A 56,630-nucleotide genomic window follows, 5' to 3' on the forward strand; every position below is an offset into this window, starting at 1 on the left:
TTGTCGGCGTAGTTGCCGGGATTCACGCGGACTTTTTCGACCCACTTTACCGCTTCCATGGCAGCGTCAGGTTTGAAATGGATGTCGGCGACCAGAGGCACATCGCAACCGGCGGCGCGAATGCCATCGCGGATGTGCTGCAGGTTTTCGGCAATGACACGCGTCTGAGCGGTGACGCGGACGATCTGGCAGCCAGCCTCGGCCAGGCCAAGCGCTTCCTTTACGCAAGCGGCGGCGTCACGTGTGTCACTGGTGAGCATGCTCTGCACCACGACGGGCGCACCGCCACCGATCTGTACGCTTCCAACCATGACTGGACGTGTTTCACGACGCTGGTAGTTGTAGAGGTCAGGGCAGTAGCGGAGCAGGGAGGTGGACATGGCGGGTGGTTAAAATGCCGGAATGCAGCCTCGAAGCAAACGGGAAGCGGCAAAAGGGCAGGGGCACAGGGCAAGATTCGGCTGCTGTGGCGGTGCCCGCAACTTTGAACATTGAAGTTGGCAGTCGCTGGCGCATCTTGTCAGCACATGGAAAATCTCCGTCGTTTGCTGTTTGCCGTCTTCGTGTTCGTCCTGGCCGCGCTGCTGTTTGCGTGGTGGCGTCACGGGCGGGAGGGCTATGGCGTGCTCAATCTGCTGAAGAGTGAAAAGCCCGGTCCAGCAGCGCTCACCGCTCCGAAAAAGCCGAAAATCGCGTTGGATGAGGTGCCCTTGTTGAGCCGGTTGAATGACGAATTTGCCAAAATTTCCGCCGCCGTGCTACCCTCCGTGGTGAGTGTTACCACCAAGACGGTGCACCCCGGTCAGCGCAACTGGCATTCCTATTATGACTTTGTCAGCCCGAGCGATCAGATTGTGCCGGGCCTCGGCTCCGGGGTGATCATCAGCAAAGAGGGGCATGTGGTCACCAACTTTCATGTCATCGAAGGTGTACAGTCGGCGGACATCGAGATCACCACCAACGACAATAAAAAATATCTGACGCAGGTTCTCGGATTTAACAAAGAGCGAGATATCGCTCTGTTGAAAATAGAGAGCCCGCGCATCGACTTTCCGGCATTGAGTTTCGCCAACTCAGATGAAGCCCGGGTGGGCCAGATCGTGCTGGCGGTGGGCAATCCTTTCGGACTCAGCGGTACGGTGACTCAGGGCATCATCAGTGCGCGTGACCGCCATCTCAGCGACAGTCAGTTTGACTACCTGCAAACGGATACGGTGATCAATCCTGGCAACTCCGGTGGGCCGCTGGTGAACATTCGCGGCGAGATCATCGGCATCAACGTGGCCATCTATCGTGGCGATGCGACGGTGACCAGCTGGCAGGGGGTGGGGCTCGCGATTCCCTCCAATCAAGCCAAGGCGGTGGTCGAGGAAAAGCTCAAAGAAAACGCGCAGCAAACGGCAGGCGTGAGCAAGTCAACAGGCAAGGGCTACCTCGGCCTCGAAGTCAGCAGTGAACCGGTGGAGATTGATCCCGTCTGGGGCACCTCACGCCGCGGTGCGCTGGTGACGGACATTGGAAACAAATCACCCGCGGCGGAAGCCGGGCTGCGCCAAGGGGATGTGGTGACAAAGTTTCAGGGCATGGCCTTCCGCTCTCCGGCAGATCTGCTGCAGATCATCCGCACTCAGCCACCCGGCAGCGAAGTGAAACTCGAAGTCATCCGCAACAACAAGCTGGGCGACATCATTACCACACTCGGGGCCAGACCGGAGGCAAGTCCGTAGCTTTGGGGAAGTGCTTTCGCATCATCGCGGCTTCAGCACCAACTGCTGCTTGCTGCGATTCGTGACAATGCGAATTTCGTCTTGGTGGAACTCCAGGGCGATGCTGCCAGAGCTCCAAGTATCGAGCAGCGGGATGTTCAGTTCTTTGGCCCGTTGAACGAGGGAAGCGGGCAGTGCTGTTTCGACAGTGCGCGCATCACTCCCGCAGAGGATGATCTGCGGGCGGGTCCTGATGAGGAATTCGGCGCTCGTGGATAGGTCCACCTCATGCTGACTGCGGATCATCACATCGCAGTGCAGATCCTGTGAGCTGGAGCAGAGAGCTTTTTCGGCGTGCCAGCCGGTGTCGCTCAGCCAGAGCACGCGCCAGGGGCCGAGCTGAACCATCAACACCATCGCACGATCATCTCCACGGTCGTTTTGCACCTGCTGCGTCGGGTACAGCACCTGAACATCGATATTAAACGCCTTGGCATCTGACAAGGTGACTCGTTCATCGACATGGAGTTTGCGCAGTGAGGGTGGGTGGGGCTGATCCAGCAGCCGTCGCAGTGCGGAGCGTGAGGCGTCACGCCGTCCGGGCTCCTGGGAGCTGCAATAAAGCAATGGCGCATCAAACGTCGTGAGGACCTGCCCGGCGGCACCGATGTGGTCAGCGTCGTTATGGCTCAGGAAGACACCCGCGATCGTGTTCACGCCGTTGGAATGCAGATACGGGCGCAGCACCCGGCGGAAGCTGGCTTCGCTGCCTATGTCAAACAGCCAGTGAGTCTTGCCGCTGCGCAGATGATTCGCCGCACCGCCATGGGGAAGTTCCAGCATATGCCAGGCGGCGGGGGCATGGGTGGGAGCGGTGGTGGGTTGAAAGTGAAAATTCCCACCGGGCAGGCCGGCGAACCACATCGCGCTGGCGATCATCGCCTTGGCCAGCGCCCAGTTGACGTTGTTGAAGATGATTTGAACGCCGGTCAAATGCAGCGCTGCTGCGCAGAGACTCAGACAGGTGGTGCCAAGACAGAGGGACGACAGCGGTACGAGTACGCAGTTGGCGATCACGGCCACGGGAGTGATCGAGTGAAAATGGCCGAGGATGAAGGGCAGGCTGCCAATCCACGCGGCAAAGGACACGCTCAAGGTTGTCGCGAACCACAGCCTGCATGTGCTCCAGCCGCGCTGCCGCCAGTTGGCGAGCTGAGGTGGCAGAAACGGGTCCAGCCGGGTGAAGGGCTGCAGTCGTTTCAGCAGGGGTGCCGAGCCGATGGTGCTGAGCCACAAGACCCCGAAGGAGAGTTGAAACCCCGGCATGAACAGCTGATTCGAGTCCGTGGCCAGCAGCAGAAGAGCGGCGGCACCGAGGCTGTTTTGCAGGGACGATTCGCGGTCCACCAACGTGGCGCTTAAATAAATCACCACCATGAACGCCGCCCTTGCAGCCGAAGGCCGCCAGCCAGTGACAAACGCGTATGCAAACACGACGAAAATCACAATCCACAGGGATACGGCACGCGGTGTTCTAGTCTGCTGCAGCAGGATCAGCACGATGACTCCCAGCAGCCCCACATGGAGGCCGCTGACGGCAAAGACATGCAGCGTGCCACTGTTGCGAAACGCATCTTCGATCTCATCATCTGCTTCGGCAGACATTCCCAGCGCCATGGCACGAAGCACGGCGACGGTTTGAGGATCTTCTTCGAGATCTTGGATGAGCTGCCTGCTGATCCATTGCCTGCAAAGTTCCGCCCGCTCTAAAAAGCCGCACCACCATGTCTCACCACTGCCGCTGAGGCGCTGCATGTGGTCGATGTCAAACCGGCCCACGCGGCCCATGCGCAGGGAGTATTCCTGTGCATCAAAGGTGCCGGGATTTGAAGCGGTGCGCGGCAGGTAGATGCTGCCGTGGAGTTCAAACACGCCCGCTCCGGGAAAGCGTACACCTTTGGGCAGGCGAACCAGCAGCGTGGCGGCTTGCTCGATCACGATTCCTGCTGCTGGAATCTCGATCTTCCGCGTGGTGCAGAGCGCATGGGAGCGCTCATCCTTCGTGGTGTCGAACTCCGGCAGCAGGCTGCCGCGAATCGTCGCTGGTAACGGCTTGTCCTGCTGCTGCAAGGCAAGGCGCAGCGGATGGCGGAAAGTTTCGTCTGTACGTGCTGTGTGGATGCAGGCGAAGACCAGCGCTGCACCCGGTATCAGCAGCCACGCGCGCCCGCTGATCAGTGCCGCGCTCAGGAGCGCTGTGGTGACCCCAAGGAACCACCCGCCATGTGCGGGCAGCCATCCCATTTCAGTGACGAGGATGCCGATGACGGCCGCGAGCGCGAGTGTCAGCAGCGGGTTTACCCGGGTCCAAAGCTGGAGTTTTACGAGCATCGACCCCAGTGATTGAAAACGATCACGCCTTCGCAGCCTCGGAGCTGCCCGTTTTCAAACGCTGATCCATCAGCAGCTTGTACTGCAACTGTTCGAGTTCACTCATGCGATGGTGCGCATTGGCGCTGTGGCGCGTGTTGGGGAAGTTCCCAATGATCTGCTCAAGCATGTCGCGTGCGGCATCATAATCATGCCGGTGAGTCAGATGCACGTCAGTAATGCGAAACATGATGAAGGCTGCATCATCCACCGGCCAGTCTTTGCTCTGCAGATGTTCTTCCAGCACTTTTAAAGCTGCCTGGGGATCATGCAGACGCTCGGCATGTATCTTGGCGATTTCAGCCACCGGGAAGGGGTCGTCCGGTTTTTCAACGAGCATTATTTCATATTGCTCGATCGCTCCTGGGTAGTCACCCTGGGCAATGCGGGCCGCTGCTTTGGTCATGTGATCCTGCTCCACTTTCTCGCCGGAGGAGAACACCGCCTCTCCCATCAGATCTCCCAGCCATGGGATAAAAAACTTCACGGCCAGAAGTCCCCCGGCCAGCCCCAGAAAAATCACAAAGACGAACTTCATGCCATCTCCGGCATCTTTTACGAAGCTCCAGATCAAAGCGATGACCAGAAATACGAGCGTGATGACACAGATGCGGATGACAAGTGCAGTGTTCATTAAAACGAGGCTATCAAAACGCATGTCTTCCGCCAAGCACGAAATTGGCGGGCATCCTGATCAGCCTCCCCCGAGTGCTCGATAGAGATTGGCCTGCACCTGAAACTGGCGCTTGGTCACCCCGATCAGCTGCAGTCGTGCCTTCAGGGCATTTTGCTGAGCGTTGAGCACCTCGATGTAGGTGGCCCGACGGGTGCGAAACAAATCTGCCGCCGTGGCTCCGGATTCAATCAGCAGGTGCACCTCCTTGGTCTTCAGGGCCTGGAGATCCTTTAGAATGCGGATAAATGCCAGCTGGTTGTGCACCTCCACGTAGCCGTTCACGATGGACTGCTGATAGGTGTTGAGCGCTTCCAATTGAGAAGCATTGGCGTGGTCAAACTCGGCTTGGATCGCCTTGCGGTTGATCAATGGGGCCACCAGGCCGCCCAGTGCTGAATAGGTGGCGGAATGGACATTGAACAAAAGGTTGCCTTGAAAAGCCTGCAGTCCCAGCACTCCATTGATGGAGACCGAAGGCAGAAACGCCGCCTTGGCGGCCTTCACGTCGGCTTTGGAAGCCACCAGTTCGAATTCCGCGCGGCGGATATCGGGCCGGTTTTTGAGCATGTCAGCCGGCACGCTGGAGGACAACTGCGGCAGCTTTGAATCCATCCATGCCGACCTGTTGCGTGCGATGGGCCGCTGGGGGTCTCCCAGCAGGCTGCAGATGATGCCTTCCTGCTCCACGGTTCGCTGCTGCGTATCCAGCCGCATGCCCTGCAGGTTGAACAACAGCGCTTCGAATTGCTGCACGGCCAGTTCATTGGCGGAACCCGCCTGCTTCTGAGTCTGCACCGTCTCAAGCGCATCACGCTGGATTTTGATGGTCTCATCAATGTTGATGATCTCAGCGTCCAGCGCCAGCAGCTCGTAGTAGGCTGTGGCCAGTTCGGCAATCAACTGCGTCTGCACCAGATTCCGGCCCTCCACACTGGCGAGCAGGTGCGCGGTGGCGGAGGCTTTTTTGCTTCGTAGTTTTCCCCAGAGATCGATCTCCCAGCTCGACTGCAGACCGACCATGTAGTCTGGCAGATCGCGGGGGACAATCCGGCCATCATAGATGGGTGAGGTGCTGTTGCCGGCACCGTCCATGGTGTAGAGGCCAAAACGCCGCAGTCCGCCACCGGCCACCGCCGAGACCTGGGGGGCCAGCATGCCGCGTGCGGCGGTGATCTGCGCCTTGGCCATTTCAATGCGCTGGAGCGCAATTTTAAGATCGCGGTTGTTGTTCAGCGCCTTGTCGGTGAGGGCCTGCAATTTGGGGTCGGTGAAGTGTTTCCGCCACTGGCTGACTCCGGTGAATGCAGCGGCTTTATCCGGGGGCTGCCCCGTTTTTTTGCCGTGGCGGCGCAGATCTTCACAGCTGGTGAACAGCAGCGTCATGAACGAAATGCAGGCGCTCAGGAATGGCCAGCTCAGATGCAGGGTCTCACGCATGTTCTGGTTCTTTGGAGGGTTTGGGGGTGGAGGTGAAAGAGGCAAAAATGACGTAGAGCCCCGGAATGATCAGCATGCCAAACACGGTGCCAAAGATCATGCCGCCGACCGCCGAGGCACCGATGGTCCGGTTGCCAGCCGCACCCACGCCTGATGCCGCCATGAGCGGGCTCAGACCGGCGACAAAGGCAAGGGACGTCATCAAGATGGGGCGCAGGCGTGAGGTCGCACTCTCCACTGCCGCCTGCAGCGGGGTGCAGCCCTCGCGCTGCCGCTGGATGGCAAATTCGACCACCAGGATGGCATTCTTCCCGAGCAGCCCGATGAGCATGATCATGGACACCTGGGCATAGATGTTGTTTTCAAGACCCATCCACAGCAGAAAAACAAACGACCCGAGCAGCCCTGTGGGCAGTGAAAGAATGACCGGCATCGGCAGCAGAAAGCTTTCATACTGGGCGGCGAGGAGCAGATACACAAAGGCCAGACAGATGATGAAGATGAACACCGCCTGGTTTCCTGCCAAAATCTGATCCCGGGTGATGCCGGCCCAGTCGATGCCAAAGCCTTTCGGCAGTTTTTCTTTGGCCGTTTCCTGGATCGCTTTGATGGCCGCACCGCTGCTGAATCCGGCGGCCGGTTCGCCGTTGATTTCAGCCGAGGTGAACATGTTGTAGCGTGTGATCTGGTCCACGCCGTACACTTTTTCCAGCTCCACAAATGTGCTGATCTGAACCATCTCCCCGTGGTCATTTTTGACGTGGAGTTTCAGAATGTCCTCTGGTCGTGCGCGGTACTCCGGCAGCACCTGGACCATGACCTTGTAGAGCTGCCCGAAACGGATGAAATTGGTGGCGTACTTGCCGCCCAGCATGGTCTGCAGGGTGCTCATCACATTGTTGGTGGTCACTCCTTTCTGCGCCGCGATGTCGCTGTCCACATGCAGCAGGTACTGTGGAAAGCTGGCGTCGAAACTGGTGAAGGCATTGGCGATCTCCGGACGCGCCTGCAAATCGTCGGTGAACTTTGCGGTCACGCGCTCCATGTTTTTAAAATCGCCGTTTCCGGTCCGATCCAGCAGGCGGAGTTCGAAGCCGCTTGCGTTGCCGTATCCTGGCACGGCAGGCGGTGAGAACAGTTCGATTTCGGCATCTTTGATGTGACTGGTCCTGCGAAGGAGATCGTCCATCACGGCCCCAACGGACTCGGTTCGTTCATGCCAGCCAGTCAGATTGATCAGACAGGCCCCGTACGTTGAGCCGCTGGCATCGGTGATGATGTTGGTGCCGGCGAGAGTGGAGACCGAGGCGATGGCGGGGATATCCTCACAGCAGTGCTGGATCTCATCAACCACCGCCTTGGTTCGTTCCAAAGTAGAGCCTGCCGGAGTGGTGACCCCCACGTAAAACGCTCCCTGATCCTCATTAGGAATGAATCCAGATGGCAGCCTGCCGCCCGCGAGAACCATGATGGCACAGAAGCCAAGGAGGATGCCCCAGCTCAGCGTACGCCTGCCTGCAATCGCCAAGATCCACCGGCTGTAAGTTCCCGAGATTTTGTCGTAAGTCCGATTGAAGAGGCCGAAAAAGCGGTTCAGCAGGCTGTTACTCTTGGGCGCATGATGCGTGTTTTTCAACATCAAGGCGCACAGCGCAGGAGTAAGCGTGAGTGCGACGCAGCCTGAGAGTACGATCGCAATCGCCATTGTGAGGGAAAACTGCTGATAAAAGATGCCCGAGGGGCCTGACATGAAGGATGCAGGAACAAAGACGGAGGCCATCACGAGGGTGATCGCAATGATGGCGCCGCCGATTTCGCCCATGGCCTCCTCGGTGGCCTGGCGCGGCCCAGCGCCCGTGCTTTCCATCTTGGCATGTGCCGCCTCCACCACCACGATGGCTCCATCCACCACGATGCCGATGGCGAGCACCAGGGCCAGCAGCGTGATCAGATTCAGCGAGAAGCCCAGCAGCTGCATGAAAAAGAAAGTGCCGATCAAGGACACCGGCACAGCAATGACTGGGATCAGAGTGGAGCGCCAGTCCTGCAGGAAAATAAACGTCACGAGCGAGACCAGCAGGAAAGCCTCTGCCAGCGTCCGCATCACCTCATGCAGCGAGGCATCCAGGAAGCGCGATACATCATAGCTGATATCATAGTCCATGCCCTGAAGAAAAGTGTCCTCCTTGATTTCGGCCATGCGCTGTTTGATTCTGGCGATGACTTCGTTGGCATTGGATCCGGGCAGCTGCTTGAGAAGAATGGCGGCGGTGGGCCTGCCATTGAACCGGGTCTCCATATCGAAGTAAAGAGTACTGAATTCGACCTCGGCGACGTCCCTTATTCGCAGCACCTCGCCCTCGTCATTGGAGCGGATGGGGATCTTTTCATAATCGTCCTGGTTCTGGTATTTTCCTGCATAACGCACCACGTATTGCAGGTGAGGCTCGGTCTTGTCGGAGCTTTCCCCCACCTTCCCAGGCGCGGCCTCCACATTCTGTTCTCTCAATGCGAGCAGCACGTCCTCCGTCGAAATGTTGTAGGTCAGCATTTTGTCCGGTTTGAGCCAGATCCGCATGGAGTATTCCTTGACGCCGATGATCTTCGCAAACCCCACGCCCTCGATCCGCTTGAGCTCGGTCAGGATGTTGATGTCGGCAAAGTTGTATAAAAACAGCTCATCGAGTTCAGGATTCGTGCTGGTGACGTCGAGGTACATCAGCATGGCCTTCTCCTCCTTGGCGATCTGGACCCCGGCCTTGATGACTTCCTCCGGCAGTTCGCCCATCATCTTGTTCACACGGTTTTGCACATTCACCGCCGCCACATCCGGGTCGGTGCCTGCATCAAAGATGATTGAAATGACTCCGACGCCGTCATTGGCCGCCCGTGAGGACATGTACTTCATGCCAGGCACGCCGTTGATCGATCTCTCCAGGGGAACGATGGCCGCCTTGGTCAGTGTTTCGGCATTGGCACCGATGTACTCAACCGTCACATTGACCTCAGGTGGAGCAATGCTGGGAAACTGGGTGATGGGCAGTTGGAACAATGCCAGCAGACCCAGGAAAGTGATGATGATGGAAATGACCATCGACAGCACCGGTCTGCGGATAAATTCGTTAATCATGCAGGCGTTTTATTCATCGGTTTGGTGCATGGGTTCTGAGTCTGAGTCCGCCAGATCTGGCGGCAGCATCTCACCCACCCATTTATGACAAGCTGTTTGTGAATGTGGGGATCAGAACGGCGCGACTTCAGCAAGGGCTTTGAAGTCAGGTGCAATCACATCGCCCTCCTTCACCACTTGAATGCCTTCATAGATGATGCGGTCAGTCGGCAGAAGTCCAGAGTTGATCACATAGTGGTTCGGCAGGCGCAGCTTTGTGTCGATGCTGCGCAACTGGATGCTGTTGTCGGCGTTAAGCATGTATACGCAGGTTTTATGCTGAACTTCGAAGGTGCATTTTTGAGGTATCACCAGTGCGTTCTTCAGTTCCGACTGAACAATCACCTTGCCGCTGGAACCATGCCTGAGGAGATGGTCGGGATTGGAGAAGCTGGCGCGGAAGGCGATGTTCCCGGTGCTTTTGGAAATCACACTTTCCCAAGTTTCGATTCTGCCTTTGAACGGGTGGATTTCTCCATTGGCCAGTTCCAGCGCCACGCTGCCTTGCACACCCAGGTCCTTGCGTTTGGCCAGTTCCAGATATTCACGCTCAGACACATTGAAGTAGGCGTACACATCGCCGTCATTGGAAATGGAAGTCAGCAGGTCACCTTCTGAAACGAGGCTGCCGGTTTTGTTTCGGATCCGGTTGATGATGCCGTCAAACGGCGCATGCACTTCGGCGTAAGTGAGCCTGCGTTCGGCATCGGCGACTGTGGTTTGCGCATCGTCCACTTTGGCCCTGGCTGAATCCAATCTTGCCTGAGACATTTCCAATTCGGATGTGGCAATGATTTTCTTCTCCAGCAGCAGTTGGTTGTTCTGCAGATCGATTTCCGCCATCTTGGCTTCAGCCATGGTGCTTTTGAGCCTGGCATTGGCTCGCTTCACTTCCTCCTGATATGAATGACTGCTGATGGTGAAGAGAAGCTGTCCTGCGGTGACCCGCTGTCCTTCATCGACAGAGACTTTCTCCAAGCGTCCGCTCACCCGTGCTTCGAGTTCAATGAAATTGGAGTTCTGAATGCTTGCGACATACTCCTGACCGTTCGGCACATTCATCACCACGGCGGAAGTAACCGGGAAAGTTTTTTGCACTTCATGAGTGGTTGCCGTGGCACTCTCATTGCAGGAGTTCATGAACAAAAGGAGCGACAGACAGATGACTGCTCTCGATCCGGTACATTTGTCGATGATGTATTTGCATGGGGGGATCATGCCTTTGGCACTAGCATTTGATGTGCCATCTCTCAAGACGTGCAGAAAGCGTCGAGAACGGGTTCACAACGCCAGTGACGTTTCAGTCACTGCGCTGCATTGTTTATGCGCTGTTAAGCCAACGCATCACGACTTCAGTTGGAAAGTTGCAAATGACTCATTGGTAATGGCATAGAAGCGTTGAAAATTTGAGCTTAACCACGCTCCCATTTTTCACCCCTGACCCGCTGTTAAGCAGGTGGCGTCAGTCCTTACTTTTTTTTCGATGGATCGCTACAAGGGTGCACCCGACCTCAATGATCCGTGCTCAGAGCATGACCCATGCTTGAGTATCTGCATGGTTTACTCTCCTCTCAAATCGAGGCAAATCACCCGCGGCCCTGACTTCCGCAGCAGATCCTGCGACTGCTGGCGCACATAGATCAGCCCGTGACTGAGAGCGGGCAGGCTCCAGGTGTTGAGTGCATAGAATGGCTGGGCCTGAGCCATCACTTTGGCACCCGCTGGACTTAGATCGAGCCAATGCAGCGAACCGGTTTCGCCGAGGCAGAGGAAGGCTCCGTCGGCCTTCAGCAAGCTGGCTCGCAGGATGCTGAGACGGGCGGGGTTGGCACGTCCGGTTTGTTTGCTGAACTCGGCATCCTCCCATTCGATGTGCTGTTCCCAAACCTCTGCGCCGGTATCGGCGTTGACACAGACGAGGCGTGACTTGGGTTCTGTCTCGCCATCAATCGCATAGAGATGGCCGTCGTGATACACCGGGTTCATCCAGTGCACGGCGAGCTTCTTGGACTGCCAGATTTCCTTGGCCTGAAATTCCGCGTCATACTCGACCATCACGCCACCGAGCGGGCGGCCCTTTGGATAGGCGGTGGTGATGAATGCTCGGTTTTTGTCGGGGATGAGCGTGGGCGAGCTGCCGATGGCCTGGATGTAGTCTTCGCTGCGCCACGGAAACTTGGAGTGCAGTTTTCCACTCGCAGGATCAATGCACATGAGGCCGCCGATGGCGGGATCGCTTTCGCCACCGGCATAGATGAGCACCTTCGTCTGCCCGTGCAACTTGGCGGGAATCGGCGAAGCATAGCTTGCGCCCCAGGCGTCTTCGAGAGTCCACACGACCTTGCCGCTTTGCAGATCGAACGCCGCCACGCTCACGCCTGCTTCGGCGAGATGTTGTTTGCGGTCACGCAGGCCTTCGTTGCCTTCGAGCGCTGCTTTTTTGCCACCGACATTCACGATCACGCGGCCATCGAGAATCAGCGGCGTGCCACCTGCGCCGAAGAAATCCTGGGGCACGTTGTATTCTTTGCGCAGGTCATGCTGCCAGAGCGGCTTGCCCGTTTTCAAATCGAAGGCGCGAAGTTCCGCCGTCACACCAAAGGTCACGACGATGCCATTGGCGATGACCGGGCTGCCACGCGGGCCGTTGCCGAAGCCGTAGCGGTCTTGATAGGAGACCGGGTAATCCTGTGACCAGAAGCGCTTCCCGGTTTCGCGGTCGAGGCATTCGATGGTTTCCTTGCCTTCGAGCGCATGGAAGATCACACAGAAGTCACCGCTGATGGCTGGAGAGTTGTAAGCATCGCCCATCTGAACTTCCCACACTGGTTTCGGGCAACCTAGCGCCCATGTTTTGAGCAGAGGCGTCTCCGGCGAGATCGCGTCATCGGTGGGGCCGAGCAGGCGCGGCCAGTCGCTGGTCTTCGCCTCTGCTGCCAGCGGCTTCGGAGCTGCATGAAAGGTCAACCGGTCAAACGCCTCCTGCGCGGAGCAGACGTTCACGGCGAAAAGAAGCAGAAAGAGTCTCGACGAGTTTTTCATGTCATGACAAGCTAGCCACGACTGTAAAGAACGCCACTCTCATGAATCCCATGCGTGAACTCACCTGGTTTGAGCGCCATTTTGTGGCGTTCGTGGTGGGGGGTATTCCTGCGTGCATCCTTGGATTTGTTCTTGGACTCTGGGGGACTGCGGTTGGCGGCGGGGAGCCTGATCTCGGCACCGTTCTGCTGAGATGTTCCTACTGCGCTGTGATACCGGTGATTCTGGCCTGCCTCATGCCGCGTTCCTGGCTTTCCCCGGTTGTGACCTATTTGATTGGATTTAGCATGGGGTTCGGATTCATGTTTTCCCAGGGGTTCGAGGGACTGGCAGACATGATCGTGGCACCGATTTATTGGATGGAAGGCAAACACGTCATCAAATCAACAAAGCATGCGCATCCTGATTTGCCGTGGATTCTTGGGATGGCGCTCTGGCTGGCAGGACTGGCCTCCATCCTGCGCCGAAGCTCCCGATTTGCGGCTATGCTCCGAAGATTGGAAATCCATCCGGAAGAGGAGCATAAAAGTTAATCGAGTGGCCGCTGTCGGCAGGTGCAGGGATTTGGCACAATAAAAGCCAATGATCGTCCGTTGAGCCGTCTCGTTTCCGGCGTATGTGAGAGAGGCAACCTCCCATCACCCCATGCTCATTCCGACCTCCTTTCCCACGTCCACCGGCCCCGCTGAATCCAAACCGCTGATCTCCGAGGAGGGATGGATCGTGCAGCACTTGTTTTTCACCATCGATCATGGCTACTGGGCGGCGCTGACGCCGGAAGAGCGCCAGGAGCGCCGCGAGAACTTCACGCGTACGATTGAGGCCATTCGCAAGCATCCCGGCACGCAGTTGCTCGCGTTTGCGATGGTATCGCCGAAGTCGGAGCTGGGCTTCATGCTGCTGACGCCGGATTTGCACGATTCACAGCGCTTTGAAAAACAGGTCAATCTGGCGCTGGGCCCAGACGTGCTGACGCCGGCCTACAGCTACCTTTCCATGACGGAGTGGACTGAGTACTCGCAGAGCGTGGAGGAGTTTAAGGCGCAGATCGAGAAGGCGGAGAATCTGGTTCCCGGCACGGAGGCCTTCGACCAACGGGTGACGGAATGGCAGACCCACATGAAGAAGTATTTCAACGACCGCCTGTACCCGAACATGCCCGACTGGCAGATCTTCTGTTTCTACCCGATGAGCAAGCGCCGCAGCGTGGGCGCGAACTGGTATGCGAACGATTTTGCCAAGCGTCGTGAACTGATGGGCGGCCACGCCAAGACCGGCCGCAAATACTCGGGCAAGGTGCGCCAGCTCATCTCGGGCTCCACCGGTCTCGACAGCCACGAGTGGGGCGTGACGCTCTTCGCGCACGACATGGTGCAGATCAAAAAAATCGTCTATGAGATGCGCTTTGATGAAGTGACCACGCAGTATGGTGAATTTGGCGACTTCTACATCGGCATCCAGCCTCCGACGGGTGAGCTGCTGCAGCGGGTGATGCTGAGTTGATTTGTGTGGGGTAAAAGCCACATTCCTACCATGAACTCCGAGGACGACATTCCCGAAAGCCATTGGAAGGTGGAAGGCGAAAACGCTCCATCCAGCACCACCACATGGCCTTGGGAATTGCTGGCAAAACGCAAAGCCGCCTTGGGGCGTGGTGAAAGCCGCGCCCTTCCGCTGGTCGAGATCTCAGGACGCCTCCGGGCGTGCAGAGCTGGCAGGCGGTGAGAGTGATAAGTGATGTTGGCACTCTTGCCCGCAACGTATGTTCCTAGACGTTCGCATTGCAGGCAGGAGTGCCCGCATCACTTTACTGGCATATCCGCACGACATCGCCGATAGGATCGAAGACCGTTTTACTCCCTAGAGCATGCCCAATCAGCCCCTAACCATCGCCAATCGTCAGTTCAACTCGCGTCTCATGCTGGGGACGGGGAAATTCGCCAGTGGTGAGCTGATGCGGGATGCCATTATTGCCTCGGAGACGGAAATCGTGACGGTGGCCCTGCGCCGTGCTGATTTGACGGGGAAGGGGGATCCTTTTGCCAACATCCTCGATTTCATTCCGAAAAACGTCCTGCTGCTGCCGAACACCAGCGGGGCGATGAATGCGGAGGAGGCTGTGCGCCTGGCGCGGCTGGCCGTGGCGGCGGGTCTGCCGAACTGGGTGAAGCTGGAGATCCATCCCGACCCGCGCTATCTGCTGCCGGACCCGATTGAGACGCTCAAGGCGGCTGAAATTCTCGTGAAGGAGGGTTTTATTGTCCTCCCTTACATCAATGCCGACCCCGTTTTGGCCCGACGTCTGCAGGATGTGGGCACCGCTACGGTGATGCCGTTGGGGTCGCCCATTGGGTCGCATCAGGGCATCGCGACGCGTCGGATGATCGAAATTATCATCACCCAAGCTACCGTGCCGGTGGTGGTGGACGCAGGGATCGGGGCGCCAAGTCATGCCGCAGAGGCCTTTGAGATGGGTGCAGACGCCGTTCTGGTGAACACTGCTATTGCCGTCGCCTCAGACCCCGTGCGCATGGCACAAGCCTTCAAAATGGCCGTGGAGGCCGGACGCAGCGCCTATGAAATCGGCCTGAGCGAGGGCGCAGCGGAGGCTTCAGCCACCAGTCCGCTGACGACTTTCCTGTATCAGTAGGCGTCACAAACGCCCGATTTTCAGCCTTTCACCAAGTAGGTGAAGACGATGACGCCGCAGAAAAGCAGCCCGGCTGCGATGCACATTCCAGTAAAGATGACCATAATAATTGGCATTTAGCGTGAAATAGAGCGTTCGCTAGTAGAAATTTGTTCTTGCGAAAGTGGAGCTTTGGGCCAGACTCCGCGCCCCTATGGCAAAAACATGCTGGCTCGAGCGCGACAAGCGCAAACGTAAAACCGTCGAAAAGTACGCTAAACTCCGTGCAGAACTCAAGGAGAAAGGCGACTTCGTCGGCCTCTCCATGCTTCCACGTGACGCAAGCCCGACACGTCTCATCAACCGCTGCCGCGTTACCGGTCGTCGTCGCGCGTTCATTCGCCGCTTCCAGATGTCCCGTATGACCTTCCGCGAACTCGCCTCTCAGGGTATGATCCCCGGAGTGACGAAGTCCAGCTGGTAGTCTTCCGTCCCCAACTTGCAGCCAGGGTTTGCCTCTGGCTGCTTGGAGAGGCGGTGCGTTCTTCTCTGATGCCTACCTACTCCTACATTGCTGACGACCTTGAAAAGGGATGCCCTGCTTGCCGCAGAGGCTTTGATTTGCGCCGGCCCCTCAGCCGACCCGCGCTAGAGGCATGCCCTCTGTGCAGGCAGCCGGTCAAAAAACTTATTTCCGGCTTTAACACGCCGAAGATCACCAAACCCCTCTCCGTTTCCGACGCTAAGGCCGCCGGCTTCACCATCCTCGAAAAACGATGCGATGGCAATTACGAGAAGCTGTGAACGCCTGACCGCGCCGCCTCATGACTCTTTTGCTCGCCAATGCCTCTGCTGAACTCGTGCGCGAGTGGAGCTTCACAGCCAGTGAAGTTTTTTGGCAGGCTGTCATCGTGCTGATCATCGTGCTGCTAAACGCCTTCTTTGTGGCGGCAGAGTTCGCGATCGTCAAAGTCAGGGACAGCCAGCTCACTGCCGCCATCGAAGACGGCACGCGTGGTGCCCAATTCGCGCAGACTGTGACGCGGAATCTTGACGCCTACCTTTCAGCCGGGCAGCTGGGCATCACTCTTACCAGCATCGCGCTGGGGATTTTCGGCGAGCCGTTTGTCTCTGTCTTGGTGCAGCCCATGCTGTTCAAAATGGGCATCGTCAGCGAGACTGTGGTCCGCTGGACGTCCATCGGCATCGCCTATGCCATCGTCACCTATCTGCACGTCGTTCTGGGAGAGCAGACGCCCAAGGTTGTGGCCATCCGCAAATCTCTGCAAACCGCGCTGCTGATCGCGCGCCCTTTGCACCTGTTTTACATCGTCTTGAAACCGGCGATCTGGATTCTCAGCGCCAGCACGAACTTGGTCCTCAGATTTCTTGGCATCACGGCTGTCTCCGAGCACGAGATCGCCCACTCTGAAGAAGAGCTGCGGCACATCGTGGCCGAAAGTCAGAAATCCAAGGAGGTGACGGAGACCGAGAAGGACATCCTTCTCAACGCCCTCGCCCTCAATGACCGCTGTGTGCGTGATGTGATGACTCCGCGCAACCAAGTGGTTTCGCTGGATGCGGATGAAACCTTTGAGGACAGCCTCAAGATTGCCATCGACTCCAAGCACACGCGTTATCCGCTCGTCGAAGGTCATCTCGACCATGCCATAGGCACGATTCACATCAAGGATCTGCTCAGCCTGATTGGCAGACCCCAGCCGGACCTGCGCAAGATCAAACGGGAGTTGCAGATGGTTCCTGAGATGATGCCCATCGACAAACTGCTGCGCTTCTTCCTCGACAAACACGTTCATGTCGCCCTGGCCGTGGATGAATTCGGCGGTGCCGTCGGCATTGTGACGCTCGACAACGTGCTGGAAGAAATCGTGGGAGATATTCAGGACGAATTCGATCAGGAAGTCAGCGAGTTCCGCCGCATCAACGACAACGAATTCACCGTCGAAGGCACCTACAACCTCTACGAGCTGGCCGACCAGACCGGCATCGACCTCGACAGCGACGAAGTCACCACCATTGGCGGCTATGTCACGCACCTCCTCGGCCATCTGCCCAAGGTAGGCGAAAAAGTGGTCATCGAAGACTACGAGGTGACCACCACCAAGGCGGATCTACGTCGCGTGCTGCAGCTGGTCTTCAAGCGTCTTTCCACCATTGCGGATGAAGCCGCAGCGGCTGATGAAGCGGCGGAAGGTGTGTGAGGGCGGCTCACGCCCGCAATGAGCGCGTAACAAGTTAAGAAAGGCACCGCCCGCGTTGGCGTTTGCATGAGTCCTGATCCTCATCGCACACGACTCCACCCCATGCGCCTGCTCACTTTGCTCGTTTGTTTTCCTGCCCTTGCGGTTACAGCCATCAGCCAAACCAAGGTCAGTGATGATGAGGAGGAAGACATGATCCTCGGTTTTCGTGGCAGGTCGAAGTATCAGATCGTCGTGCCGGATGTGGCGGTGAACGCGGCTGCGGAAACCTCATCCCCACCGAGTGGAAGGACCGCATCAACAAGGACCTCGATCAGATGGCGGAGACGCTTTGAGAGTTGTCAGCCATTCACACGAACGCCGTCGCATCTGCGACAAACGCATCCACATCGGCCTCAGTGGTACGCCATGAGCACATCAGCCGAGAGCCGCCGCCGATGAAGCTGTAAAACACCCATCCGCGCTCTTTGAGACCTTCCTTCATCAGGTCCGGCAGCTTGGCAAACACCGCATTGGCATCCACCGGGTAGAGAATCTGCACCCCTGGCAGATGGCCGAGTGCATCAGAGAGGCGGCGAGCCAAGGTGTTGCCGTTTTGGGCATGCCTGCGCCAGGTCTCATCACTCAAAATGCGCAGCCATTGCGCGGAGATGAAGCGCATTTTCGAGCAAAGCTGTCCCGCCTGCTTGCAGCGGTACGCAAATTCCTGTGAGAGCTCCTTGTTGAAGAACACGACGGCTTCCGTCACGGCCATGCCCAGTTTGGTGCCACCGCAGCACAGCACATCCACCCCGGCACGCCAGGTGATGTCGGCGGGTGCGCAGTTCAAACCGGTCAGGGCATTGAAGAAGCGTGCACCATCCATGTGAATCGACAGGCCATGCTGTTTCGCCACAGCGCCGAGGCCCTTGAGTTCGCCCGGGCGATACACCGTGCCCAGTTCCGTGCTTTGACTGATGCTCAGGGCTCGCGGCTTGGGAAAATGCACATCGCTGCGGCTTGTCGCCAGACGTACGACATCAGCGGGGTCGAGTTTTCCCAGCGGGCTGCGGGCGAGCAGGATCTTCGAGCCGTGGCTGAAAAATTCCGGGGCACCGCATTCGTCCGTCTCCACATGCGCCTCTTGGGAGGTGATGATGCTGTGATAGCTCTGGCAGAGTGTGGCGAGCGAGAGAGAATTCGCCGCCGTGCCGTTGAAGACAAAGTACACATCGCAGTCAGTCTCGAAAAAGTGCCGGAACGTTTCGCAGGCCTCGGCCGTGGTCGAGTCGGCCCCATAGCTGGGCTGATACCCTGCATTGGCCTCTCCCAGTGCCTGCCAGGCTTCAGGGCAAATGCCGGAGGTGTTGTCTGAGGCAAAGTGGTATTTCAGTTCAACGCTCATGCTCTTGCTTTTGGTTTACCGTACCATGCCAGCGCGATCCCTGTGAGGAGCAGCAGCACATCGCGCAGGATAAGGTCGCGGTAATTGGAGGTGGCGTCGGCGTGGCCGAAACAGCCGCAGCGGATGTCGATGCCACGCCACCAAGAGAGGCCGAGGGCGGCCAAAAAAATCAGCAGCGATCCGTTCAAGATCAGCAGGCCACCGGAACGCAGCAGGCCGCTCATCACGGCCAGTCCGGCCAAAATTTCCAGCCATGGCAGGCCCATGGCCAGCCACGCGGCCCAGGGGTCCCCCAAAAGATCGAAGCTGCGGACGTCATCGAGGAACGACATCGGATCCATCACCTTTAAAAGACCCGCATAGACAAAGAGGCCGCCGAAAAAGAAGTGTAGGAGAAGTCGCAGCATGGGGTGGCCGAACTTACGGCACCAGATCCACCATCGGCAACAGAATGATGACGAGCTTCTTGTCTTGATAGTTCTCTCCTGCCCGGGGCATGTCCCGGACATCCAGCGAGCGTCCCAACAAGGTGGAAAGCTGCGTGGCAAAACCGGCCGCCGGTGCCTGACCGTCGCCGCCAAAGCTGAGCTGCGCATCGTCATACACACGCATCAGTTCACCGCCGTGCAGCACGATGGGGGATTTGTCGCTCTGCGGGATGCCACGAATTGAAATCAAAACTGCTTCTTCTGCTCCCAGCAGCTTCGCGGCATGCAGCGGATCGAGCCGACGTGCCAGGTCACCTGCATCTGTGTGTTCGAGAATATTGGCATTGATGATGGGAGTCTCGGTACTGCTCAGTCGTGGATGTTTTTCGTGCACATGCTTGTTTACCGCCACGGCCACCGCCTTCATGGCCTCCGGGGTCCAGTGACTGTCCCGTGCAAAGAACACCGGCTGCCTGTCGCGGAACTCCCACAGGGGCTCGGTCATGTCCATCACATCGACGCCTGCCGTTTTCAATTCAGCCAGCCTGCCCACTTCATCTTTCAAACGAATCACGTCTAGATACCGGCCGAGACGGATCTGTTCAGGGTACATCGTGGCACGGTCTGGAATGACGACGACCAGCAGCGGCGTATCCTGCGCTTTCAACTCTGCCGCCAGCTTGATCAAACCAGGCTGCACATCGTTGCCAGGGCGTCGGGCATGCGCCAGACGGTCGAGTTCATGCTGGTCGAAGAGCCAGCCTTCACGTCCGAGAAACACCGTGTGGTTGCCCTCGTTCAAGCCATGCATCAGCAGCCATTGCAGGCCGCTCCGCACCGTTGCAGCCGCGAGATTGGTCTTGGAGGGCGTGAGCCAGGACGCGGCTTCAAACAGCAGCGGCACGGCCAGCAGCAGTAGAAAAACACGGATGATCTTCCGCGCTGCCTTGGGACTGAGTTCCGGTTCAGGCGGTATCACAGTGCGCTTCGCTGGGTCGATTTGAGGAAGCGTCGGTTTCATGGCATGGGTGCGGCGTGCGTCCACAGCATCGCCACGGCAAAGGTGAAAATGAGAATGGAGATCGTCGCCTTCCATGGTGCTGGCTCGCGCAGAAAATCGCGCGAGTGTGGCAGGCCGATGAGGCAGACCAGCGCGGCGAAGATCGTCAGGACGTTGAAATCTGTCCGTACTCGCGTCTGTTGCAGCAAGGTGGCCATCGTCCGGGGCGGAGGCACAAACAGTGCCTTCAGGTGCAGCCAGGTGTCGCCGAAAGAAGCCGTTTGCACCAGCGCTCCGATCACGGTGCCTGCCAGCAGGAGGGCGATCAGCCGCAGCCATTTCCCCTTTGTGAAGCGCCGAAGCGTAAGCGCTTCCTGCACCGGTTCCGCCACCTTGAATCCAAACATGCCGCCCAGACCGGCGAGAACATCGCCAGCGGCGGTGAAAGCAAAATGCAGGCTGAGCAGCAGACTCAGAAATCCCATCCAAGCCACACTGGTGCCCAGGCTCTCCGGCCCGCCCCGAAAAGTCATCGTCGCGAGATGCCACAGCGGATTGACCAGCAGCACCCACTTGCCAATTCCCAGGCAGAAGCGCGTGATGCCATTCGCCACGTCGAACGTGGCCGGTCGTGGTTTGACGTAAAGGCGCACAGTCAAAGCGACGGGCAGCAGTACAAACAGCAGATGGTGGAGACTGATTAGCACAAGTATATGGAGATGGCGGAGGGCTAGACGCCCGTCAATCATGGAATCTTGGGGGCATTGCTGACAGTTTGAGCGGTGTAGCATCGTTTGCCGTTGCCATGCTCTCCACCGAGATGGCAGAGGAACTGGAAAAATACGTCAGTGAAGCGCTTTTTGCAGCGTTTTAGTTCTGTCATGAACGACATCGACCCCCATCTCCCCGAGCACCTCATCCGCCGCGATTTCCTGAAGAAGCTAGCAGCGGCTGGCACTGCCGCATGGATGACCGGCGAGTCCCGCGCCATCTGGGCAAAAACAGGTGAAAAGGTGACACACCCGCCAGCAAAGGCCGATGCCTGCATCCTGCTATGGATGGCAGGTGGCATGGCGGCGCCGGACACCTTTGACCCAAAAGGCTATCTGCCCTTTGAGAAGGGGCTGGAGGTCAAACGGATGCTCAGCACTTTCCCTGCGATCAACACGAATGTGGATGGCATCAAAATCTGCCAGGGGCTGGAAAACATCGCGCAGGTGATGGACCGCGCCACTCTGATTCGCAGCGCGGTGCAGCCTGATCTCGGCAGCATTTTGCATTCGCGGCATCAGTATCACTGGCACACCGGCTACGTGCCGCCGCAGACGGTGGCTTGCCCGCACATCGGTGCCTGGATGGCGAAGGTGCTCGGCCCGCGCAATGCCGTGATGCCCGCCTTCATCAACATCGGCCAGCGGCTCGAAGGCGTGGGCGAAAGTGAAGAGCTGAAGGCCTTCACCACGGCGGGGTTTTTTGGCAGTGAATTCGGCCCCATGAACCTGCCGTTTCCGGAAGAAGCCGCGCAGTCGGTGAAGCCACCGAAGGGCATGGATGCGAATCGGTTTGCCAATCGCGACCGTCTCTTTCGCAAGCTGGTGGATCAAAGCCCGCAGCGCGAGTTCATGAGCGACTACCAGCAGGAGTCCATGCTGCGCAGCATGGACAACGCCTACCGTCTGCTCAGCGCGAAGGAGCGCGAAGCCTTCGACATCACCCTGGAGCCGAAGGAGAGTTACGCCAAGTATGACACGGGCCGCTTTGGCCGTGGCTGCCTGCTTGCGCGTCGCTTGATCGAGGCAGGAACACGCTTCGTCGAGGTGACCACCGAGTACGTGCCGTTCTTCCAATGGGACACGCATAAAGATGGCCACACCACGGTGGACACCCTGCACAAGGAAATCGATCTGCCCATTTCACAACTCGTTCGCGATCTAGAGGCGAAGGGGCTGCTGGACCGCACGCTCATCGTCATTGCCAGCGAGTTCAGCCGCGATGCCCTCATGGAAGGCAAGCCCGGTTCCTCGGCGAACGATCAGACGACCTTCAAAGTCGATACGCTCAGCGAAATGAAGCACTACGGCCTGCACCGCCATTTCACCGGCGGCACCAGCGTGGTGATGTTTGGCGGTGGCGTGAAGAAAGGCCATCTGTATGGCGAAACCGCCGATGAGCGCCCGCTCATTGCCACCAAGAACCCTGTGAGCGTCATGGACCTGCATGCCACGATCATGACCGCCATGGGCATCAGCCCGAAGACGGAGTTCGAGATCGAGGGCCGGCCATTCTACGTCACGGAAGATGGTAAAGGCAGGGCGGTGACGGAAATATTCGCTTAAAACGATTGGAGGCGTGGCTTTCTCCCGTTTAGACTTTCTCACATGAACGCCCATCGCCTTCTCTGCATCGGGGTCACGACTCTTGTCCTGGCCGTTTCCTTCTCTCTTCGTGCTGCTGACGGCGATGCCGAATGGAAGAAGGTCAACGATGCCATGGAAGGCATCAAAAATCCAACGGAGCAGCCCAAATCGCGTGAGGAAGCCATCGCGATGCTCAAAAAAGGCCTGACGGAGTTCGATGCTGCGTATGCGACCGCTTTGAAAGCGGAGCCGAACAATCCATCCCGCTGGGATGCCGCGTTGTTTGAAACCATGGTCGGACGTGCACGCGAGTTCGCGGGGGTGCCGGCACCTTCAAAGCAGGCCATCACGCTCGAAGAGATTCTCAAGGCCGAAGATGCGAAGCCTGAAACCAAATCGCAGGCGAGTTTGGTCAGTGTCATGGAGGCTGCTGAGGCCGCCGAAAGTCCAGAGGGTGACCCCACCACATGGCTGGCGAAAGCGGAGAAGCATCTGAAGGATTTTCCCGCTGAAAAAATGAACAAGATGGTGGAAGGCAAAATCGCGAGCATCAAGGCCGCCTCCGAGCTCAAAAACAAGCCACTCGAACTGAAGTTCACCGCTGTGGATGGTCGCGAAGTGGATGTGTCGAAATTGCAGGGTAAAGTCGTGCTTATTGACTTCTGGGCCACCTGGTGCGGACCTTGTGTGGCAGAACTGCCGAATGTGATCAAGGCCTACAAAGAGCTGCATCCGAAGGGTTTTGAAATTGTCGGTATCTCGCTCGACAGCGACAAGGCCGAACTGGAAGCATTCGTGAAGGAAAAAGGCATGGAATGGCCGCAGTATTTCGATGGCAAAGGCTGGAAGAACGAGATTTCCACCAAGTACGGCATCACCTCGATTCCTGCCATGTGGCTGCTCAATAAGAAGGGAATGGTTGTGAGCACCGATGCGCGTGGTGGTTTGGAGGAGCAGGTGGCCAAACTTCTCGCGGAGTAAAATGATGATCCATCGTTCAGCTTTCATGGCAGTCTTGCTGGCTGCTTCGTTTCTACATGCCCAGGAAGCGGGCATTCAGGTCGAGAAAAGCGTCATGGTAGCGATGAGTGATGGCGTGAAGCTCGCCACAGATGTGTATCTGCCTGCGGGCAGCACTGGAAAGCTGCCTGTCATTCTCACACGCACGCCTTACAACAAAGACGGCACCAAAAGCTTCGGTGAATACTTTGCGGCGCACGGCTATGCCTTCGTGGCGCAGGACACACGCGGACGCTATGCCAGTGAAGGCGTCTGGCACTGGCTGACTGATGATGGTGCGGATGGAGCCGATTGTGCTGCATGGATCGCCGCGCAGCCGTGGGCAAACGGCAAGATCGGCATGGTCGGCACCTCGTATGTCGGCGGTACGCAGCACGCGATGGCTTTGGCAAAAGTGCCGCAGCTCACCACCGTCATCCCGGTGGATGCCGTGTCTAACATGGGACTGCAGAGCATGCGGAATGCGGGCGCGTTTGAAATGCGCTTCTGGAACTGGATCATGCTCAATGCCGGCAAAGGAAGCAACGCGGCGCTCGATCCCGCCACGCAAGGCGAACTCAAGGAGATGGCGGATAATCGCTGGGATTATCTCTCGCTGCTGCCGCTTCGTCCCGGCACCACACCGCTCAAACTCGCCCCAGAATACGAGGACTGGCTCATCCAAGCCATGCGCCACGGCAAGGACGATGGCTTTTGGGCGCAGAACAACATTCTGGCCGATCCCTCGCGCTACAAGGACATGCCGGTCTATCTCGTCGGCGGCTGGTATGACTCGTGGGCCGGCAACACCTCCGCCAATTTTCAGGCGCTGTCGAAGACGCTCAAAAGCGATGTCTATCTCATCATGGGGCCATGGATTCACGGCGCGCAGAACAAGTCTTCTCACGGTCAGGTCGATTTCGGCAAAGACGCGGCCGTCGCGGACCAGCTTGTCTGGCGCAAGGAGTGGTTTGATCACTGGATGAAGGGCATCGACAACAGCGTCGGCAAAGCCGCCCCTTTCGCCAAAAAAGTACGCATCTTCGTCATGGGCACCGGGGACGGCAGCAAGACCAAGGACGGCTTGCTCAATCACGGTGGACAGTGGCGCGATGAAAACGAATGGCCACTGGCCCGTGTGAAGCCCACGGCTTTCTTTCTGTATCCCGAAGGCCTGCTGAGCGAGGTGAAGCCGGAGAGCGAGGGGGGAGCAGTGACCTATGAGTTTGACCCCAAGAATCCAGTGCCAACGCTCGGTGGCAACATCTCCTCCGGCGACGGCATCATGCAGCAGGGTGCGTGGGATCAGCGCGGCAGTGACAAATTCTGGAACTGGACCAAGCCCATTCCGCTCTCCGCCCGCAGCGACGTGCTGGTGTTTCAGACCGCACCCCTTGCTGAGGACATCGAAATCACCGGCGAAATTGAGGTGAAACTCTGGGCCTCATCCGATGCGGTGGACACCGATTTCACCGCCAAGCTGATCGATGGTTATCCGCCCAGCGCCGACTGGCCGCACGGCTTTGATCTCAATCTCGCCGACGGCATCGTGCGCGCCCGCTTTCGTGATTCGTTGAAGGAGGAAAAGCTCATGCAGCCGGGGAAGGTCTATCCCTTCACGATTAAGCTCTATCCCACGAGTAACGTCTTCAAAAAAGGACATCGAATTCGTGTGGATATCAGCAGCAGTAATTTTCCGCGCTTTGACGTGAACCCCAACACTGGGGAACCCCTCCAGCAGCACCGCCGCACGGTCATCGCCACGAACACGGTCTATCACGACCTCGAGCATCCCTCCCACATCGTGCTGCCTTTCGTGTCAAAGCGGTGATCTGTTGTAGCTCGGTATGCCGATCCCGAGTCGCGCCTTCGCGGAATCGGAATACCGAGCTACATCAAAACCTTCAGCGCCCTCGCCAGCATCTCCATGCTCGCATTCCCACCCGTGAGCACGCAGGCCACGCGTTTGCCTTGCCATTGCTCGCGCTGCTTCTTCAGCGCTGCGTAGGCCAGCGCACCCGCGCCTTCGGCGATGTTGTGCGTGGCATGAATGATCTCGCGCATGGCGGCGACGGCTTCATCGTCATTCACCGTCACGATGTCGTGGGCATGGCGTAAGACATGGCCCAGCGCGTCATGGTTTGGCGTCTTGCAGGCCACGCCTTCGGCGACGCGCGTGGTGCTTGGCTGCTCGACGAACTGACGTTGCTGAAACGACAGCGCGTACGCCGGTGCATGCTCAGACACGACGCCGATGATCTTGGTCTTTAATCCCAGAGCCTCACGTGCAGCTGCGATGCCGCAGAAGCCGGAGCCGAGGCCGATGGGGACGAATAGGGCATCCAGATCGGCCACGGCATGAAACAGCTCCAGAGCATAAGTTGCCACGCCGCGCACCAGCCAGGGATGGAATGACGGCACGGCATGCAATCCCTCCTTCGCCGCGAGTTCACGCGAATATTCCAGCGCTTCCTGAAACTCACAGCCATGCTCGACCAGTTCCGCGCCCAGCGAGCGCATGGCGGTGTTTTTCTCCGGGTTGTTGCCATGCGGCACCACGATCACGGCGCGCAGACCATTGAGCTTTGCGGCAAAGGCGATGGACTGCCCATGATTGCCCGTCGTGGCGGCGATCACACCGCGCACTTCGGGCTGCCGGCGTTTCAGTTCGTCCATATAGACTAGCCCGCCGCGAATCTTGAAAGCCCCAACCGGCGTGTGGTTCTCATGCTTCAACCACAGCTCGCAGCCCAGGTCTGCTTCGAGCAGCGGCCAGCGATAGGCCGGTGTTTCGTGAATGTAAGGCCGAATGAGCGCCTTGGCGGCTTCGATCTCGATGAGGGATGGCAGGGGCTCCATTTTTTATGGCTAAGCATGAACTTCGCAATGGCAAGTCCGTAGGTTGCGTTATGAGTCGAGCATGAAATTGCCAACCCTCATCATCCTGCTTCTTGCCGCATCACTGCACGCGCAGACACCTGCTCCCGCCGTTAAACCCGCTCCGGCACCGAAGCGTGCACCTACGGTCGCGAATGTGCCCTATGGTGAGCATGAACGGCAGGTGCTTGATTTTTACAAAGCGGATTCAGCGAAGCCCACGCCGCTGCTGTTTTTCATCCATGGCGGCGGTTGGGTCGCGGGGGATAAATCAGGTGTTGGTGAACTCGAAGCCTGCCTCAAGGCAGGCATCTCCGTGGTATCCATCAACTACCGCTACTCCTGGCAGGCGCAGATTGCGGGAGTGATGCCGCCGGTGAAATGGCCGCTGGAAGATGCAGCCCGTGCTTTGCAGTTCGTGCGCAGCCGTGCGCTGGAATGGAATATCGACAAGAAGCGCATCGGTGCCTGCGGCGGCTCTGCTGGAGCCTGTTCCAGCCTTTACCTCGCCTTTCACGACGACATGGCTGATCCGAAGAGCAGCGATCCTGTCGCCCGTGAATCCACTCGCCTCTGGTGTGCGGCAGTTAGTGGTGCGCAGACCTCGCTCGATCCGAAGCAGCTCAAGGAATGGACGCCGAACAGCCGCTACGGTGGGCACGCCTTTGGCTTCATGGACCCGAAGGAGCGCAAAACGCGCGACACGCGCTTTGCCGAATTTTTAGAGAAGCGCGAGTCGGTGCTGAAGTGGATCAAGATGTACTCGCCCTACGAGCTCGTCAGCAAGGACGACCCGCCGGTGTATCTCTATTACACTAGCGTCCCGGCCATCGGTCAGGAGCAGAAGGACCCCACGCACACTTCGAACTACGGTGTGAAACTTCAGGAACACTGCCGTGAAATCGGCGACGAATGCGAGCTGAACTACCCCGGCGCGCCGGATGTGAAGCACAAGTCGATGTCGGAGTTTTTGATTGAGACGCTGAAGAAGTAGGCTTTTACGCCGTCCCGCAGCCTGATTGGCCTGGCTGCGGGTTTTTGGTGTGTGACTCAATGAGAGTTATGATTGCAGCCAGATAAGCCAGTTTGAGCGCGTTCTACCTCCTCCATGAAACTCGCGTTCTCTCTCCTCTTACTCACCTCCATCGCCTTCGCTGCCGACACACCGGCGAAGAAAGCTGAAGCCCCGGCAAAAAAGGCTCCGGCCAAGAAAGTTTATCCGAAGAATCCACCACCCACGGTGGCGAATTTCAAGTATGGGCCGGCTGAACGGAATGTGCTCGATTTCTGGCAGGCGAAGTCGGACAAGCCGACGCCGCTGCTGTTTTTCATCCATGGCGGCGGTTGGATGGGCGGGGACAAGGCGGGCATCGCTGTGGAGCCATTCTTGAAGGAGGGCATTTCTGTGGTGTCGATCAACTACCGCTACATTTCCCAGGCGCAGGACGTGGTGCCGCCGGTGAAGGCACCGCTGACGGATGCGGCGCTGGCGTTGCAGACGGTGCGCAGCAAGGCGGCGGAGTGGAACATCGACAAGACGCGCATCGGCGCGAGCGGTGGCTCGGCGGGTGCGTGCAGCAGCCTGTGGCTGGCTTTCCATGATGACATGGCTGATCCGAAGAGCAGCGACCCCATCGCCCGTGAATCGACTCGTCTCTACACGGCTGCTGTGAACGGCCCGCAGACGACGCTGGACCCCAAGCAGATGCGCGAGTGGACGCCGAACAGCAAGTATGGCAGTCATGCCTTCGGCAAGTCCGGTGAGTTCAAAGACTTCGACGCCTTCGTGGCGGCGCGGGAACGCATTCTGCCTTGGATCAATGAGTACTCGCCCTACGCGCTCGTATCGTCAGATGATCCAGGGGTGTACTGCTTGTTTGGTGCGCCTCCGGCCATCGGTCAGGACCAGAAAGACCCGACGCACACGGCTAATTTTGGCGTGAAGCTGCAGGAGCATTGCAAGGAAAAGGGCGTCTCCTGTGAGGTCGTCTACCCCGGCGCGATGGATGTGAAGAACAAGACGATCAACGAATACCTGATCGCCAAGCTCAAAGAAGCGAAGTGAGTAGACCAGAGATTTACCGACCATGATTATGAAAATAAATACACTCACTCTCGGAAGCCTCGTGCTGGCTGTTTGTCTTGTCTCACGGTCTGAAGACTCCGCATTTCGCCCGATCTTCAATGGCAAGGACCTCAGCGGCTGGTACGGGCTGAACCCACATTCCGTCGTCAAACTCAAGGACGAGAAAAAAGCCGCAGCGCTCAAGACGATGCGCGACGAGTTCGCCAAGGACTGGAAGGTCGAGAATGGCGAACTGGTCAACGACGGCCATGGTCCCTATGCCACCACGGAAGAAGAATTCGGCGACATCGAGTTCCTCATCGAATACAAAACCGTGGCGGGTGCTGACAGCGGCATCTACCTGCGGGGCGCACCCCAGGTGCAGATCTGGGACAAGAGTCAGGTGTTTGATCCGAAGAAACCGACGCGCAGGCCGCACCTCGGCTCCGGCGGATTGTTCAACAACACCCCAGACACACCGGGCCGCGATCCACTGGTAGTGGCGGACAAGCCCATGGGTGAGTGGAACAGCTTCCGCATCCGCCAGATAGGTGCGCGCACCTGGGTGTGGCTGAACGACCAACTCGTCGTTGATGGCAACGTGATGGAAAATTACTGGGACAAGACGCAGCCGCTGCCTGCCAAGGGTCCGATCATGCTGCAAACTCACGGTGGTGAAATCCGCTGGCGCAATCTGCAGGTGCGCGAGATTGGCGCGGAGGAGGCGAAGAAGATCCTCGCTGAGGCCGACGCGAAGAAGTGAACTGATCCATCCAAACGAGAAAAGCCGCAGAGGGTGCACCTCTGCGGCTTTTTTATTTTAAAACGGTTACTTGTTCAGCACGAGGCGCAGGGTGCCGTTGTGAACTTCCAGTGACTGAATGCCGGCGATGAATTTTTGCAGGGCAGGATCGGACTCCACGTTTTCAGCGATGAGATCAACGCCCTTCATGTCGCCGACCCAGCTATTGGGGAGGGAGATGCCGCCGAGGCTCAGATCATCGAGTTTCAGCGAAAGCTTATGCTCTGGAGAAAGGCTGGTGCCGAAGGTGAAACGCAGACGAATCTTTTGATTCGGCATGATCGGGAAATCCGCCGGCGCGGTGAAAATGATGGCAGCGGAGACATTGCCCTCGCCGAACTTGACTTGGACGCTCTCGCCGAGCTGCTGCTGAGCGAGGTAGGCGTTCACTTCACGTTCATTGACGACGATGGTGCGGTTCGCCTCATCGGGCGGAATGGCGGCAGGATTGTTCAGGGCCTGCAGTTTGTTGTCGAACTCTGCTTTCTCCGTGGCGTTCAGGCTCACGGGAGTCATGGCGGAGGGGTAGAAGTTTTGTTTGACCCAGAATGCGCCGGTGGCGGCGGCAATGCCCGCGCAGCCGAGGATGACGGCGAGGGTGATGAGAATGATTTTCTTGGTGGAACGCGCACGCGGTGCGGCGGGCGCTGCGGTTTCAGGAATGGTTTGCATGGTGGTGATCTTGGATGCTTTTCAGGCAAGAGTATTCATTTGGGCGGAAAAAAGCCACCTACATGTTGCCCCGCAGTTTGTAAGGCATTGACTCCGCAGGCTGCTCTTGGGAACATCTGAAATAACCATGAAATACATCCTCGCTCTCGACCAAGGCACCACCAGTTCACGTGCGATCCTCTTCAACCACGACGGCGGCATCGTGGCGACGGCCCAGAAGGAGTTCCCGCAAATTTTCCCGAAACCGGGCTGGGTGGAGCATAATGCGCAGGAAATCTGGGCCACGCAGGCCGGGGTGGCTTCCGAAGTGCTGCACAAGGCGCGTGTGAAGGCTGGGGACGTGGCAGCCATCGGCATCACAAACCAGCGCGAGACCGCAGTGGTGTGGGATCGCAAGACCGGGAAGCCGATCTGCAATGCCATCGTCTGGCAGGACCGCCGCACGGCTTCGATCTGCGACAAGCTGCGCGCGCAGAAACTGGACAAGGTCATCCAGCGCAAGACCGGCCTCGTCGTGGATGCCTATTTCTCCGCCACAAAGGTGCAGTGGATGCTGCAAAACGTGAAAGGGGCCAATGCCCGCGCGGCGAAGGGCGAGCTCGCCTTTGGCACCATCGACTCCTGGCTTCTGTGGAATCTCACCGGCGGCAAGGTTCATGCCACGGATGTCAGCAATGCCTCACGCACCATGCTCTATGACATCCGCAAAGGCACCTGGGATGACGAGCTGCTGAAGATCTTCGGCGTGCCGCGTTCCATGCTGCCGGAGGTGCGGGATTCGAGCGGTGAGTTTGGCACGACATCGCTGCTTGGCGGGTCCATTCCCATCGCAGGCATCGCGGGCGATCAGCAGTCGGCGTTGTTTGGCCAGATCTGCACGAAGCCGGGCATGGTGAAGAACACCTATGGCACCGGCTGTTTCATGCTGATGAATACCGGCACCAAACCGATCGTCTCCAAAAACAAGCTGCTCACCACGGTGGCATGGCGCATCAATGGGCGCACCGAATACGCACTGGAAGGCAGCGTATTCATCGCCGGAGCGGCGATCCAGTGGCTGCGCGATGGGCTGGGCATCATCCGCCAGTCGGCGGATGTCGAGGCGCTGGCCGCGAGTGTGCCTGACACCGGCGGAGTCTATCTTGTGCCTGCGTTTGCCGGGCTCGGGGCGCCACACTGGGATGCGTATGCGCGCGGTACGCTGTTGGGTTTGACACGCGGCACCACCGCGGCGCACATCGCGCGTGCGGCATTGGAGGGCATCGCCTTGCAGGTCATGGATATTCTGAAGGCCATGGAAGCAGATGCGGGCATCAAGCTGAAGGAACTGCGTGTCGATGGGGGAGCCAGCGTGAACAACCTGCTCATGCAGTTGCAGTGCGATTTGCTGGGGGTGCCTGTTGTGCGCCCGAAGGTGAATGAAACCACCGCGCTCGGAGCGGCCTGCCTCGCAGGACTTGCCGTGGGGTATTGGAAAAATCTCGCGGATATTGCGAAGCACTGGCAGGTGGATCGCAAGTTCAAGCCGAGCATGAAAGCGGCCGCACGTGCCAAGATCACGCAGGGCTGGAATCGTGCGCTGGGCAGGGCGAAGGGATGGGAGGAAAAATCGGCGTGAAACACACTGCATGGATCAATCCGCCCTGCCCGCTGCTGCCGGAGGAGAATCGTCATTACGATCACACGGACATCGAGGCGCTGAATCATGAGCGTGGTCCGCTGTTTTATGAGACGGCGCTGCACTACGCGCAGAGCCTGTGGCGCGAAGGATTTCCGGCCAAAAGCATCCTCATCATCAACCGCGCGCTGTCGCTGCCGCTGAGTGCGGATGAGCCGATCCTCGCGAAATGGCCGCTGCCGTATCTGGCGCTGGTGTGGATCATGCAGCATCGGGTCGAAGGCCAGTTCATGGGGAATCCGCGCCGTCACTGGCAGCATCTGGCCACGCGTATGGTGGAGCCAAACAAGGAACTGCGCACCTGGCGCGCCTGGGCCTGCTGGTATCTCGCGCAGTTGATTCTGCCGGAGGCGGAATTTCCATCGGATCAGAAACAAATCCGCGAGGAGCAGGTCGTGGAGCCGACGCAGGACCAAATTGCCACGCATCTGCACCGTCTCTCTCCTGCGCGGGATGAGGACACTTGGCGGCATGCCTTGAGCACGCTGCAAGCACGGCGAGCCCCCCTCCCCGCACGTATTCGCCGAATTGGTGCCCATGAACTGCCCACGGTGCAGCAGCTTGGGCATGAAATCTGGCATGCTTACTATCCCGGCATCATCAGCGAGGAGCAGATTCGCTACATGCTTTCCATCTGGTATCAGCCCGGATCCATGGCGCACGAGATGCAGGCGCGTGACGTGTGGTATGCGCTCGTCGAGACCGCCGGGCCGAAGGCTGTCGGTTACATCTCGTTTGAGAAGCTTCTCTTTGAGCCTGTCCTATTCATCAACAAGCTCTACCTCTTGCCCGAAGTTCACGGGCACGGTCTCGGCGGGATCACTCTGCGCTGGACCGAGGACCGGGCCCGCGAGATGCACTGCAAGGCCGTGCGCCTGCGCGTGAACAAGCGCAATGCTCCGGCTATTCGTTCCTACCTGCGCGCGGGATTTCGATTTACCGAGGACATTGTCAGCGACATCGGCAGCGGGTTTGTGATGGATGATTATGTGATGGAGAAGGCGGTGTGAGGTGGTTCCCGCCTTGTCTTGTCAGATGAGGTTCGTTGCACGTTCGGCTTTTGAAGTTAGTTTCTGCCATGAGCACGATCACCCTCGAATATCCGCCATCCTGGCTTGCAGCCATGGGCGTGGATGCGCCGCGTTTCGCGGCGGACACAAAGATCGCTGCGGCGATGAAACTGTTTGAGTGTCATCGGCTCTCCAGCGGGCAGGCGGCCCAGTTGGCGGGATTGTCCCGCGTCGATTTTTTGCTCACCTGTCGCCAATGGGGTGTTTCCAGTGTGAATTGGGATGACGATGATCTCGCGGCTGAGTTCAGCGGTGAGCTGCCTGTGCTGCGTCCATGAGCACGGTCGTTTGCAATTCCGGACCGTTGATCGCCCTTGGCGGTATCGATCAGCTTGGATTGCTACGTTCTCTGTTCGGAACAGTCTGCATTCCGGCGGAGGTGGCAACAGAATGCCAGGCTGGAGGTGTTTCCAAAGTGGGTCTCAAAGCTTTTCGAGAAGCGTCATGGCTGCAAGTGATCGATCTCGGGACGCCGCCTGATCCGCTGCTGACCTCCTTGCTCGATTTCGGTGAATCCAGAGCCATCGAACTGGCGCTGCGCCATAAGTCATCGGTGCTTTTGATGGATGAAGCACGCGGCAGACGTGTAGCTCGCGATGTCTATGGTCTGCAAGTCGTCGGCTCTGGCCGTATCTTGGTGGAAGCCAAGCAGGCAGGTTTGATTGACTCGGTAGGACCGTTGATCCATGCCGTTCGTGGCAACGGTTACTGGTTGGCGGATCGTATCGTTACGGAGATTATGCGTCAGGCGGGTGAAGTGGAAGCATGAAGCCTTGCGAGTCTGCCGCGCACACAGGACGCATGCGCTCCGGTGAGATCGGCTTTGACACGTCATGCGCGGTCATTGATGTGGCGCGGTGATCCCACTCGACCTCTCTCTCGCTGAAGTTCCAGGCATTCCCGCACATGCGGCGCGGCTGTTGGGCAAGGAGGGGGTGACGACGGTGGCGGATGTGATCGCTTTGATGCCATCCCGGCATGAGGACAGGCGGCAGATGCAGGCGCTGGCGTTTCAGGCAGGATTGGTGCCGTCTTGTCATCACGTTTTGATCACGAAGACGGGGAACAAATTTTTTGGCAGGGCGGGCGTGTTTGAGGCGGTGGTGCGGCATGCGACGGGGCTGCTGGGGCAGCAGCTGACGCTGAAGTGGTGGAACATGCCGTTCATGAGCCGGGTGTTCGCCGAAGGGCAGGAGCTGATAATCTATGGTGTGATCAAAGACACGAAAGGGCGGCTGAGCATGTCGCACCCGGAGTATGAGATCGTCAAAGGCGGTGCCGATGATGATGCGCAGCAGATTCACACGGGGCGCATCACGCCGATCTACCGACTGAAAGGGGCGATGACGCAAAAGGCGCTGCGTGTGGCGGCGTGGCATGTGCTGCAGGCGCTGCCTGAGTCGTTTATTGAAGATCTGCTGCCGACACCGAGCGGGGAAGGGGAGTTTGCGGGGCTGTCGCGGTCCAAGGCACTGCGCGAAGTGCATTTCCCTGCCAGTATGGAGAGGCTGGAGCAGGCGCGGCGCTACCTCGCGCTGCAGGAGTTCTATGGCTACCAACTGCGCGTGGCACGACGGAAGCGGCGGGTGATCGAATCGGGCGGGCGCAAGCAGGTCGGCACGGGCGAACTGCTGCGGGACTTTTTCAATGAGCTGCCGTTTCAACTTACCACGGCGCAGCAGCGGTGTTTGGACGAGATCCATCGAGACATGGCTTCGGGCAATCCGATGAACCGCCTGCTGCATGGCGATGTGGGCAGCGGCAAAACGGTGGTGGCCTTTGCTGCGATGCTGCGTGCGGTTGAATCAGGCCGGCAGGCGGTGCTGATGGCACCAACTCAAATATTGGCCGAACAGCATGCTCGCAGCGCGCGGAAGTGGCTGGAGCCGCTGGGACTGCGGGTGGCGCTGAGGACGGGATCGAAGCGAGAGGATGGAGATGGCCTGGACCTGATGCGCGGAAAAAGCAGCTCTACGAAACCCGACATTGTGATCGGCACGCATGCGCTGCTGCATGACGCGGAGCTGATGCACAACACGGGGATTGTCGTCATTGATGAGCAGCACAAGTTTGGCGTGGCACAGCGGGCGAAGCTGATCCGCAAGGGGGACACGCCGGATGTGCTGGTGATGACAGCCACGCCCATCCCCCGCACGCTGACACTGACGATCTATGGAGATCTGGAGGTCTCCACAATCGACCAGAAGCCGCGTGATGGGGTGAAGATCATCACGAAAGTGAGGCCGAAGACGAAGCAGAAAGATGCGGCAAAATTTCTGCGCGAGCAGATCGAGGAGGGGAGGCAGGGGTACATCGTCTATGCGCTGATTGATGAATCGGAAAAGCTGGATGCGGGCGCGGCGACGAAGGGACACGAGGAGTGGTCCAAGCTGCTCGCACCGTGCGAGGTGGGGCTGCTGCATGGGCGGATGAGCGCGGAGGAAAAGGAGGATGTGATGAAACGCTTCCGTGCGGGCAAGCTGGACGCGCTGGTTTCGACGACGGTGATCGAGGTGGGCATCGACGTGCCGAACGCAACGGTGATGTTCATTCATGACGCGGGTCGTTTCGGGCTGGCGCAGTTGCACCAGCTTCGTGGCCGCATTGGCCGCGGGGAGAATACGAGCTACTGCGTGCTGTTTGTCGATGACAAGGACGATGAGAATCGTCAGAGGCTGGCGATCATGGAAGAGACGAGTGACGGATTCCAGATTGCCGAGGAAGACCTGCGCCGGCGTGGTCCAGGGGATGTGCTGGGTCATGCGCAGAGCGGCCAGGCACCGCTGCTGTTTGGTGAACTGCTGGCAGATACGCGGCTGGTGCGCCTGGCGCGGCAGCTTGCCGAACGGACACTGGACGAAGATCCGCAACTGCTGCGTCCGGCTTTGGCGGTGTTCCGAGATGAGCCGGTGGTGGCGGAAAAAGCGCAGGCGATGATGCAGTGAGACGCGTTTGTGCGACTTTCTTTAAAGGATGTCTTAGTGAAGCGCGCTTGACGTTTGGAGCTTTTACCCGGTGAGTACCGAGTGTCATGCATCCTCTAGCACCCAGTTGCGCGCCCACGGCGCTGGTGAACCAAACCGAAGTCGTTCGCAAACGGCGCAGGCGTGGCAAGCCGGGCATTATCACGGTGCTGCGTGCGGCCGTTGTGTCTTCGGCTGCCTTGGGGGTCACTGTGTTTGTGCTGTGGTTGAAGCAGGAGACGCCGCATCCCAACGCTGCCATCGCCGAGCGTGAGTCGCCCTTGGTTCAGGCGCGGAGCTTGAAGTCTCCATTGGAAACAGTGGGGTCATCCGGTCTGGCGGCTTATGGGTTGAAGAAAAATTTCGCGCCGGCACCCTTACCCGAGGTGGTGCAGCCGCCACCGGTCCCGGTCGTGAACCGGGTAGTGCCGGTGTGGCTGATGATGGATATTCCTGAATTTGCAGATGCGAAGAGTGCAGGGCTGTCTCCTGCGCAGACGATTGAGCAACTGCGGCAGAGCCTGCGTGAGGCTGGCGCGCGGCAGATGGGGCAGTCGGTGCGTTTTGGAATGTTAAACCTGTCCGAACTGCTGGCCATGGAGCCCCGAGGATGGGCGGCGAGCCTGGACACGCTGGTTGCGAAAGAGAACCGCGCCTCGGCGATGCTCCTGACATTTTATCTTACTTATCTTGATCGTGCTGGAGACGGGGCGGGTGTGAAAGCGCTGCTGCGGGCCTTGGATCAGGGCATGAATGAGGAGAGTGCTGTGCGGGAGTTCATTCTGAAAGGGCGCAGTGTGGCTGAACTTGAGCGGGAGATGGGGCGGGTGTTTGCGGATGCCGGGGTTGAACTCCGTTTTATGCGGCGTGGCGGCATGGCATTCAGGCAGTGATGAATTGAGGGGGAGAATCCTTTTGCCCCGTCTGGCTTTTGCCTTTAATCCCTGAACACCTCCATGAAAACTTCCTGGCCCATCCGCCTTGTGCGTGCGCTGTTTTTTGCGTTCTCTGTTTTCATTGGCATCGCCATCGCTCTGGGCCTGCAGCAGGACGCCTGGGTCGGGGCGGTGAGCGGCGCAGTGTTCATGGGCATGCTGATGGTGCTTGATGTGCTGCTGGCGCACTTCACCCTGCGTGATTTTTCCCACGCGACGCTGGGACTTGCCGTGGGTCTCTTCTGCGCCTGGCTGATCACGCGCATCGGCGTGTTCCAGCTCGCCTATTTTCAAAATCACGAGGAGGGCGCGGCGCTGCAAAACGTCGCGGAGATCTGCATCTACGGCACGCTGGCGTTTTTCGGTGTCACGTTCGCGCTGCGCAGTGATCGGGACCAGTTTGCCTTTCTGATTCCGTACATCCGGTTTCGCCGTGACGGTTCTGAAGGTGAGCCGCTGCTGCTGGACGCAAACGTGGTCATGGATACCCGGCTGCCAGGTGTGTTTGCCACCGGATTTCTCAGCGGTGCCGTCGTGGTGCCACGTTGCGTTTTAGACGGACTCCAGCAGTTGGCAGACGCCCCCGAGGTCGCGCAGTCCCTGCGTGGCAAGCGAGGGCTTGAGATGATGGAAAAACTGCGGGCAAGGCAGGAGATGAAGGTTTCCATTCATGAGGACGGCAGCTCAGATGCTCCGGTGGAAGTGCGCTTGGTGACGCTGGCGCGTGAGCTGAACGCCCGCCTGCTGACCAGTGATGACAATCTCGCCAAAGTGGCCCGGCTGCGTGGCATCACCGTGCTCAGCATGCGCGAACTGGTCGCAGCCCTGAATCCAGAACTCAGCGTGGGGGATGAACTGCGGCTGCCGCTTACCAAGCAGGGCAAGGACAAGAACCAGGCGGTGGGTTATTTGCCAGACGGCGCCATGATCGTCGTGAACAACGCCGCAACCCATATTGGTCAGACGGTGGATGTGGTGGTTTCCGGCACCCTTCCGACGAGTGCAGGCAGGCTGATCTTTGCTGAGATCAAACCGGGCGCGTGATGCGCCTGCGCTGCAGCAAACCTACCGAAAGAGCCAGCATCACCAGCAAAGCCGACTGCGGCTCTGGCACCATGGTCATGGACATGATGGCGGCTGCGCTGGTGGAAATGCGCGAGGCGACATACTGGAGGGATTGTCCTGCGTAAGATCGGGGATGAGCGTCCAGCCAAAGGAGTCAGATCCCTGATAGAGGCCGCCGCGATCAAACAAAGCCGCATAAATGTCCGTGCCATCGCCTACGACGTTGTTGGTGTCTAACATGCGTCAATGCGGTAGTTCTCGCCTCCACTCAGCGAAATACACGCTCGACACACAGGTCATCTTTGTTATTGGTTGCAGGCTTGTGACTCAAAAATGAAAAAAGGTTCATTCATCAACATGCTGAGTGCGTGCATTCTCCCCCCCATCGTCGGCGTGGGAGTTTTTAGTGGCGTCATACAACTTTTGAAGAACCATGAAATGTTTCGTTTGGATGCTATCCCCCCGCCCACGGCTGCGGTTAGCAAGGTGCGTCTGGGAAAGCTGAGCGAGATCGGAGCTGAGATCCGTGCTGCGTTGCCCATTGATCCGACATTTGACCCGGTGCGTTCGCTGCCAGTGCGGCCGAATGCAGAGAAGGCCGCCCTCATACGTGCGGCTGAGGCGGCAAAGGAGAAGTCGGTCATTCCAGCGAAGGCGGTCAGCGCGGAACCCGCGGTGGCAATCGTCAGGAAATCTGAGAATACGGCACCTGTTCTTGCCAGCACTGTGCCTGCCTGGCGTCCGGTCCTTGATCCGATTGCTGATCACTGGACTCGCCTGATGCCGCGCACGTCTGCGCTGCCGCAGGCCTACCAAGCCGTGCTCAATGACGATGCGGCGCATCTTGCCAAGCTCATCGCGCTGGGCATTTCACCCGACGAAATGACCTTGGGCGGTGATACGCCGCTCTGTGCCGCCGTGCGCATGGGACGTGCGGAATGTGTGTATGTGCTGGCGCTCTCAGGAGTGAACCTGAACCAGCCTGCGCATGAAAAGCAGCCTCCGATAGCGATTGCCTCCCTACGCCGGAATGCACCTGTGTTGAAGGCGCTGCTGGAGTTTGGAGTCGATCCCAACACTCGCTTTAATACGCCCATACAGAAACAGGTCATTGACCGCTGCACCATCAAGGATCTGCGCAACGCCATGGAAAATGACCGAGGGATCACGCCCCTGATCTGCTGTGCTGCGCGTGGCGATGTGGAAGGCGCGGTCACTCTGATGCGTGCTGGCGGCCGGGCAGGACTGTACACCACGCGCTATAATCGTTACCCCATCAATTTTGCGGCCACCCAGGGTTATCTATTCCTGATGCGTGTCCTGCTGGGCCGTGATCCTGAGTCGGAGCCTGACACGCTTGTGACCGTAAATCTCTCCAGTCAGCGTGCCTGGGTGACCAAGCAGGGGCGCATCATCAACCAAACCCTGGTTTCCACCGGGCGTGAAGGGTATGGCACACCGGCGGGGCGCTATGTCATCACCGACAAGCACACCTCCCATGTCTCTACGATCTACCATGTGGATATGCCTTGGTTCATGCGGTTGAACTGCGGGGCCATTGGCCTGCACAGCGGGCATGTCACGGGTCGGCCTGCGTCCCACGGTTGCATCCGGCTTCCCCATGCGAAGGCGAAGGAGTTCTTTGGCCTGGTGCGCGTGGGGGACGAGGTGCAAATCGTGTACTGAGGGGGCGTTTACGATTGTTCTCCCAGCCGATGGAGCGGTTCTGCCGCTGCTCGGTAGAAACTAGCGTCAACAACTGTAAACCACTGTCAAAAATCGCAAACGGTTCGGACTAGAGGGTGTTCAGCAACTTGTCGTGGATGCCGTCGAAGCCACCGTTGCTGAAGACCACGATCACATCACCGCTGCGTGTTTCCTGTTTCAGTCGGTTGACGATGGCTTCGGTGTCTGCTTCAAACCAGCATGGCTTGCCGCGTGCGGTGACGGACTGCGCCACTTTGGCGGTGTCCAGGCGTTGATCTGCGGCTACTTTCTCAGGATTGGCGACTGCGGCGATCACCGAGCCGTCGGCTTCGGTCAGCGCTTCGATCAATTCATTTTGCAAGACGTTGCGGCGGCTGGTGTTTGAGCGCGGTTCAAACAGCGCCCACAGGCGGCGTCCCTCATAGCGCTGGCGCAGGCCGCGCAGCGTCTCGCGAATCGCGGTGGGATGATGACCGAAGTCGTCGATGATCGTGATGCCGTGGGCTGTGCCGCACTCCTGCTGACGGCGGCGAATGCCGCGGAAGCTGGACAGCCCGGCGCGGATTTCATCATCACTCAATCCGGCAAAGCGGGCGGCGCACACGCACATCGCTGCGTTGCGTGCATTGAATTCGCCGACCATCGGCACGTCGAAAGCAGTGCCGTTGATTTCAAAATGGGTGCTCTGGGGCGTCACGCGGGTGATCGTGATGCGGAAGTCGCAGGTATCGCTGAGGCCCACCGTCTTGAATGGCGCTGGGCACTTGGCACGCAGGCTAAGGCAGTTGGGATCGTCGCCGTTGGCCAGTACGAGGCCGTTGCGTGGTACGGTGTTCAAAAAGCGCTGGAACGAGAGCAGGATTTCATCGAGGTCGCGGAAGATGTCCGCGTGGTCGAATTCGATGTTGTTCACGATCGCGCACTCCGGCAGGTAGTGCAGGAATTTGCTGCGCTTGTCGAAGTAGGCCGTGTCGTACTCGTCGCCTTCGATCACAAACAGGTCCGAATGGGTGAAGCGAGCGCCAGATTCGAAATTCTCCGGCACGCCGCCGATCATGAAGCCGGGGTTTTTGCCCGCGTGCTCGTAGATCCACGCCAGCATCGTTGTCGTGGTCGTCTTGCCGTGGGTGCCGCTTACCACAAAGCTGCGTTTTCCCTGGATCACTTCGCGCTTCAGCATCTCCGCCATGGAGACGTAAGGCAGCTTTTTCTCCAGCAGGGTTTCGAGTTCCGGATTGCCGCGTGAAATGGCATTGCCTACCACGTACGCATCGGCATGAAGTGGCAGATTTTCCGGTTGATAGCCTTCAGTCACGGTGATGCCTGCGTCACGCAGCACATCGCTCATCGGTGGATAGACCTGATTGTCGGAGCCGCTGATGGTGTGACCGAGGGCGCGCAGAGCGACTGCGGTGGAACCCATTGCGGTGCCGCAGATGCCGATGAAATGAATGTGCTTGGGAGATGCCATGGAAGAAGGGCGCAGGGTTCAAATCCAGCGCAGGAGTGGAGTAAAGCAGGCATTTTTGCCCCCTGCTAAAAGAAAGTTCAGTTCGGCGGGAATATTCGCGGGGGAGGGGGTTCCCATGTTGCGACGGCGCGAATACACGCAGCCAGCCGGAACCAACAAACTAAGCAACGCACATCACACCATGAGCACCAAGCACATCATCGCCGCCGCCGCCTTCACCGGTCTCCTTTCCGGCGCTTACGCCGCCCAGGCCACCAGCACCCAGAAGTCAGCCAACCCCGGCGTCTCCATCGAAAAGATGGCTGACAAAGGCCAGCACACCTGCAAGGGACACAACGACTGCAAAGGACAAGGCGGCTGCAAGTCTGGCGATGCTGGCTGCAAAGGCAAAAACACCTGCAAAGGCAAAGGCGGCTGCAACACCATGCCGAAGAAGTAAGGCAACACAGACTTCCGCAGCCACCCAGTGTGGTTGCGGTCAGTCCTTGATATTAAGCTTTACCTTTGAACTCCCGAGCATGCCCGCCAACCCTTACAATGGTCAAACCGACCTCGGCATCGGTCTAGGCCTCCGTGTACCGCATTACCGGCACATCTTGGAAAAAAAGCCCGTCTGTGACTGGTTTGAGATCATCTCCGAGAATTTCATGGTCGATGGCGGTCGCCCGCTGGAGATACTTGACAGCATTCTGGAGCAGTACCGCGTCGTGCAGCACGGGGTGGCAATGTACTTTGGCAATGCCGACCCGCTAAACCGTGACCACCTTAAAAAACTCAAGCGTCTGGTGAAGCGCACCAATACGCCCTGGCTTTCCGATCACCTTTGCTGGGGCAGTATCGATGGCCGTTGCTCGCATGATCTCCTGCCCATGCCCTACACGATGAGCGTGGCCAAGCACACCGCCGAGAAGATCAAGCAGGCACGCGATTTCCTCGAAGTGCCCATCTGCGTCGAAAATGTGAGCAGCTATGCCGAATTCACGCAGAATGAGATGACCGAATGGGAGTTCCTCAACGAAGTCGTCGAGCATGCTGACTGCGGCATCCTGCTGGATGTGAACAACATCTACGTCTCCTCGGAGAACCACGGCTTCGATCCCTTCGAATACCTCCTCGCTGTGCCGCATCATCGCGTCGGCCAGATTCATATCGCCGGTCATACCAGGCTCGATGACGTCATTCTCGATACTCACGATCATCCCGTGACCGATCCCGTGTGGGATCTCTATGCGGAAGCCATCAAGCTTACTGGCAGCACCGCCACGCTGCTCGAATGGGACGACAAAATCCCCAGCTTTGAGGACGTCCACGCCGAAGCGCTCAAAGCCAACCGCTACCTTCATGAGCACACGCACGCCTAGTCAGCTCCGCACCAACGCCGACCTGCGGCAGCTTCAGCGCACCATGGCTGCCGCGCTCATGCAGCCGCTTACGCGCCACGACGGCATGCCGACCAGCACCCAGATTGATTTCATCACGCCGAATGACCGCATGAGCGGCTTTGAGCGTCTCGAAATCTACGCCCGGCAGTACTGGTTCCGCCTGCTCGACTGCCTCTATGACGACTATCCCGCGTTGCGCGTACTTCTGGGCGAGCGCCGCTTTCACAAACTTTGCCGCGACTACCTCGCGCAGCATCCCAGCACGTCCTGGACCCTGCGCAACCTCGGTTCCGCACTCCCTGCCTTCATCACGGATCTTAAAGCGCGTGATGTCGCGCGAGTCGAGTGGGCGCAGACGCTTGCCTTTGATGAAGCGCTGAAAAAGCCGCTGCGGATCGATGATCTCCTCGGCGCTGATCCCTCCACACTGCATCTCGGACTGCAGCCTTGCGTCGTCCTGCTGCAAATCGACCACGCCGTCGATCATTTCATCACCGCGATGAAAAAGTCCGACGCAGACGTACGCGGTTCCGCCAGTCAGGCCATGTCCGAAGCCCCCACGCGCGCCAGTATTGCCAAGGCTCCCAAATTAAAACGTGAGTGCGTGCATCTGGCCGTCCATCGCCACGACAACACGCTCTACTTCAAGCGCCTCGCCCCGGAGTCATTTGCCATGCTCGCTGCATTACGGGATGGCCTCACGCTGGCCGATGCCATTGAGCTCGCTCTCGCCGATGCGAATCCGGAAACCGACTGGCCCGCGCAGATCCGTGACTGGTTCACCGAATTTTCCCAGCTCGGCTGGTTCGTCAAATCTCCCCTCAAGTCATGAAGCCCTGGACTCTCGCCAACACCCTCCTCGACCGTGCTGCAAGCTTTCTGGCTGATCCCTTCCTACTTGGTATCCGACTCTACTGGGGCTGGCAGTTTTTCCAGACGGGCAAAGGTAAACTCAGTGACATCAGCGCACCCACCGCCTTCTTCACTGAACTCGGCATTCCCTTTCCACAGCTCAATGCCTACATGGCTGGCGGCACGGAATGCTTCGGTGGCTTGCTGCTTCTCCTCGGCCTCGTCTCACGCGTCACCTGTGTGCCTCTCATCTGCGTCATGCTCGTCGCCTATGGCACTGCGCATCTGGATGTGGTGAAAACAATCTGGTCCGATTCCGACTCTTTCGTCACCGCGCCACCGTTTCTGTTTCTGCTCGCTGTTTTGACGGTCTTTATCTTTGGCCCAGGCAAATTTTCGGTCGATGCGCTGCTGCGGCGAAGGGGAAAATCGTGAGATGCGGGAATAAAGGCCTCTGCCACGACTCCCATTTACATACCCGCCCCATGAATTCATGGAACTCACCTTTCATTTCGGCATTGAACTGCCCGCAACTCGGACGATACCTCGACGCGTGACTGATTCCGTGCCCAGCTTTGAGCAGATCGTGGACGCCCATTATCAGGGGCTCTACCGTTTTGCCCTGAGCATGTGCCGGCGGGAGGCCACGGCGCAGGATCTTGTGCAGCAGACTTTTCTGCAATGGGCGAAGAAGGGGCACTCCCTGCGAGATGTCGCGAAGGTGAAGACTTGGCTTTTCACCACGATCTACCGTGAATGGCTCAGCATCGCCCGGCGCGAAAAAAAATACGAGGAGGTCGAGTTCGAGCCAGAACAGCATGGCGCAACACAACATAGCGATGATGGCGAGAATCCGCGTGTGGACAGCGCCACACTGCAAACCGCGCTGGAGCAACTGGAACCGAACTACCGCGCTCCGCTGGTTTTGTTTTACCTCAAGGAGCTGTCTTACCGCGACATCGCCGAGACGCTGGGTGTTCCCATCGGCACCGTGATGTCACGTCTCTCTCGCGCCAAAGACAGCCTGCGCACCATTTTACGCCGCCTCGAAGAATCCACCGCCTCTAACATCATCCCCATTACCGCATCGTGAACCGCGAAGAAGCCAGACTCGAACTCGACGCCACGACGCTCCGCCCGCAGGATGCGTCGCCGGAGGCGCGTGCCATGGCCGAGAGCGATCTTGAACTGGGTGCATGGCTGAAAAAACGCACCGTGTTCGATGAACAAGTCGCCGAAGCCTTCGCCGCGTCCATCCCGGCTGGGCTGCGCGAGAGCATTCTGCAAAATGCCAGACGCCCCGCGAAACGTCCCATCCGCTGGGTTCTGCCCACACTGGCCGCTGCTGCCGCAGCGGTGGCAATTGGTTGGACGATACTCTGGTCGGTGAGTAACCACATGCCCGCCTGGCAGGCCGAATCCCTCGCTGCGGTGACGAAAGTCGAGTCCGGCATGTCCAAGGTCGATCACATGTCGCGCGATTTCGAAGCCATCAAGAAGATGCTCGTGGCCGATCAATCCCCGACTCCGCTTCGTCTGCCCGGCACAGTGGGAGGGATGCCTGTGCTGGCCTGCAAGTGCATCAAAGTCGCTGGTCGCAAGGCATCCATCATCTGTTTTGAAATTGAGCCCGGCAAGGAAGCGCACCTTGTGGTGGTGGACAACACCGGTCTCCCAGATCCGCCGCCGCAATTGCAGCCGCAGTTCAAAAACAGCAAGAACTGGAACATGGCGAGCTGGAGCGACGGCAGCCAAACCTTCCTGCTTGCGACGACGGCGGATGAAGCGGCGCTGAAGAAGCTGTTTGGTCTGGTGTGAGCGTCAGATCAGGTGCTGCCAGTTTTTTGGATCGCGTTTTTCGTGAACCACACCGACAACCCAAACCGCATCTTCTACAATGCGGTAGATCACCAAATAAGGAAATGTCTTCATCAGGTAGCGACGAGTTCGGCTAGAGAGGGGGCTTCCCGTATTGGGATGTGCCGTCAGCCAGGCAGTCGCGTTTTCGAGGCTCCGGAAAAAGTTTGCGGCAACCTTTTCGGATCGTTCCTGATAAAAGCCGAAGGCCTCCATTGATTCCGTGCGAGCGGCGTCTGTGAAAACTACATTCATTCACGCAGCCTGCTCCGCAACTCAGTCAGGACGTCAGAAGCAGGATGCAGCGCCATTTCACCACGTTCCACCGCATCCACTCGATCTTCCATCTCGTTTGCCAGTCGTGCTTCCCATGTGGCATCGCATGAATGTATGATGAGATCGTCCAATAACGACGCCTGCTCGAAAACGGGCAGTTGCAGGAAAGCCTGACGAAGATCGATTGCAGTCATGTAGGAAAATAATACTTCACTCAGGATGGGCAACTACGATTCTTGAGCACGGAGAGGGCGATGAACTCCATCACCGCCCCTCAAAGCGGTCACGTCCTTTCGCCAGCGCCTCGATTTTGCGATCGGCGATGCTGCGCTTGAGCATCCAGAAACCGCAATCGGGGTGGATGAATTTCACGCGGCCTGCGCCGAGCTTTTTCTCTGCGGATTCGATACGGCGGGCGATTTCGTCGGCGGTTTCGACGTGATTCACCTTGATGTCCACAACGCCGAGACCGACACCGATTTTAGGATCGAGTTCCTTCAGCGCATCGAGATCAGAAGCAGGACGGTGCGCCAGTTCGAGCACGAGGTGATCGGCGCGCAGTGAATTCAAGAACGTGATGAGTGCCGCCCACTCGCCTTTTTGAATCGTCTGCCCGCCGTAGTTGCCGAAGCAGAAGTGGACCGCCTTGGTGCCTTTCACCGCATCCAGCACGCGATTGATGCCTGCGGCGGCGATAGGGGCATCTGCCGGATTACCGGGTATGTTGGCTTCATCGATCTGCACGCAGGCGCATTGCAAGTCGGCGGCTTGCGCGGCCAAGGCATCGGCGATGGCCATGTTGAGCGCTTCGAAGTCGTTGTAGTGCGTGTCCAGCAGCGTGCGGGCCAGCATGTAGGGGCTGGTGAGGGTGAACTTGAACGGGCCGCCTGCCACTTTGCCCGCGCGTGCGCAGTCTTCGGCCAGATTGAGCACTCCTTCGGTGATGGGGCCCCGCACAACGGCGGCGGGCTTGCTGCGAAAGGCCATTTCATGCTTGGCACGAAATGCAGCGGTGTCCGCACGACCCACGCGGCTATCGATGCCGCCCAGTTTGTGGACGAAGTACTCGATCATGCCGTTGGTGTCGGGATGATTCACATCGAAGCGATACAGCTCGCCATCCGTTGGCAGATCAATGCCCGCCTGGCGCTGCGTGTCGAACACCACGCGCGTGGCGTCAATGACGGCGGCTTCGCTGGGAAGCGCGCTGAGCCATTCGGGGACGGGATAGGAGCCGACGGTGGTGGTCTGAATGGTGGCCATGCGGCAGCCTAGTCAGCATCCTCCTGCCTTGGAAGTCAGGAGTGCCAAAATCCAAAGGCTGGCAGGCATCCAACAAGCTTACTTCTTCGCGTTCTTCGGTCCTTTGCCGCGCACGCTCATTTTGAAGGGCACGCCGGGGGCGCTCCATTCGTCACGGATGACTTTCTCCAGATAGCGCATGTAGCTGTCGGTGAGTTTCGAGGCTCGGTTGGCGAACAGAACGAAGTGCGGCACGGGGATGGCAAAACCTTCGGCCTCGTTGACCTGGGTGGCGTAGAGCAGCTTGAAGCTGTGCGTGCTGCGACCCAGGGCACCGGGAGTGTTTTCGATGGCGGTGGAGAGCAGGCGGTTCAGAGCGCCGGTGCCGATGCGGTTTTGTGAGCCGCTGCGCACCTTTTCAATCTGCACGAAGAGCTTGCCGATGTGGTCTTTGTTCTTGGCCGAGATGGCAACGAGCGGGGCGTAGTTCAGGAAGAAGAATTCGCGGCGCATCAGTTCGTCCAAGTGCTCGATGCGGTCCTTCTGGTTGCCATCTGGATGGAAGAGGTCCCACTTGTTCATGACGAGGATGCAGGGCTTGCGCTCTTCCAAAATAAACTGGGCGATCTTGCGGTCCTGCATTTTGGCCCCGGCTGCACAGTCGATGACGAGAAGGCACAAATCCGCGCGCTTGATGCTCTGCAAGCTGCGATCCACGCTGGAGATCTCGACAACGGTGTCAAGATTGGCGCGGCGGCGGATGCCGGCGGTGTCGATGAGCTGGTAATGCTTGCCGTTATAGGAGGCTTGGATGTCGAGGGCATCACGCGTGGTGCCGGGCACGTCGCTGACGATGGCACGCTCCATGCCGAGGATGGCATTCACGAGCGAGGATTTGCCTGCGTTTGGCCGGCCGACGATGGCGAGCTTCAACGGACGCGTGTTTTGATGCGAGATGGCGTCCTCCGTTTCGTTGGACTCCTTCAGGTCAAGGCGCTCGGAGACGAGTGCGACGAGATCGTCGATGCCGAGGCCATGGGCGGCGCTGACTTCGACGGTGTCGGGGAAGCCAAATTTGCTGAACTCGCTGGCGTTGAGCTTGCGCTTGGGAGAGTCGGCCTTGTTGCAGACGAGAATGACCGGCTTGTTGGTGCGGCGCAGTTCGCGGGCGAGGGTTTGATCGATCGTGGTGATGCCGTCGACGACATCGACGACGAACATCAGCAGATCCGCCACATCAAGGGCGATGGAGGCCTCAATCTGCACCTGATCGGTCAAAACGTCTTCGGTGCTGGCGCCGATGCCGCCTGTGTCCATGATCTCAAACCATGCCGGACCACGGCGGCACTGCGCTGTGATGCGATCCCGGGTCACACCGGCCTGATCGTGGACGATGGAGATGGTTTTCCCGGCAAGGCGGTTAAAGAGCGCGGACTTGCCCACATTGGGGCGTCCGACGATGGCAACGGTTTTGAGCATTGTTCAGAGAGCACGGTGCGCCCCCCGCGTCAATCATGTCCCGCAGCTTGCAACTGCTTGACACCGTCCGCCAGATTGAGAAAACCCGACAAAGTGGTGAACAAAGCGGCAAACAAGGTGGGCCAGATGAGCCATTCTGGCTTGAGATCGAGCAGGATCCACAGAATGGCCGCCATCTGGGCAAAAGTGGCCGTTTTGCCGGTCCAGTGGGTGTGGATCTGGAATTTGCCCGCAAAATGGTCGATCACGAAAGCTCCACCGATGGAAAGCAGATCGCGGCCAATGACGAGGATAGGAAACCACAGGGGGAAATGCTGCCGCCAGGAAGTGAAACTGAGCAGGATAATGGCGGCGAGCATGAGCAGCTTGTCCGCCAGCGGGTCCATGATGGCACCGAAACGGGTGCGCTGATCGAATCGGCGGGCGATCCAGCCGTCGATGGCGTCACTGATCGCGGCAATGCCGAAGACCGCAGCGGCCCAGAGGCGCAGGGATTCGTCGGGGTGGTCGCCCCGGGCGCTGTCGCCATAATAGATCACCAGCCCAATGAAGACGGGAATCAGCAGGATGCGGAAAATGGTGATCTGATTGGCGAGGTTCACGGTCCTACGTTCGTGTTTCACGGTTCACGGTTCAAGAGTTGAATCATGAAGTTTGATCGCTTTAGAGTGCGGTATGTCGCAAATCGAACCCGTGGATCTCTTGAACGCCTACTGCGAAGGGGCCTTCCCGATGGGGGAGGACGATGGCTCCATCTCGTGGTATCGGCCCAAGATGCGCGGCATCCTGCCGGTGGCGGAGTTTCACGTGCCAAGCCGGTTTGAGCGCTACCTGAAGCAGCACCCGTTTGAAGTACGCTGGAACACCTCCTTTGGCGATGTGATCCGCGGCTGCGCCGACCGTGAGAGCACCTGGATCACCGACCACATCATGGACACGTATGAGGAGCTCCATCGCATTGGTTTTGCGCATTGCGTGGAGGTTTGGAGGGATGGAAAACTGCGTGGCGGCGTCTATGGCGTGAGTATCGGCGGGGCGTTTTTCGGCGAATCGATGTTCAGCCGCGAGCCGCAGGCCTCCAAGGTGGCGCTGACGCTTCTACAAAGGCGTCTGCATGAGCGCGGCTACCTGCTGCACGACACGCAGTGGACGACGCCGCATCTCGCGATGTTTGGCGGGCATGAAATTCCCTGCGCGCAGTATTTGGAACTGCTGCAACGGGCGATTTCGCGGAAGGCGACGTTTATCTGAGCCGCAATCAGCTCTCGAAATAGGTGTAGCCGCGCAGACCTGCCTCGAAGCTTTCCATGATCTCGCGGCGCTCAGTGGCGGTGATGCGCTTGGAAGCAACGGCGCTTTCGGCGAGGTGGCGGAAACGGGTGAGCATGTCCTTGGGATCGTACTCGACGTAGGTGAGCACTTCAGCGACGCTGTCGCCTTCGAGTTCGCGGCTGTACTTCACTTTGCCGTTTTCCACGCGGACGCTGACGACGTTGGTGTCGCCGAGGAGATTGTGAAGATCGCCGAGGGTTTCCTGATACGCGCCGACGAGGAAGATGCCGAGCATGTACTCGTGACCCTTTTCGATCTGCGGATCGTGCAGCGGCAGGCTGGGGTTGATACCGTGGGAGTGGGCAAATTTGTCGATCTTGCCGTCACTGTCGCAGGTGATGTCGGAGAGCACCGCATTGCGCGTGGGCTTTTCCTTGAGACGGTGGATCGGCATGACCGGGAAGATCTGGTCGATGGCCCAAAGGTCAGGCAGGCTCTGGAAGACGCTGAAGTTGCCGTAGTAGAAGTCGGTCGTGATGGTTTCCAGGCGGTCCATCTGGCTGCCGTCGTGATCGCATCTCTCGCGCATGCCATCCACCCAGGTGAGGATGTCCCAGTAAAGCTCTTCGCCGTGCGCACGCTCACGCAAGTTGACTTTGCCGTAATTGAACTCGCTGCGCAGCTTGTCGCGGTAGTAGATGGCGTCGTTGTAGATTTCCTGCAGACGGTCGCGGGTGGTTCTGGCGGCATGCTTTTCCGCATCAAGACGCAGTTCGTAAAGATTGCGCAGCAAGGGCGGGGCGTCCTTGGCGAGTCCGACATCGGCGATGCCTTTGCGTGGCTCAAAGCGGTTGATGTCGAGGATGTTAATGATCAAAACCGAGTAGTAGGCCACGATGGCGCGGCCGGACTCGGTGATGAGATCAGGGTGCGGAACGCCAGCCTCAGCGGTCACTTCAGTGATCGCCTCGATGATGTCGGCACAGTATTCCTTCGTGCCGTAGTTGCTGCTGGCTTCGCTGGCACCTTTCAGGCCGTCGTAGCTGATCGCGAGACCACCGCCGAGATCGAGGATGCCCATGCGTGCGCCTTCTTGCACCAAGCCGACATAGACGCGGGTTGCTTCGGTAACGGCCTGACGAATGGCGCGGATGTTTGGAATCTGCGATCCCTGGTGGAAATGCAGCATGCGCAGGCAGTCGAGCATGCCTTTTTCGCGCAGGCTATCGACGACATGCATGAGCTGCGAGATGTTCAGGCCGAACATGCTCGCGTCACCGCCGGAGCCGCTCCAGTGGCCGGCACTTTCAGCGCTGAGGCGGAAGCGCACACCGAGCGTCGGGCGCACTCCCATTTTCTCACAACGTTCGAGGATCAGGTCCAGCTCCGTCGGCATTTCCAGCACGAGGATGACCTGCAGGCCCATCTTTTGAGCAAATAGCGCGAGGTCGATGAATTCTTCGTCCTTGTAGCCGTTGCAGACGATGTAGGCCTCCGGATCATGCATGTAGCTCAGCGCGGCGATGAGCTCCGGCTTGCTGCCAGCCTCAAGTCCGTAGTGATACTTGCGGCCATAGCGGGTGATTTCCTCGATAACTTCCTGCTGCTGGTTCACCTTGATGGGGTAAACACCGCGATAGACGCCCTGATATTTGCCTTCCTTGATCGCGGAGGCGAAGCCTTCGTTCAGCTCGTCGATGCGCCAGCGCAGCAGATCGCCGAAACGGATGAGCAGTGGGAGCTGAGTGCCGCGTTCGCGCAAGCCCTTCACGATGGAGGCGAGCGAGACGTCTTTCGTTTTCTTGCCATCCTTCAGCTTCACCACGACCTCGCCGGACTTGGCGATGTCGAAATACTCATGGCCCCATTCGCGGATGCCATAAAGCTCGGCGCTGTCGTCGGTGGTCCATGCTGGGTTTTTCATTTTCGTGGTCTGGGTTGGAGGGGCTTTCAAGGGCGCGATTATGGGGGCAAATTCGGAAATGCAAAGCGACATCTGAGAGGGAGATGTGCGGCCAAAACGCCAAGGCTGCGTCAAGAGGTCAGGGCATGGCTTTGCGGAAGGCGAAGGGGAGATAGAGGATGGAGTAAAAAACGAGGCCGAGGCCGATGGTGCTGAGGTTGTACCAAGGCCAAGGCCCGAGCTGGTCAAAGAGGCTGGCCTGCACTGGTTTTGAGCACTGAAAAGCGTAGTTCGCGCCCAGAGCGTAGTTCACGACAGCGATCACGGCATACCAGGCCACGGAGAAGGTCATGATGCGCAGCACGGCCCCGGGGCGCGGGCGAACTCCCATCGCTGTGACGACGTAGATCGCCGTGACAGGCACTCCCCCGTGCATGATGAAAAATAAAATGAAACGTGGGTCCGGAAATTCATAGATCAGCGCGGGTGTCAACAGCCCCTGCAGGGTGCCAGCGATGCCAAAAAAATACACCACCTCGCAGAAAAACGGACGTCGCGTCCAGAGTGCGATGCCACCCGCGAGCGTGGCGATGTCACAGAACTGCAACGGCAGCGCCGTCAATACACTGAGCGAGCCGTACAATGCGTGCACCGTCAGGCCGATGGGATACATGGCCAGCAGCAGGGTGCCCAGAACCCGCTGCGATAGCAACGCCCAGCGGGTACGGGAGAGCAGCAGCATCACGATGAACACAGCCAGCGTGATGACGAGCACCGCCTTGTGGGATGGGCCGTAGGGATGAAAGGCGGGAGGCATTGCCTGCATCATACGCGGTTGTTGCGGAAGTCAGTCGGTTTGTGCCATGGTGCGAAGATGACACGCACCTCTCGTTCTTCGGCCCGCTCCGCGAAAAAGTTCAGTGGAGGCTGCGCGGTCCTGTTTGGTCTGCCCTTTATCCTGGCGGGTCTGGTCATCGGCGCGTTCACTTACTTTCCGGCGATCAGTTCGTGGTGGTCGGCACGTGGCTGGGAGGAGGTGCCGTGCTGGATTGAATCTGCAGAGCTCAAGTCTTCCACGAGCGACGAAGGAGGCACCAGCTATAGCGTGGCAGCCAGTTATCGCTACGATTTCGACCGGCACCGGTACCATGGTAAAGATGTGAGCTTCCTCGGCGGTTCTGACAATGTCGGCGACTTTCAGGAGCAGGCGTTTCAGCGGCTCAAGCCATTCGAGGGCAACGACCAGCCGTTCCGCTGCTTTGTCAATCCGTCCAAGCCGGAGCAGGCCGTGCTGTTTCGTGAGCTCCGCTGGGGCCTGCTGCTCATCATGTCGATATTTCCGACGATCTTCCCACTGGTGGGATTTTTGGTTTCCATCGGGGGCTGGCTGCAGTCGCGCAAGGAGCGCTTAAACCAAAAGCTGAGAGCGCAATATCCTGATGAACCGTGGCGCTGGCGGACGGAGTGGGTGGGTGAAACGATTCGCGCCACGAAGGACTTCCTGCCCATGATTCTCGGTGCCGCAGGCTGGATTTTAGCGATGCAACTGCCGCTGGCGCTCGCGGTGGTTTTTGGCGGAGAGCTGGCGAAGTCAGCGCTGGCCGTGTTTGCGCTGCTGCCGTCATTGCTTGCATTGATTCCCCTTCGCATTGCCTGGAAGCGGGTGAAATTGCGCCTCGCCTTCGGGCATCCGTCTTTGCAGCTCAAGAGTTTTCCGGCAAGAACAGGGGCTGCGCTGGAAGGCGATCTGAAATTTGACCGGGTGCTTTCGCCCATGAACTCGATTTCTGTGCGTGTGCTTTGCCAGCGGCATATCACACGCAGCAGCGGTAATTCGCAGATGTGGTCCAAGGAAACGATCTGGGAGCACAAAGAGACGCTATCCGCAGCCGAGGCGCGACGTGACAGCAGCGGTGTGGCCCTGCCACTGCGCATTGAGATTCCGCGTGGACTGCCAGGCTCTGTCGTAGATCAAGCCTCCGCCACCACGACGAATAGCCAGCGTCACGAGTGGATGCTGGAAGTCAGTTCTTCCCAAGGCGGCAAGCCGTCGGTCCTCCCGCTGCCGATGTTTGCAGCCATAGGCGAGGAAGGGGAGTCCGTCACAATTCCCCCTGCAGTGGTCGTTGCTTTGAGCACGGACGATCTCGTTTCGCGATTGCAGACACGTGGCATCAAGGCGGAATTTGATTCGGGTGGCAACCCCACACTCCTCGACTGTCCAGCGGGCCGGAACCGCTCCATGAGTGGGTTTCTGCTGCTGTTTGGCAGCATCTGGTTCGCCGCGTTTGTGTTCATGACGTATCAGGGAGCTCCGCTGATCTTTCGGCTCATCTGGGGCCTCACTTCACCGCTCATTCTCGGGGCCGGCTTGTGGCCGTTGCTGCACAGCCGCCGGGTTGAAATCACAGCGGGCGAGCTGCGCATCCTGAACCGCATCGGGTCGTTCTATTCATGGCGCGAGACCTTTGAGGCGCGCCATTTTACCAGCTTCATTCACGATACCAACATGCAGTCCGGGAGCCAGTTCTACTACCGGGTGCTAGGGGAGACGATCTTTGATCAAAAGAAAACCCTGATCGACGGCATCGCTGAATCCGTAACGGCGGAGACGCTGGCGAAGCGGTTGGAGCAATGGCGCAAGCGCGTGATGTGATTCACCGAAGCCTAACCCCCATCCCGCAATGCCACCGCAGGGTCCACACGTGCGGCGAACCATGAAGGAACAAGGGCGGCAATCAGGCAGAGGGCGACGGCGGTGGTGCAGATGATGAGGAGGTCGCTGAGGCTTGTGTGGGCGGGGATGCTGGAGAGGAAGTAGATGTCCTGCGGGAAGATGTCGCGGCCGGTGATGTTGGAGATTTGATCGCGGATCCAGTTGCGAATGCTGAGCACGAAGAAGCCGCTCGCGAGTCCGGCGGCGACACCGACGAGGGCGACGATGCCGGCCTGTGAGACAAAGATGGCGATGATCTGCCACGCTCGCGTGCCCAGAGCGGTGAGGATGCCGATCTCGCGGCGCTTTTTAACCGTGACGGTGATGGTGGTGTTCATCACGCAGATGGCGGCCACGAGCATGATGAAGAGCAGCAGGAACCACATCATCGTGCGCTGATTTTCGACAGACTCCAGCATCATGCCGTGCTCCTGCTCCCAGGTGCGGTAGCCCCAGCTGTCAGGTATCGCGCCGGACAGGAACATAGAGTCCATGACGCGCGCAGCATCGTCCGGGTCCTTCAGCTCCAGTTCGATGCCGCTGATGCTGCTGTCGAGATTGAAGAACTCCTGCGCGACATGCAGCGGCACGTAGCCACGTTCTCCGGCGGTGTCAGCACGCAGCGTGGCAATGAGTGTGAGATCCTTTGACAGGATAGTGACGTCGTCGAGAGCCGCAGCGCGCTTTTTCTTGTCCTCATTTTCGGGGATCTCACGGTACTTTTGGATAAACTGATTCACGCTTTCTGCGGCATGCACGACGAGCGTGTCGCCAACATTAGCGCCAAGCTCCTTCGCGAATTTGTCGCTAAGGACAATGGTGTCTTCACTGAGGTCGAAGTGTCCTTCACGAAACACAACCTCTCCGTATGGATTTTCAATTTTGGTTTTGCCCAGCTTATCCTCAGCGATGTGTTTTTTGAGCTTTTGCAGCAATCCGTTGTCTTTCTCATCGGCCATGCCGATGACGCTGACGCCTTGCAGGCTGCCGGAGTTTTCAACGACAAGAATACCGAGGCGACCGTCCCTTGTTTTGTCTGCCACCGGCACGGCGGAAACGACTTCGGGACGTTGTGCTAGGGTCTTCCGCAGTTCGCGCCAATCGACGGGTTTAGGTTCGCCGGGGTCGCCTTCCAGCGCACCCAAAGGCTCCACCATGACATGCGGCTCAAAGCCGATGAGCATCTGCCGGTACTCGCGCTGCCAGCCACTGAAGACGGACATGACAAAGACCAGCACGCCGACGCCGAGCATGACGCCGAGCATCGAAATCACGGTGATGACCGAGATGAATGAGCGCGTGGGCCGCAGGTAGCGCAAGGCGAGGAAGAGGGGGGCGCTGGTCATGGTTGGCTTGGGAATCGTTCTCGTCCTCCTACTCGAACTCGTCCTCGATCACGGAGCTTTGAGAGAAGAATTTGGAGCGGAGACAGTAAAGGTGTGTTGGCGTGAGTTCGGAAAGTGTGGGTGCTGGTGAAGTGGTAGAATCGAGGAAGAGGGCGATCAATCCCGCAGCGCCACCGCTGGGTCCACTCGTGATGCCAGCCAGGCGGGTGGCAGGGCGGCGAGCAGGCAGAAGGTGATGGAGCCCAGGCAGGTGACAACAATGAACCAAGGTTCGATTTGTGCCGGGATAGTGGCGAGGAACATGCCGGAGTCGGCATTGGCGCGGCCACCACTCAGGACCGCGATGCCCATGCGGATGTCATCACGGAACTGCAGCACAAGTCCACTGAGCACGAGTCCCGCCAGCGTTCCGAGAATGCCAACGAAGGCGGCCTGTGAAACAAAGATGCCAATGATCTGACTCTGACGCGAGCCGAGCGCGGTAAGGACGCCGATCTCACGCCTTTTCTGGGTTGTGACGGTGATCGTCGTATTCATGACCGAGAATGCGGCCACGACGGCGATGATCAGAAGCACGATCCACATCATCACGCGTTCATTGCTCATGGCGGCCAGTCGTGCATCGCCAGCATCGGTCCATAGCGAGGCGGTCCATGTGGCGGGAACCACACCAGCAGCGGTGAAGCGGTTGAGGACTTCCTTGACCTCACCTGGTTGTTTCAGTTCGATCAGCACACCACTGACCTGATCGCCAAAGCCGAAGATCTGCTGCGCCGTTTCGAGCGTGACATAGCCGTAGGTGCCGGCGGATTCCATCCGCGTGGTGCCCAGCAGTTTGATCTCCCTGGGATTCAGCTTGATCTCCTCATAGGCAGCGTGGCGTTTCGTTTCGTCCTGCTCATCTGAGGCAATGCGGAAGCGTTTCACTGCGCTGGTGACATTGCTGGAGGCATAGACACTGATCATGTCTCCCGGATGCGCATTGAGCCCGCCCGCCACGTAATCGGCACTGACCACACCGCCGGGAGTGAGTTCCAGCGAGCCTTCGCCTTTGTTTTTGGCGACCTTGGCCATATAGAACTTCGCGCCATCCTCCGGCAGGCCCAGGACATCCATTCCAGACTGCAGGCCATCGTGCTCTACAAACATGGAACTGCCAATGTAGCTGCTGGCGGCGAGGACATCCGGCTGCTGGCGCAGCTTGGTGAGCACGTCGGTAGCGGATTTGACATCGGTGGGCTTTTTATCCAGCGGATGCAGCAGGATGTGCGGTTCTGAACCAATGAGCGTTTTACGGAATTCGCCTTCGAAACCCTTCATGACCGAACTGACCACGATCATCATCAGCACACCGACTGCCACACCGAGGATCGAGATGACGGTGATGATGGAAACAAACGAACGCTTCGCGCGCAGATAGCGGCGGGCGAGGAAGAAGGTGACGTTCGAAAGCATGTGGGGCTCAACAAAGCGATGGCCGGGCTACTTCGCAACTGCCGTGATGCCAAACAGCGGCAACGA

Annotated in this window: 54 protein-coding genes; 30 read left to right on the forward strand and 24 right to left on the reverse strand. The window is 58.6% G+C overall.

Annotated features, from left to right (window positions below):
• The coding region (locus tag PSV43_RS04870; protein WP_300194364.1) for a flavodoxin-dependent (E)-4-hydroxy-3-methylbut-2-enyl-diphosphate synthase at positions 1-380 on the reverse strand (380 nt) is incomplete at its 3' end.
• A gap of 147 nt (positions 381-527) precedes the next feature.
• Between PSV43_RS04870 and PSV43_RS04875 the strand changes: the two genes are divergently transcribed.
• Entirely contained in the window at positions 528-1,727 is a 1,200-nt protein-coding gene (locus PSV43_RS04875; RefSeq protein ID WP_300194366.1) for a trypsin-like peptidase domain-containing protein, read from the forward strand.
• A gap of 21 nt (positions 1,728-1,748) precedes the next feature.
• On the opposite strand, the gene PSV43_RS04880 is transcribed toward PSV43_RS04875, so the two are convergent.
• From PSV43_RS04880 to PSV43_RS04905, 6 genes are all read right to left on the reverse strand, one after another.
• Positions 1,749-4,097 carry a ComEC/Rec2 family competence protein gene (locus PSV43_RS04880; protein WP_300194368.1) on the reverse strand — a complete coding sequence of 783 codons (2,349 nt, stop codon included), beginning with the start codon at positions 4,095-4,097 and terminating at the stop codon, positions 1,749-1,751.
• Positions 4,098-4,119: 22 nt separating this feature from the next.
• The gene (locus tag PSV43_RS04885) at positions 4,120-4,770 is read right to left on the reverse strand and encodes a hypothetical protein (protein ID WP_300194369.1); all 651 of its coding nucleotides are present in this window, start codon (positions 4,768-4,770) and stop codon (positions 4,120-4,122) included.
• 60 nt (positions 4,771-4,830) lie between these two features.
• Positions 4,831-6,249, reverse strand: a complete 1,419-nt coding sequence (locus tag PSV43_RS04890) for an efflux transporter outer membrane subunit (RefSeq protein WP_300194371.1) — start codon at positions 6,247-6,249, stop codon at positions 4,831-4,833.
• Positions 6,242-9,379, reverse strand: coding sequence for an efflux RND transporter permease subunit (locus PSV43_RS04895; protein ID WP_300194373.1), 3,138 nt, complete (start codon positions 9,377-9,379; stop codon positions 6,242-6,244). Before PSV43_RS04895 ends, PSV43_RS04890 begins: the two co-directional genes overlap by 8 nt.
• 111 nt (positions 9,380-9,490) lie before the next feature.
• Entirely contained in the window at positions 9,491-10,558 is a 1,068-nt protein-coding gene (locus tag PSV43_RS04900; RefSeq protein WP_300194375.1) for an efflux RND transporter periplasmic adaptor subunit, read from the reverse strand.
• A 420-nt stretch (positions 10,559-10,978) separates the two neighbouring features.
• Positions 10,979-12,421 (reverse strand): PQQ-binding-like beta-propeller repeat protein, encoded by a 1,443-nt coding sequence (locus PSV43_RS04905; protein WP_300194377.1) that lies wholly within the window; start codon positions 12,419-12,421, stop codon positions 10,979-10,981.
• 89 nt (positions 12,422-12,510) lie between these two features.
• On the opposite strand from PSV43_RS04905, the gene PSV43_RS04910 reads away from it, so the two are divergent.
• From PSV43_RS04910 to PSV43_RS04940, 7 genes are all read left to right on the forward strand, one after another.
• The gene (locus PSV43_RS04910) at positions 12,511-12,993 is read left to right on the forward strand and encodes a hypothetical protein (RefSeq protein ID WP_300194379.1); all 483 of its coding nucleotides are present in this window, start codon (positions 12,511-12,513) and stop codon (positions 12,991-12,993) included.
• A 112-nt stretch (positions 12,994-13,105) separates the two neighbouring features.
• Positions 13,106-13,963, forward strand: a complete 858-nt coding sequence (locus PSV43_RS04915) for a chlorite dismutase family protein (protein WP_300194381.1) — start codon at positions 13,106-13,108, stop codon at positions 13,961-13,963.
• A 30-nt stretch (positions 13,964-13,993) separates the two neighbouring features.
• A complete protein-coding gene (locus PSV43_RS04920; RefSeq protein ID WP_300194383.1) occupies positions 13,994-14,185 on the forward strand; it encodes a hypothetical protein in 192 nt (63 codons plus the stop codon).
• Between the two features lie 142 nt (positions 14,186-14,327).
• Positions 14,328-15,110 carry a thiazole synthase gene (locus PSV43_RS04925; protein WP_300194385.1) on the forward strand — a complete coding sequence of 261 codons (783 nt, stop codon included), beginning with the start codon at positions 14,328-14,330 and terminating at the stop codon, positions 15,108-15,110.
• Positions 15,111-15,303: 193 nt separating this feature from the next.
• On the forward strand, positions 15,304-15,573 hold the full coding sequence (gene rpsN / locus PSV43_RS04930) for a 30S ribosomal protein S14 (protein WP_300194387.1): 270 nt from the start codon (positions 15,304-15,306) through the stop codon (positions 15,571-15,573).
• 68 nt (positions 15,574-15,641) lie between these two features.
• Positions 15,642-15,893 (forward strand): zinc ribbon domain-containing protein, encoded by a 252-nt coding sequence (locus tag PSV43_RS04935; RefSeq protein ID WP_300194389.1) that lies wholly within the window; start codon positions 15,642-15,644, stop codon positions 15,891-15,893.
• Positions 15,894-15,913: 20 nt separating this feature from the next.
• Positions 15,914-17,311, forward strand: a complete 1,398-nt coding sequence (locus PSV43_RS04940) for a hemolysin family protein (protein ID WP_300194391.1) — start codon at positions 15,914-15,916, stop codon at positions 17,309-17,311.
• Positions 17,312-17,660: 349 nt separating this feature from the next.
• On the opposite strand, the gene PSV43_RS04945 is transcribed toward PSV43_RS04940, so the two are convergent.
• From PSV43_RS04945 to PSV43_RS04960, 4 genes are read right to left on the reverse strand one after another with little or no spacing between them, the layout of a single operon-like run.
• Entirely contained in the window at positions 17,661-18,695 is a 1,035-nt protein-coding gene (locus PSV43_RS04945) for a low specificity L-threonine aldolase (protein ID WP_300194393.1), read from the reverse strand.
• Positions 18,692-19,102, reverse strand: a complete 411-nt coding sequence (locus tag PSV43_RS04950) for a MauE/DoxX family redox-associated membrane protein (RefSeq protein ID WP_300194395.1) — start codon at positions 19,100-19,102, stop codon at positions 18,692-18,694. Before PSV43_RS04950 ends, PSV43_RS04945 begins: the two co-directional genes overlap by 4 nt.
• 13 nt (positions 19,103-19,115) lie before the next feature.
• Positions 19,116-20,144 (reverse strand): hypothetical protein, encoded by a 1,029-nt coding sequence (locus tag PSV43_RS04955; protein WP_300194397.1) that lies wholly within the window; start codon positions 20,142-20,144, stop codon positions 19,116-19,118.
• Positions 20,141-20,830, reverse strand: coding sequence for a hypothetical protein (locus tag PSV43_RS04960; protein ID WP_300194399.1), 690 nt, complete (start codon positions 20,828-20,830; stop codon positions 20,141-20,143). Before PSV43_RS04960 ends, PSV43_RS04955 begins: the two co-directional genes overlap by 4 nt.
• A 174-nt stretch (positions 20,831-21,004) precedes the next feature.
• Between PSV43_RS04960 and PSV43_RS04965 the strand changes: the two genes are divergently transcribed.
• From PSV43_RS04965 to PSV43_RS04975, 3 genes are read left to right on the forward strand one after another with little or no spacing between them, the layout of a single operon-like run.
• On the forward strand, positions 21,005-22,459 hold the full coding sequence (locus PSV43_RS04965) for a DUF1501 domain-containing protein (protein ID WP_300194401.1): 1,455 nt from the start codon (positions 21,005-21,007) through the stop codon (positions 22,457-22,459).
• 42 nt (positions 22,460-22,501) lie between these two features.
• Entirely contained in the window at positions 22,502-23,461 is a 960-nt protein-coding gene (locus PSV43_RS04970; RefSeq protein WP_300194403.1) for a TlpA disulfide reductase family protein, read from the forward strand.
• 25 nt (positions 23,462-23,486) lie between these two features.
• Positions 23,487-25,310, forward strand: coding sequence for a CocE/NonD family hydrolase (locus tag PSV43_RS04975; protein ID WP_300194404.1), 1,824 nt, complete (start codon positions 23,487-23,489; stop codon positions 25,308-25,310).
• A gap of 59 nt (positions 25,311-25,369) precedes the next feature.
• On the opposite strand, the gene PSV43_RS04980 is transcribed toward PSV43_RS04975, so the two are convergent.
• Entirely contained in the window at positions 25,370-26,329 is a 960-nt protein-coding gene (locus tag PSV43_RS04980) for a threonine dehydratase (protein WP_345784648.1), read from the reverse strand.
• A gap of 70 nt (positions 26,330-26,399) precedes the next feature.
• Here PSV43_RS04980 and PSV43_RS04985 point away from each other — a divergent pair, with 70 nt between their 5' ends.
• From PSV43_RS04985 to PSV43_RS04995, 3 genes are all read left to right on the forward strand, one after another.
• On the forward strand, positions 26,400-27,350 hold the full coding sequence (locus PSV43_RS04985; RefSeq protein WP_300194409.1) for an alpha/beta hydrolase: 951 nt from the start codon (positions 26,400-26,402) through the stop codon (positions 27,348-27,350).
• Positions 27,351-27,464: 114 nt separating this feature from the next.
• Complete coding sequence (locus tag PSV43_RS04990) at positions 27,465-28,421, forward strand: alpha/beta hydrolase (RefSeq protein ID WP_300194411.1); 957 nt, start codon at positions 27,465-27,467, stop codon at positions 28,419-28,421.
• A gap of 28 nt (positions 28,422-28,449) precedes the next feature.
• Complete coding sequence (locus PSV43_RS04995; protein WP_300194413.1) at positions 28,450-29,184, forward strand: DUF1080 domain-containing protein; 735 nt, start codon at positions 28,450-28,452, stop codon at positions 29,182-29,184.
• Positions 29,185-29,250: 66 nt separating this feature from the next.
• Here the strand turns inward: PSV43_RS04995 and PSV43_RS05000 are convergent, their stop codons facing one another.
• Complete coding sequence (locus PSV43_RS05000) at positions 29,251-29,895, reverse strand: hypothetical protein (protein ID WP_300194414.1); 645 nt, start codon at positions 29,893-29,895, stop codon at positions 29,251-29,253.
• Between the two features lie 127 nt (positions 29,896-30,022).
• Between PSV43_RS05000 and glpK the strand changes: the two genes are divergently transcribed.
• The 7 genes from glpK (at position 30,023) to PSV43_RS05035 (ending at position 37,585) form a co-directional block, all read left to right on the forward strand.
• Complete coding sequence (glpK, locus tag PSV43_RS05005) at positions 30,023-31,513, forward strand: glycerol kinase GlpK (RefSeq protein ID WP_300194416.1); 1,491 nt, start codon at positions 30,023-30,025, stop codon at positions 31,511-31,513.
• Positions 31,510-32,583 carry a GNAT family N-acetyltransferase gene (locus PSV43_RS05010; protein ID WP_300194418.1) on the forward strand — a complete coding sequence of 358 codons (1,074 nt, stop codon included), beginning with the start codon at positions 31,510-31,512 and terminating at the stop codon, positions 32,581-32,583. Before glpK ends, PSV43_RS05010 begins: the two co-directional genes overlap by 4 nt.
• A 68-nt stretch (positions 32,584-32,651) precedes the next feature.
• Entirely contained in the window at positions 32,652-32,921 is a 270-nt protein-coding gene (locus PSV43_RS05015; protein WP_300194420.1) for a UPF0175 family protein, read from the forward strand.
• Positions 32,918-33,412: a DUF3368 domain-containing protein gene (locus PSV43_RS05020; protein ID WP_300194422.1), complete on the forward strand. Its 495-nt coding sequence runs from the start codon at positions 32,918-32,920 to the stop codon at positions 33,410-33,412. The genes PSV43_RS05015 and PSV43_RS05020 overlap by 4 nt, the downstream gene beginning before the upstream one ends.
• Before the next feature lie 88 nt (positions 33,413-33,500).
• Entirely contained in the window at positions 33,501-35,588 is a 2,088-nt protein-coding gene (recG, locus tag PSV43_RS05025) for an ATP-dependent DNA helicase RecG (protein WP_300194424.1), read from the forward strand.
• An 86-nt stretch (positions 35,589-35,674) separates the two neighbouring features.
• The gene (locus PSV43_RS05030; protein ID WP_300194426.1) at positions 35,675-36,499 is read left to right on the forward strand and encodes a hypothetical protein; all 825 of its coding nucleotides are present in this window, start codon (positions 35,675-35,677) and stop codon (positions 36,497-36,499) included.
• 63 nt (positions 36,500-36,562) lie between these two features.
• Complete coding sequence (locus tag PSV43_RS05035; protein WP_300194428.1) at positions 36,563-37,585, forward strand: hypothetical protein; 1,023 nt, start codon at positions 36,563-36,565, stop codon at positions 37,583-37,585.
• A gap of 75 nt (positions 37,586-37,660) precedes the next feature.
• On the opposite strand, the gene PSV43_RS05040 is transcribed toward PSV43_RS05035, so the two are convergent.
• Positions 37,661-37,846, reverse strand: a complete 186-nt coding sequence (locus PSV43_RS05040; protein WP_300194430.1) for a hypothetical protein — start codon at positions 37,844-37,846, stop codon at positions 37,661-37,663.
• A gap of 93 nt (positions 37,847-37,939) precedes the next feature.
• Here PSV43_RS05040 and PSV43_RS05045 point away from each other — a divergent pair, with 93 nt between their 5' ends.
• A complete protein-coding gene (locus tag PSV43_RS05045) occupies positions 37,940-39,292 on the forward strand; it encodes a L,D-transpeptidase family protein (protein ID WP_300194432.1) in 1,353 nt (450 codons plus the stop codon).
• Positions 39,293-39,401: 109 nt separating this feature from the next.
• Here PSV43_RS05045 and mpl read toward each other — a convergent pair whose 3' ends face one another.
• On the reverse strand, positions 39,402-40,784 hold the full coding sequence (gene mpl / locus PSV43_RS05050; RefSeq protein WP_300194434.1) for a UDP-N-acetylmuramate:L-alanyl-gamma-D-glutamyl-meso-diaminopimelate ligase: 1,383 nt from the start codon (positions 40,782-40,784) through the stop codon (positions 39,402-39,404).
• A 181-nt stretch (positions 40,785-40,965) separates the two neighbouring features.
• Between mpl and PSV43_RS05055 the strand changes: the two genes are divergently transcribed.
• The 6 genes from PSV43_RS05055 (at position 40,966) to PSV43_RS05080 (ending at position 44,836) form a co-directional block, all read left to right on the forward strand.
• Positions 40,966-41,223, forward strand: coding sequence for a hypothetical protein (locus PSV43_RS05055; protein ID WP_300194436.1), 258 nt, complete (start codon positions 40,966-40,968; stop codon positions 41,221-41,223).
• A gap of 79 nt (positions 41,224-41,302) precedes the next feature.
• Positions 41,303-42,145, forward strand: a complete 843-nt coding sequence (locus PSV43_RS05060; protein ID WP_300194438.1) for a DUF692 domain-containing protein — start codon at positions 41,303-41,305, stop codon at positions 42,143-42,145.
• The gene (locus PSV43_RS05065) at positions 42,126-42,998 is read left to right on the forward strand and encodes a DNA-binding domain-containing protein (protein ID WP_300194440.1); all 873 of its coding nucleotides are present in this window, start codon (positions 42,126-42,128) and stop codon (positions 42,996-42,998) included. The genes PSV43_RS05060 and PSV43_RS05065 overlap by 20 nt, the downstream gene beginning before the upstream one ends.
• Positions 42,995-43,453 carry a DoxX family protein gene (locus PSV43_RS05070; RefSeq protein WP_300194443.1) on the forward strand — a complete coding sequence of 153 codons (459 nt, stop codon included), beginning with the start codon at positions 42,995-42,997 and terminating at the stop codon, positions 43,451-43,453. The genes PSV43_RS05065 and PSV43_RS05070 overlap by 4 nt, the downstream gene beginning before the upstream one ends.
• Positions 43,454-43,571: 118 nt before the next feature.
• Entirely contained in the window at positions 43,572-44,111 is a 540-nt protein-coding gene (locus tag PSV43_RS05075) for an RNA polymerase sigma factor (RefSeq protein WP_300194445.1), read from the forward strand.
• Positions 44,108-44,836 carry a hypothetical protein gene (locus PSV43_RS05080; protein WP_300194447.1) on the forward strand — a complete coding sequence of 243 codons (729 nt, stop codon included), beginning with the start codon at positions 44,108-44,110 and terminating at the stop codon, positions 44,834-44,836. The genes PSV43_RS05075 and PSV43_RS05080 overlap by 4 nt, the downstream gene beginning before the upstream one ends.
• A 3-nt stretch (positions 44,837-44,839) precedes the next feature.
• Here the strand turns inward: PSV43_RS05080 and PSV43_RS05085 are convergent, their stop codons facing one another.
• The 5 genes from PSV43_RS05085 to pgsA all read right to left on the reverse strand — a co-directional run bounded on the left by PSV43_RS05085 (position 44,840) and on the right by pgsA (position 48,495).
• Positions 44,840-45,130, reverse strand: coding sequence for a type II toxin-antitoxin system RelE/ParE family toxin (locus PSV43_RS05085; protein ID WP_300194449.1), 291 nt, complete (start codon positions 45,128-45,130; stop codon positions 44,840-44,842).
• Complete coding sequence (locus PSV43_RS05090) at positions 45,127-45,345, reverse strand: hypothetical protein (protein ID WP_300194451.1); 219 nt, start codon at positions 45,343-45,345, stop codon at positions 45,127-45,129. Before PSV43_RS05090 ends, PSV43_RS05085 begins: the two co-directional genes overlap by 4 nt.
• 70 nt (positions 45,346-45,415) lie before the next feature.
• Positions 45,416-46,414 carry a cobalamin-independent methionine synthase II family protein gene (locus PSV43_RS05095; RefSeq protein WP_300194453.1) on the reverse strand — a complete coding sequence of 333 codons (999 nt, stop codon included), beginning with the start codon at positions 46,412-46,414 and terminating at the stop codon, positions 45,416-45,418.
• A gap of 78 nt (positions 46,415-46,492) precedes the next feature.
• Entirely contained in the window at positions 46,493-47,872 is a 1,380-nt protein-coding gene (der, locus tag PSV43_RS05100; protein WP_300194454.1) for a ribosome biogenesis GTPase Der, read from the reverse strand.
• A gap of 29 nt (positions 47,873-47,901) precedes the next feature.
• Positions 47,902-48,495, reverse strand: a complete 594-nt coding sequence (pgsA, locus tag PSV43_RS05105; RefSeq protein WP_300194455.1) for a CDP-diacylglycerol--glycerol-3-phosphate 3-phosphatidyltransferase — start codon at positions 48,493-48,495, stop codon at positions 47,902-47,904.
• A gap of 52 nt (positions 48,496-48,547) precedes the next feature.
• Between pgsA and aat the strand changes: the two genes are divergently transcribed.
• Positions 48,548-49,123, forward strand: coding sequence for a leucyl/phenylalanyl-tRNA--protein transferase (gene aat / locus PSV43_RS05110; protein WP_300194456.1), 576 nt, complete (start codon positions 48,548-48,550; stop codon positions 49,121-49,123).
• Between the two features lie 7 nt (positions 49,124-49,130).
• Here aat and speA read toward each other — a convergent pair whose 3' ends face one another.
• Positions 49,131-51,068: a biosynthetic arginine decarboxylase gene (gene speA, locus PSV43_RS05115; RefSeq protein ID WP_345784649.1), complete on the reverse strand. Its 1,938-nt coding sequence runs from the start codon at positions 51,066-51,068 to the stop codon at positions 49,131-49,133.
• 118 nt (positions 51,069-51,186) lie between these two features.
• A complete protein-coding gene (locus tag PSV43_RS05120) occupies positions 51,187-51,864 on the reverse strand; it encodes a TIGR02206 family membrane protein (RefSeq protein ID WP_300194458.1) in 678 nt (225 codons plus the stop codon).
• Positions 51,865-51,921: 57 nt separating this feature from the next.
• Here PSV43_RS05120 and PSV43_RS05125 point away from each other — a divergent pair, with 57 nt between their 5' ends.
• On the forward strand, positions 51,922-53,703 hold the full coding sequence (locus tag PSV43_RS05125) for a DUF3592 domain-containing protein (RefSeq protein ID WP_300194459.1): 1,782 nt from the start codon (positions 51,922-51,924) through the stop codon (positions 53,701-53,703).
• Between the two features lie 11 nt (positions 53,704-53,714).
• Here the strand turns inward: PSV43_RS05125 and PSV43_RS05130 are convergent, their stop codons facing one another.
• Both PSV43_RS05130 and PSV43_RS05135 read right to left on the reverse strand, forming a co-directional pair.
• Positions 53,715-55,109 (reverse strand): FtsX-like permease family protein, encoded by a 1,395-nt coding sequence (locus PSV43_RS05130; protein ID WP_300194460.1) that lies wholly within the window; start codon positions 55,107-55,109, stop codon positions 53,715-53,717.
• Positions 55,110-55,265: 156 nt separating this feature from the next.
• Positions 55,266-56,564: an FtsX-like permease family protein gene (locus PSV43_RS05135; protein ID WP_300194461.1), complete on the reverse strand. Its 1,299-nt coding sequence runs from the start codon at positions 56,562-56,564 to the stop codon at positions 55,266-55,268.
• Positions 56,565-56,630: the final 66 nt, after the last annotated feature.

Source organism: Prosthecobacter sp. (assembly GCF_029946185.1).
Lineage (GTDB): Bacteria > Verrucomicrobiota > Verrucomicrobiia > Verrucomicrobiales > Verrucomicrobiaceae > Prosthecobacter.

Bases quoted from the DNA above. Each gene is read 5' to 3' on its own strand.
- PSV43_RS04875 (WP_300194366.1), top strand. From the start codon at position 528: ATGGAAAATCTCCGTCGTTTGCTGTTTGCCGTCTTCGTGTTCGTCCTG.
- PSV43_RS04880 (WP_300194368.1), bottom strand. From the start codon at position 4,097: ATGCTCGTAAAACTCCAGCTTTGGACCCGGGTAAACCCGCTGCTGACA.
- PSV43_RS04885 (WP_300194369.1), bottom strand. From the start codon at position 4,770: ATGAACACTGCACTTGTCATCCGCATCTGTGTCATCACGCTCGTATTT.
- PSV43_RS04890 (WP_300194371.1), bottom strand. From the start codon at position 6,249: ATGCGTGAGACCCTGCATCTGAGCTGGCCATTCCTGAGCGCCTGCATT.
- PSV43_RS04895 (WP_300194373.1), bottom strand. From the start codon at position 9,379: ATGATTAACGAATTTATCCGCAGACCGGTGCTGTCGATGGTCATTTCC.
- PSV43_RS04900 (WP_300194375.1), bottom strand. From the start codon at position 10,558: ATGAACTCCTGCAATGAGAGTGCCACGGCAACCACTCATGAAGTGCAA.
- PSV43_RS04910 (WP_300194379.1), top strand. From the start codon at position 12,511: ATGCGTGAACTCACCTGGTTTGAGCGCCATTTTGTGGCGTTCGTGGTG.
- PSV43_RS04915 (WP_300194381.1), top strand. From the start codon at position 13,106: ATGCTCATTCCGACCTCCTTTCCCACGTCCACCGGCCCCGCTGAATCC.
- PSV43_RS04920 (WP_300194383.1), top strand. From the start codon at position 13,994: ATGAACTCCGAGGACGACATTCCCGAAAGCCATTGGAAGGTGGAAGGC.
- PSV43_RS04925 (WP_300194385.1), top strand. From the start codon at position 14,328: ATGCCCAATCAGCCCCTAACCATCGCCAATCGTCAGTTCAACTCGCGT.
- rpsN (WP_300194387.1), top strand. From the start codon at position 15,304: ATGGCAAAAACATGCTGGCTCGAGCGCGACAAGCGCAAACGTAAAACC.
- PSV43_RS04935 (WP_300194389.1), top strand. From the start codon at position 15,642: ATGCCTACCTACTCCTACATTGCTGACGACCTTGAAAAGGGATGCCCT.
- PSV43_RS04940 (WP_300194391.1), top strand. From the start codon at position 15,914: ATGACTCTTTTGCTCGCCAATGCCTCTGCTGAACTCGTGCGCGAGTGG.
- PSV43_RS04945 (WP_300194393.1), bottom strand. From the start codon at position 18,695: ATGAGCGTTGAACTGAAATACCACTTTGCCTCAGACAACACCTCCGGC.
- PSV43_RS04950 (WP_300194395.1), bottom strand. From the start codon at position 19,102: ATGCTGCGACTTCTCCTACACTTCTTTTTCGGCGGCCTCTTTGTCTAT.
- PSV43_RS04955 (WP_300194397.1), bottom strand. From the start codon at position 20,144: ATGAAACCGACGCTTCCTCAAATCGACCCAGCGAAGCGCACTGTGATA.
- PSV43_RS04965 (WP_300194401.1), top strand. From the start codon at position 21,005: ATGAACGACATCGACCCCCATCTCCCCGAGCACCTCATCCGCCGCGAT.
- PSV43_RS04970 (WP_300194403.1), top strand. From the start codon at position 22,502: ATGAACGCCCATCGCCTTCTCTGCATCGGGGTCACGACTCTTGTCCTG.
- PSV43_RS04975 (WP_300194404.1), top strand. From the start codon at position 23,487: ATGGCAGTCTTGCTGGCTGCTTCGTTTCTACATGCCCAGGAAGCGGGC.
- PSV43_RS04985 (WP_300194409.1), top strand. From the start codon at position 26,400: ATGAAATTGCCAACCCTCATCATCCTGCTTCTTGCCGCATCACTGCAC.
- PSV43_RS04990 (WP_300194411.1), top strand. From the start codon at position 27,465: ATGAAACTCGCGTTCTCTCTCCTCTTACTCACCTCCATCGCCTTCGCT.
- PSV43_RS04995 (WP_300194413.1), top strand. From the start codon at position 28,450: ATGAAAATAAATACACTCACTCTCGGAAGCCTCGTGCTGGCTGTTTGT.
- PSV43_RS05000 (WP_300194414.1), bottom strand. From the start codon at position 29,895: ATGCAAACCATTCCTGAAACCGCAGCGCCCGCCGCACCGCGTGCGCGT.
- glpK (WP_300194416.1), top strand. From the start codon at position 30,023: ATGAAATACATCCTCGCTCTCGACCAAGGCACCACCAGTTCACGTGCG.
- PSV43_RS05015 (WP_300194420.1), top strand. From the start codon at position 32,652: ATGAGCACGATCACCCTCGAATATCCGCCATCCTGGCTTGCAGCCATG.
- PSV43_RS05020 (WP_300194422.1), top strand. From the start codon at position 32,918: ATGAGCACGGTCGTTTGCAATTCCGGACCGTTGATCGCCCTTGGCGGT.
- PSV43_RS05030 (WP_300194426.1), top strand. From the start codon at position 35,675: ATGCATCCTCTAGCACCCAGTTGCGCGCCCACGGCGCTGGTGAACCAA.
- PSV43_RS05035 (WP_300194428.1), top strand. From the start codon at position 36,563: ATGAAAACTTCCTGGCCCATCCGCCTTGTGCGTGCGCTGTTTTTTGCG.
- PSV43_RS05040 (WP_300194430.1), bottom strand. From the start codon at position 37,846: ATGTTAGACACCAACAACGTCGTAGGCGATGGCACGGACATTTATGCG.
- PSV43_RS05045 (WP_300194432.1), top strand. From the start codon at position 37,940: ATGAAAAAAGGTTCATTCATCAACATGCTGAGTGCGTGCATTCTCCCC.
- mpl (WP_300194434.1), bottom strand. From the start codon at position 40,784: ATGGCATCTCCCAAGCACATTCATTTCATCGGCATCTGCGGCACCGCA.
- PSV43_RS05055 (WP_300194436.1), top strand. From the start codon at position 40,966: ATGAGCACCAAGCACATCATCGCCGCCGCCGCCTTCACCGGTCTCCTT.
- PSV43_RS05060 (WP_300194438.1), top strand. From the start codon at position 41,303: ATGCCCGCCAACCCTTACAATGGTCAAACCGACCTCGGCATCGGTCTA.
- PSV43_RS05065 (WP_300194440.1), top strand. From the start codon at position 42,126: ATGAGCACACGCACGCCTAGTCAGCTCCGCACCAACGCCGACCTGCGG.
- PSV43_RS05070 (WP_300194443.1), top strand. From the start codon at position 42,995: ATGAAGCCCTGGACTCTCGCCAACACCCTCCTCGACCGTGCTGCAAGC.
- PSV43_RS05085 (WP_300194449.1), bottom strand. From the start codon at position 45,130: ATGAATGTAGTTTTCACAGACGCCGCTCGCACGGAATCAATGGAGGCC.
- PSV43_RS05090 (WP_300194451.1), bottom strand. From the start codon at position 45,345: ATGACTGCAATCGATCTTCGTCAGGCTTTCCTGCAACTGCCCGTTTTC.
- PSV43_RS05095 (WP_300194453.1), bottom strand. From the start codon at position 46,414: ATGGCCACCATTCAGACCACCACCGTCGGCTCCTATCCCGTCCCCGAA.
- der (WP_300194454.1), bottom strand. From the start codon at position 47,872: ATGCTCAAAACCGTTGCCATCGTCGGACGCCCCAATGTGGGCAAGTCC.
- aat (WP_300194456.1), top strand. From the start codon at position 48,548: ATGTCGCAAATCGAACCCGTGGATCTCTTGAACGCCTACTGCGAAGGG.
- speA (WP_345784649.1), bottom strand. From the start codon at position 51,068: ATGAAAAACCCAGCATGGACCACCGACGACAGCGCCGAGCTTTATGGC.
- PSV43_RS05120 (WP_300194458.1), bottom strand. From the start codon at position 51,864: ATGCCTCCCGCCTTTCATCCCTACGGCCCATCCCACAAGGCGGTGCTC.
- PSV43_RS05125 (WP_300194459.1), top strand. From the start codon at position 51,922: ATGACACGCACCTCTCGTTCTTCGGCCCGCTCCGCGAAAAAGTTCAGT.
- PSV43_RS05130 (WP_300194460.1), bottom strand. From the start codon at position 55,109: ATGACCAGCGCCCCCCTCTTCCTCGCCTTGCGCTACCTGCGGCCCACG.
- PSV43_RS05135 (WP_300194461.1), bottom strand. From the start codon at position 56,564: ATGCTTTCGAACGTCACCTTCTTCCTCGCCCGCCGCTATCTGCGCGCG.